The following is a 54355-nucleotide window of genomic DNA, read 5'->3' on the forward strand; positions in this document are numbered from 1 at the left end:
TCGAGGCCCGCCTCGACGCCCGCCCGCCAGGGCCCGCCGGGCGTCCACAGCCAGCACATGATCCGCACGTCCGCCGGGATCCCCTCGGCCCCCCGCAGCGCCAGGGCCTCCTCGGGCGTGGCGGTGCCCAGCCAGCCGGCCCCCGCCGCCACGGCCGCCCGGGCGCAGCGCAGCGCGCCGTGGCCGTACGCCTCGGACTTCACGACGGCCATCAGGGCGGCGCCGGGCGCGTGGGCGCGCAGGGTCCGGACGTTGGCGCGCAGCGCGGCCAGATCGATCTCGGCGCGAGCACGCAGCGGGGCGGTGCTCGGCAGCGGTGCAGTGGTACTCATCGCGCCCAGTGTCTCAGAGGGGTCGGACATCCCTTCGACACCGACCCCACCGGCCCCGGCACCGCACGCCCCCCGTGCACCGCTTCCCCCACGCACACCCGCCCGCTCGCCCGGCCCCTCCACGCTCCCGACCTGCCCCGACACCCGTACGCCCGTACGGGCGTTCGCCCGCACCCGGACGCCCGTACGCCGGTACGCACCCGGACGCCGGTACGCACCCTTCCCCGGCCGTCCCCCGCTCCTCAGCTCAACGGCCGCCAGGCACCCCCGTCACCCCCGCGCAACCCCCCGCCAGGCCCCCGGAATCGCCCCCGCCACGTCGAGCGCCCCCACCGGCGCCCCGTCCGCCGCGAACCGCCCGGCCAGCCCGTGCAGATACGCCCCCACGCTCCCCGCGTCCCGCGCCGACAGGCCCGCCGCCAGCAACGACCCCGCGAGCCCCGACAGCACGTCCCCGCTCCCGGCGGTGGCCAGCCAGCCCGTCCCGGTCGGGTTCACCCGCACGGCCGCCGCGCCCTCCGGGTCGGCCACCAGCGTGGTGGATCCCTTCAGCAGCACGGTCGCCCCGTACCGCTTCGCCAACTCCCGTACCGCCGCCAGGCGGCCCCCCTCGACCTGCTCCCGGCTCACCCCCAGCAACGCCGCCGCCTCCCCGGCGTGCGGGGTCAGCAACGTCGGCGCGCCGCGCCCCCGCACCACCCCGGCCTCCGCCAGCCGCAGCCCGTCCGCGTCCACCAGCACCGGCACGTCGGCCCGCAGCACCTCGGCCACCGTGCCCGCGTCGTCCCCGGCCCCCGGTCCCACGACCCAGGCCTGCACGCGTCCCGCCCGGCGGGGCCCCTGGTCCGACACCAGCGTCTCGGGGAACCGGGCGATCACCGCGTCCCCGGCCGGTCCCACGTACCGCACGGCCCCCGCCCCGCCCCGCAACGCTCCCGCGACCGCGAGCACGGCGGCCCCCGGATACCGGGCCGACCCGGCCGCGACGCCGACGACCCCGCGCCGGTACTTGTCGCTCTCGGCGGCCGGCACCGGCAGCAGCGCGGCCACGTCCGCGTGCTGCAGCGCCTCCACCTCGGCGTCGCCGTCCGGCGGCCGCAACCCGATGTCGACCAGCCGCACCGACCCGGCGTACTCCCGCGCGGGATCGACGAGCAGCCCCGGCTTGTGCGTCCCGAACGTCACGGTGAGGTCCGCCCGGACGGCGGCCCCCCGCACCTCGCCGGTGTCCGCGTCGACCCCGCTCGGCAGGTCCACGGCGACCACGGCGGCCCGCGCCCGGCCGGCGGCCTCCGCCAACGGCACGGCCTCGGCCCGCAGACCGCCCTTCCCGCCGATCCCCACGATCCCGTCGACGACCAGATCGGCCCGCTCGATCAGCTCCCGGGCCCCGGCCACGCCCACGACCCGGCCCCCCGCCCGGCGCAGCGCGCCGAGCCCGCCCTCGTGCGCCCGCTCCGGCGACAGCGGGACGGCCGTCACCCCGGCCCCCCGCCGGGCCAGCCGCGCCCCGGCATACAGCGCGTCGCCCCCGTTGTCCCCGCTCCCGACCAGCAGCACGACCCGGCTGCCGTACACCCGCCCCAGCAACTGGGCGCAGGCGGTGGCGAGTCCCGCCGCCGCCCGCTGCATCAGCGTCCCCTCCGGGAGCCGCGCCATCAGCTCCCGCTCAGCCGCCCGGACCGTCTCGACGTTGTACGCAGTACGCATACGCCCGAGTGTCCCGCACGCCACCGACACCCACCGGCACCGCCGGGCGTCCACCGGTCCCGTCGCACCCGTTGACGCGCGGTCCCCGTCGAGCGCCGTGCGGCTCGGCAGCGAGACGCGCGCACCGGGCGGTGGTGAGCAGGGCGGGGGCGGCGGTGGCCGCGGCGGGCTTGCGGCGGGCGGGGAGTGCGAGGAGTGCGGCTCCGCGTCCGATGGGGGTGGGTCCTCCGCTCGTCGGGGGCGAGCGAAGGCGGTCCGGTGCCGGTCCAGCGCCTGAACGTCACCGGCGCACCGCCCTACGGCATCCCCCTGCGCAACCGGGTCAGCCTTCCGCGATGACCACGGCCGACGCCACGCCCGCGTCATGGCTCAGCGACACATGCCACGACCGCACGCCCAACTCGGCCGCCCGCGCGGCCACCGTGCCCGTCACCCGCAGCCGTGGCCGCCCGCTGTCCTCGACCCAGACCTCGGCGTCGGTCCAGTGCAGACCGGCCGGAGCGCCGAGCGCCTTGGCGACCGCCTCCTTCGCGGCGAACCGGGCCGCCAGCGAGGCGATGCCCCGGCGCTCCCCGCTCGGCAGCAGCAACTCGCTGCGCAGGAAGAGCCGGTCCGCCAGCGCGGGCGTGCGCTCCAGCGACGCCCGGAACCGGTCGATCTCGGCCACGTCGATACCGACCCCGATGATGCTCATGCCGAGCACTCTAGGGCCTGTCGCCCGGCCTGCATGATCCGAACGACCGGCCCTGGGGTGCGAGGCCGGGCGCCGGGATGGAGGCGCTGGTTCCCTTGCGCACCGGCGCCCGGTGCGACGCGGGTGCCCGCCGGGCGGGAAGTGACGCCCGGTTTCACGCGTTCGGCGCACTGTGCCCCCAAGGGGATCACATCGCCCCGGCGGTGGACGCCCGAAGGGCCCGGTCGGTGACCGGGCCCTTCGGGTTCAGCGCCTGCCCTACCAGCGGTACCAGCGGCCGCGCCGGCCGCCTGTGCCGGCCGGCCGGACCACGAAGCCCAGCAGCCACAGCACGATCACGATGACGGCGATCCACCACAGCGCCTTCAGCGCGAAACCGGCGCCGAAAAGGACGAGCGCCAGCAGCAGAACGAGAAGAAGGGGAACCATATCTATCAACCTCCACTTCGGCGAGTTCCCCGCAATCGGGTGAACACGCAACCGAATTCGGCGGTCGACGCACGGTCGCCCGGCGTTCGGCGGTCGCCCGGCTTCCGCGTTTCCCCAGGCATCACCGGCGGCATCACCGTGCCGGCATCACCGCGCCGATCCGGGGAAAAAGGCCCTCACTCCACCGTCACGGACTTCGCCAGATTCCGCGGCTGGTCCACCTCGTTCCCGCGCGCGGTGGCCAACTCGCACGCGAACACCTGCAACGGCACCGCGGCCACCAGCGGTTGCAGCAGTGTCGGGGTCACCGGGATGCGCACGAGATGGTCCGCGTACGGCACCACCGCCTCGTCCCCCTCCTCCGCGATCACGACCGTCCGCGCGCCCCGGGCCCGGATCTCCTGGATGTTGGACACGATCTTGTCGTGGATCACGGACCGCCCGCGCGGCGAGGGCACCACGACCACCACCGGCAGGCCCTCCTCGACGAGCGCGATCGGCCCGTGCTTGAGCTCGCCCGCCGCGAAGCCCTCGGCGTGCATGTACGCCAATTCCTTGAGTTTCAGGGCGCCTTCGAGGGCGACGGGATACCCGACGTGCCGCCCCAGGAACAGCACCGTGTCCTGGTCGGCGAGCGAGCGGGCCAGTTCCCGTACCGGCTCCATGGTGTGGAGCACCTGCTCCACCGCACCGGAGATCCGCGACAGGTCCCGGATCACGTCCTGGATCTCGTCGCCCCATTTCGTGCCCCGTACCTGGCCCAGGTAGAGCGCGACGAGATAACAGGCCACCAACTGCGTCAGGAACGCCTTCGTGGACGCCACCGCCACCTCCGGCCCGGCGTGCGTGTACAGCACCGCGTCCGACTCGCGCGGAATCGTCGAGCCGTTGGTGTTGCAGATCGCCAGCACCCGGGAACCCTGCTCGCGGGCGTGCCGCAGCGCCATCAGGGTGTCCATGGTCTCGCCGGACTGGGAGATGGCGACGACGAGGGTCTGCGGGTCCAGGATCGGGTCCCGGTAGCGGAACTCGCTCGCCAGCTCCACCTCGCACGGGATCCGCGTCCAGTGCTCGATGGCGTACTTCGCGATCAGGCCCGCGTGGAACGCCGTACCGCACGCGACGATGACGACCTTGTCGACCTCGCGCAGCACCCCCGGAGGGATCCGCAGCTCGTCCAGGGTCAGCGAGCCGGACGCGTCGATGCGCCCCAGCAGCGTGTCGGCGACCGCCTTGGGCTGCTCGGCGATCTCCTTGAGCATGAAGGAGGCGTACCCGCCCTTCTCCGCGGCCGACGCGTCCCAGTCGACGTGGTACGAACGCACCTGCGCGGGGCGGCCGTCGAAGCCGGTCACCGTCACGCCGTCCCGGCGCAGCTCCACCACCTGGTCCTGGCCCAGCTCGACCGCCGACCGCGTGTGGGCGATGAACGCGGCGACGTCCGAGGCGAGGAAGGCCTCTCCCTCTCCGACCCCCACCACCAGCGGCGAGTTGCGCCGCGCCCCCACGACCAGGTCCGGCTCGTCCGCGTGCGCCGCGACCAGCGTGAACGCCCCCTCCAGCCGCCGGCACACCAGCCGCATCGCCTCCGCGAGGTCGGCGCAGGACGAGAACTCCTCGGCGAGCAGGTGGGCGACCACCTCGGTGTCGGTCTCGGAGGCCAGGTCGTGCCCGCGCTCGGCCAGCTCGGCCCGCAGGGACGCGAAGTTCTCGATGATGCCGTTGTGGACGACGGCGACCCGTCCGGCGTTGTCCAGGTGGGGATGCGCGTTCGCGTCCGTGGGACCGCCGTGCGTGGCCCACCGGGTGTGCCCGATACCCGTCGAACCGGTCGGCAGCGGCCGCTCCACCAGTTCCTTCTCCAGGTTGAGCAGCTTCCCGGCCTTCTTCGCCGCCGCCAGCCCGCCGTCCGCCAGCACGGCCACGCCCGCCGAGTCGTAACCCCGGTACTCCAGCCGCTTCAGCCCGGCCATCACGACTTCGAGCGCCGACTGCGACCCCACGTATCCCACAATTCCGCACATGACCGGCAGCCTACGGTCCGCCGACTGCCCGAAAAGGCTGACGCGTGCCCAAAATCGGAAATTCCCACGAGGGTACGAACGTACCGGCAGGGCCGCCGGGACACGTGCCGCCGGGTGCGGCGGGCCGCGTGACGGATCCCACCCCACCGTCCGTTCAGACTGCCGTAACAATGGACTGTGATCTCTCCGGTCTCCCCGATGCGGAGCGCCCACCGGCCCCGGCCGGAAGCGACTCCCTACGTCGACCTCACCCGCGCCGAGTGGAGCGCCCTGCGCGAGAAGACCCCCCTGCCGCTGACGGCGGAGGAGGTCGAGAGGCTGCGCGGCCTCGGCGACGTCATCGACCTCGACGAGGTGCGGGACATCTACCTGCCGCTCTCCCGCCTGCTCAACCTCTACGTGCGCGCCACCGACGGCCTGCGAGGCGCCCTCAACACCTTCCTGGGCGAACAGGGTTCCCAGTCCGGCACCCCGTTCGTGATAGGCGTCGCCGGTTCGGTGGCCGTGGGCAAGTCCACGGTCGCGCGCCTGCTCCAGGCCCTGCTCTCCCGCTGGCCCGAGCACCCGCGCGTGGAACTGGTGACCACGGACGGCTTCCTGCTGCCCACCCGGGAGCTGGAGGCCCGCGGCCTGATGTCGCGGAAAGGTTTCCCCGAGTCGTACGACCGCCGCGCCCTGACCCGCTTCGTCGCCGACATCAAGGCGGGCAAGGACGAGGTCACCGCCCCCGTCTACTCCCACCTCATCTACGACATCGTCCCCGGCGAACGGCTCGTCGTGCGCCGCCCCGACATCCTGATCGTCGAGGGCCTGAACGTCCTCCAGCCCGCCCTGCCCGGCAAGGACGGCCGCACCCGGGTCGGCCTCGCCGACTACTTCGACTTCAGCGTGTACGTCGACGCCCGCCCCGAGGACATCGAGCGCTGGTACCTCAACCGCTTCCGGAGACTGCGCGAGACCGCCTTCCAGAACCCGTCCTCGTACTTCCGCACGTACACGCAGGTCTCCGAGGAGGAGGCGCTCGACTACGCCCGCACCACCTGGCGCACGATCAACCGCCCCAACCTCATCGAGAACGTCGCCCCCACCCGGGGCCGGGCCGCTCTCATCCTCCGCAAGGGCCCCGACCACAAGGTGCAGCGCCTGAGCCTGCGCAAACTCTAGGTCCGGGCCGTACGGCGGGGGCGTGGCTGTTAGAAAGGCGTCATGCTGCATCTCCGGGTGATCACGCCGTCCGACAAGACCGACGCCGTGATCCGCGTCATCGAGGAAACCGTCGGCACCACCCATCTGTGCGTGCTGGCGGGCGCCGCCCGCGATCCGGCCGGGGACGTGGTGACCTGCGACGTGGCCCGCGAGGCGGGTGACGAACTGCTCAGCGGGCTGCAGCGGCTGGGCCTGGAGGACGACGGGGCGATCGCGGTCGAGAACGTCGACCTGTCGCTGTCGCACCGCGCCGTGCAGGCCGAGAAGGACGCTCCCGGCGAGGCCGCCGACGCGGTGCTGTGGGAGCACCTGACCGACGCGACGCACGAGGAGTCGGCCCTGTCGGTGACCTACCTCGCGTTCATCACGCTGGCCACGATGATCGCGGCCTGCGGTGTCGTCCTGGACAACGCGATCCTGATCGTGGGCGCGATGGCGGTCGGCCCGGAGTTCGGCCCGCTGGCCGGCATCTGCACCGCCGTGGTGCAGCGCCGGCCCCGGCTCGCGCTGCGCTCCCTGGTCGCACTGCTGGTGGGCTTCGCGGTGGCGATGGCGGTGACGGTGGCCTTCAGCCTCTTCATGGACGCCGTCGGGCTGTTCACGGAGGCGAAGCTGGAGGGCGACCGGCCGCAGACCGGGTTCGTCTACGCCCCCGACTGGTTCTCCTTCGTGGTGGCGGTCCTGGCGGGCGCCGCCGGCACGCTCTCGCTGACCTCCGCCAAGTCCGGCGCGCTGGTGGGCGTGGCCATCTCCGTCACGACCGTCCCGGCCGCCGCCAACGCGGCGGTCGCCCTCAGCTACGGCGACACCGGCCAGACCGTCGGCTCCACCGAACAGCTCCTGCTCAACCTGCTCGGCATCATCCTCGCCGGCACCCTCACCCTGCTGGCCCAGAAGTGGTTCTGGGCCGGACAGCGAGCGGGACGGAAACCAGCGGCGCACAGGAGCGCCGCGTAGGGCGAAGCCCCCAGGCGCCGGCCGGCCGCGCTCCTGAGGCCGACCACCCACGCCCCCGGAGGCCGACCGCGCCGTCCCCTCACAGGCCGACCGCGCGACACCCCACAGGGACCAGCCACGCGACGCCCCCAGGGACCAACCGCACGAAACCCCCCAGAGGCCACCACCGCGACACCCCACAGGCCCGAACCACACGACACCCCACAGGCCCGAACCACACGACACCCCACAGGCCCGAACCGCGCGAGGGGCCGCGGACACCCCGCGGCCCGCCCACGACGTCGACCGCCCGCCCCCGGCCGGGCGCTCAGCCCAGGGCCGACTTCACCGCGTCGGCCAGCCGCCCCGCCACCGACCGGGCCTGCTCGATGTCGGCCGCCTCGACCATCACCCGCACCAGCGGCTCGGTCCCGGAGGGCCGCAGCAGCACCCGCCCGGTGGCGCCGAGCTCCCGCTCCGCCTCCGCGACGGCGGCCGCCAGGTCCGCCGAGGTCCCCACTCGGGACTTGTCCACGTCCGGCACGTTGATCAGCACCTGCGGCAGCCGCTCCATCACACCGGCCAGCTCGCGCAGCGACCGGCCCGACCCGGCGACCCGCGCCGCGAGCAGCAGACCGGTGAGCGTGCCGTCGCCGGTCGTCGCGTGGTCGAGGATGATGACGTGCCCGGACTGCTCGCCACCGAGGGCGTAGCCGTGCTCCTTCATCTCCTCCAGCACGTACCGGTCGCCCACCGCCGTCTGGACCAGCCGGATCCCCTCGCGCTCCATGGCCAGCTTGAAGCCCAGGTTCGACATCACGGTCGCGACGACGGTGCCGGAGCGCAGTGCGGAACGCTCCCGCATCGCCAGCGCGAGCACGGCCAGGATCTGGTCGCCGTCCACCTCCTCGCCGGTGTGGTCCACGGCGAGGCACCGGTCCGCGTCACCGTCGTGCGCGATGCCGAAGTCGGCCCCGTGCTCGGCCACGGCGGACTTCAGCTGCTCCAGGTGGGTCGACCCGCACCCGTCGTTGATGTTCAGCCCGTCCGGCTCGGCCCCGATCGTGACGATCTCGGCCCCGGCCCGCGCGAAGGCCTCCGGCGACACCCGCGACGCGGCCCCGTGCGCCTCGTCGAGGACGATCTTCAGCCCGTCCAGCCGGTTCGGCAGCGCGTCGACGAGGTGGCCGACGTACTGGTCGAGCCCCTCCTGGTACTCCCGCACCCGCCCGACCCCGGCACCGGTCGGCCGCTCCCAGGGCTCACCGCGCCGGTGCTCCTCGTACACGGACTCGATCCGGTCCTCGAGGTCGTCCGGCAGCTTGTGCCCGCCGCGCGCGAAGAACTTGACGCCGTTGTCCGGCATGGCGTTGTGGCTGGCGGAGAGCATCACGCCGAGGTCGGCGCCGAGCGCGCCGGTGAGATACGCCACCGCCGGGGTCGGCAGCACGCCCACGCGCAGGACGTCCACGCCCGCGCTGGCGAGACCGGCGACCACCGCGGCCTCCAGGAACTCCCCGGACGCGCGCGGGTCACGCCCGACCACCGCCGTCGGCCGGTGGCCGGCGAAGGTACCCGCCTCGGCCAGTACATGGGCCGCCGCGACGGACAGGCCGAGCGCCATCTCGGCCGTCAGATCCGCGTTGGCGACACCGCGCACGCCGTCCGTGCCGAAGAGTCGTCCCACTTGTCCTCCTGAAGAAACGTTGATTCGGGTAGCTGCGCGGGTGCGGCCCGAGCACGCGGCTCCCGTGTCCCAGACATGCGCTGCCTGGCCATCCCATCCGATCACACAAGACTTTGAGCGTCTTGTGCCGTTATACGCCTGTGTCTGTGATAAACGAACGCCCCGGCGGCACAGTGGCGTGCCGTCGGGGCGTTCGGAGTACAGCCCGCGATTAGCGCTTGCTGTACTGCGGAGCCTTGCGGGCCTTCTTCAGACCGGCCTTCTTGCGCTCGACCGCACGGTCGTCGCGGCGCAGGAAGCCCGCCTTCTTCAGCGGACCGCGGTTGTTGTCGACGTCCGCCTCGTTCAGCGCACGGGCGACACCGAGACGGAGCGCACCGGCCTGACCGGAGACACCGCCACCGGCGATGCGGGCGATGACGTCGTAGCGGCCCTCGAGCTCGAGCACCTTGAAGGGCTCGTTGACCTCCTGCTGGTGCACCTTGTTCGGGAAGTAGTCCTCAAGGGTGCGACCGTTGATCTTCCACTTGCCGGAGCCCGGGACGATCCGGACGCGGGCGATGGCGTTCTTGCGACGGCCCAGGCCGGCGGCCGGCTGCGGGTCGCCGAAGCGGGAGGCCATGGACTCCGAGGTGTACTCGCCCTCGACGGGGACCTCGGACTCGGTGGTGTAGCTGTCGATGTCAAGCTCTTCGAGCGGCTGCTCGGCAGTGGTCTCGGCCACGATTCTCCTCAGATTCTCTACGGTCTTAGGGGGTGGCCGGACTTACTGCGCGACCTGGGTGATCTCGAACGGAACCGGCTGCTGGGCAGCGTGGGGGTGGTTCTCGCCGCGGTAGACCTTCAGCTTCGTGAGCATCTGACGGCCCAGGGTGTTCTTGGGGAGCATGCCCTTGACGGCCTTCTCGATGGCCTTCTCGGGGTTCTTGTCGAGCAGCTCGTCGTAGCGGACGGAGCGCAGACCACCCGGGTAGCCGGAGTGGCGGTACGCCATCTTCTGCGTCCGCTTGTTGCCGGACAGGTGCACCTTGTCGGCGTTGATGACGATGACGAAGTCACCAGCGTCGACGTGCGGCGCGTAGATCGGCTTGTGCTTGCCCCGGAGAAGGGTGGCGGCAGTGGTGGCGAGACGGCCCAGGACAACGTCCTGAGCGTCGATGACGTGCCACTGGCGCGTCACGTCGCCGGGCTTGGGGCTGTACGTACGCACGGTTCGTAGCCTTCGCTTCGAGTGAATGGTCCTAGACAAGGTCACCGAAACGATCACGACAGCCCTGACCGCACAGCGGTGACGCAAACCGCGTGCTGGTCGCTGGTCATCGGCCCGGTGGACCGGTGTAAGGGCCCGTCCCGTGAGAATGAGCAAGCCAATACACAACGAACAGGCAGGATACCCGCGGCGTGTGCACGCGGTCAAAACGGGTGCGCCGCGACCCGGGCAGCCTGCCGCGCGCCCCATTTCACGGCCTGCCGCCGCCCCTCCCCCCGGAGCCCGCCCGCCCGCGGCACATGGTCACGGCCGCCGCACAGAACGCGAGCGCCCGCCGCCCCCTCCCGCGCACCCGCGCGGAGCAGCACCGCACCACGACCAGCAGCAGAAGGTCGTACGACGGTCCCGCCGCCCGCGGCCCCGAGAGCAGCGTGCCGGCCGCGATCTCGACGAGCAGCCCCCTCGGGCCGCCCGCGCCCCTTCGTACCAACCACCCACAGATGCCGTATTTGCCCGTGCTCATGAGCGAACGCTAGGGCTTCCAGGGCTCGTTGAGACGGACCAGCACACCCTCGGCCCGTCTAAACTGCGCCTCATGAGCTATGGGCAGGGGGGACCCCAGTCCCAGTGGGATCCCTGGAAACCGCATTCGCAGCAGCCCTGGAACAGCGGCGGCACCGACCAGACGCCGGACTGGGCCGCGCTCGCCGAGGCCTCCGAGGCGCGCAACAAGCGGCGCAGGCTGCTGTTCATCGGCGGCGGCGCGCTCGCGACCGTGGCGGTGGGCACCGCCGTCGCGGTGGCCGTCGTCTCCGCGAACGGCAACAGCCAGGCGTCGAACAACCCGACCTCCCAGCTGCCCGCGACCGCCGGCATCCCGAGCGAGTCCGCCCCGCCGGCCCCGTCCTTCGCGCCGACCAGCGCCCCGCCGCCGCTGGACCCGAAGGACTTCGTCGCCAGCAAGGCCAAGGACACCGCCCCGCTCAGCGCCACCGGCCTCTTCCCCGGCACCCAGCTGACCATGGGCGAGACGGTCTACAGGAAGGGCCCGACGGCCGACACCAGCAGCTGCGCCACGGCCGCCGCGGGCACGCTCCCCGGGGTGCTCACCGCCAACGGCTGCACCCGGATGCTGCGCGTCACCTACACCAAGGACGGCATGGCCGTGACGGTCGGCGTGGCCGTCTTCGACACCGAGGCGCAGGCCGCCAGGGCCAAGCAGCAGGCCGACAGCAAGAGCATCGTGGAGTCCCTGTCCGGCGGCGGCGTCCAGGCCTTCTGCAACGCCGCCGTCTGCCGTTCCACCACCAACTCCTACGGCCGCTACGCCTACTTCACCCTGGCCGGCTTCACCAACGGCAACGACGTGACCACCAAGGACACGGCCGTCTTCGCCATCGGCGACGACCTGGCGGAGTTCGCCTTCCGCCAGATCCGCCGCCGCGGCGAGGCCCAGGCATCGGCCGCGGCGAACGAGTAGCCGGCACCAGGGGGTGCTGCGAGAGTCCCGCACAGCACCCGCGGCGCCCGGCACGCCCTCTCGCCGCACCGGCCGAAGGCCCAAGTACGTCCCGTACGAGGGCTTTGTCCGGCACGCCGAGAGCACGCACCGGACACCGCGGGCACCGCACAGGACCGTCGAAACACCCCCTAGCAGCACCCCGCGGCACCCGGCAGCGACCGCTTGTTCCGCGCCTCCTTGTTGCGCGCCGCCAGCTGGTCGTCCGCCGGGTAGCCGACCTCCTCCAGCGTCAGCCCGTGCGGCCGTACGACATGCACCGCCGAGTCCCGTACGCCCGCCGCGAGCACCTTCCCCGGCCAGTCCGGCGGGCGGTGCCCGTCGCCCACGAACAGCAGCGCCCCGATCAGCGAGCGCACCATGTTGTGGCAGAAGGCGTCGGCCCGCACGGTCGCGGTGATGATCCCGTCGCCGCCGCGGACGAGGCTCAGCTCCTGCAAGGTGCGGATGGTGGTGGCGCCCTCCCGCTTCTTGCAGTAGGCGGCGAAGTCGTGCTCCCCCAGCAGCCCCCGCGCCGCCTCGTTCATCGCGTCGACGTCCAGCGGCCAGTCGTGCCAGAGGACGTGGCCCCGCAGCAGCGGGTCGACCCCGCCGGGGTTGTCGGTGACGCGGTAGGCGTACCGGCGCCAGACGGCCGAGAACCGGGCGTCGAAACCGGCCGGAGCCTCCCGCAGGGCCCACACCCGCACGTCCCTGGGCAGCCGCCCGGCCAGCCGCTTCAGCAGCTTGCCCGCCTGCTCCGCCCACACCTCGCGCGGCAGGTCGACATGCGCCACCTGCCCCCGGGCGTGCACGCCCGCGTCGGTCCGCCCGGCCACGGTCAGCTCGTACGTCGTGTCCCGCGACCGCGTCACCGTCCGCAGGGCGTCCTCGATCTCCCCCTGCACGGTCCGCCGCCCGCCGGCCTGCTTGGCCCACCCGGAGAACTCACTGCCGTCGTAGGACAGGTCAAGACGGACACGGACGTACCCGGGCTCTGCTTCGTCACTCACCCAGAGATCCTCTCAGCAACACACAGGCGGGCCCGCCCCCCGGAAGGGAACGGGCCCGCCCACGCCCCGAGGGGCGCGGGAACTGCGCGACGGGCCACGAAGCCGCACCCGCCGACGAAACAGTCCCCGGCGGAACGCTTACGCGTCCTTGGACTCCTCGGCCGGAGCCTCCGCAGCCTCGGACTCCTCGGCCTTGGTCTCCTCGGCCTTGGTCTCCTCGGCCTTGGCCTCCTCGGACTCCTTGACCGCACGCTTGGTGGCGGCCTCGGCCTCACCCGTGGCCTGCTGCGCGACCGTCAGCGCCTCGACCAGCTCGATGACAGCCATGGGCGCGTTGTCGCCACGGCGGTTGCCGATCTTGGTGATGCGGGTGTAGCCACCCGGACGGTTCTCGTAGCGCGGGCCGATCTCGGTGAAGAGCGTGTGGACGACGCCCTTGTCCGTGATGACCTGGAGCACCTGACGGCGGTTGTGAAGGTCGCCCTTCTTCGCCTTGGTGATCAGACGCTCGGCGTACGGGCGCAGGCGGCGGGCCTTCGCCTCGGTCGTCGTGATCTTGCCGTGCTCGAAGAGCGACTTCGCGAGGTTCGCGAGGAGCAGCTTCTCGTGCGCGGCGCTGCCGCCCAGACGGGCACCCTTGGTGGGCTTCGGCATGGTTCTTCTCCTGTGTGTCTGCCCCGGCCGTACCAGGTACCGGGGTCAGTATCCGAGCGGGCGGTCGCCCGTCGGAGATCCGGTCACTTCTCGGCGCCGGAAAACCCGCGCCCCGAGGAGCGCGGGGAACTGCGCGGCCGGCCCCGAGGGGCCGGCAGCCGGATCAGTACTGCTCGGTCTCCACGAAACCGGCGTCAGCGTCGTCATCGGCACCGAACGCGTCGGCCGCAGCGGTCGGGTCGAATCCGGGCGGGCTGTCCTTCAGGGCCAGGCCCATGCCGGCCAGCTTCGCCTTGACCTCGTCGATCGACTTCGCGCCGAAGTTGCGGATGTCGAGCAGGTCGGCCTCGGAGCGGGCGACGAGCTCACCCACGGAGTGGATGCCCTCACGCTTGAGGCAGTTGTACGACCGAACGGTGAGCTCCAGCTCCTCGATCGGCAGCGCCAGGTCGGCGGCGAGCGCGGCGTCCGTCGGGGACGGACCCATGTCGATGCCCTCGGCGTCGATGTTCAGCTCACGGGCCAGGCCGAACAGCTCGACCAGGGTCTTGCCGGCGGAGGCCATGGCGTCACGCGGACGCATCGCCTGCTTGGTCTCGACGTCGACGATCAGCTTGTCGAAGTCGGTGCGCTGCTCGACACGGGTGGCCTCGACCTTGTACGTGACCTTGAGCACCGGCGAGTAGATGGAGTCGACCGGGATCCGGCCGATCTCCTGGCCCACCTGCTTGTTCTGCACGGCGGAGACGTAACCGCGACCGCGCTCGACGGTCAGCTCCATCTCCAGCTTGCCCTTGCCGTTGAGCGTGGCGAGGACCAGGTCGGGGTTGTGCACCTCGACACCGGCCGGGGGCGCGATGTCGGCGGCGGTGACCAGACCCGGGCCCTGCTTGCGCAGGTACATCACGACCGGCTCGTCGTGCTCCGAGGAGACGACCAGCTGCTTGATGTTGAGGATCAGGTCGGTGACGTCCTCCTTGACGCCCGGCACGGTGGTGAACTCGTGCAGGACGCCGTCGATGCGGATGCTGGTGACGGCGGCACCGGGGATCGACGACAGGAGGGTACGGCGGAGAGAGTTGCCGAGGGTGTAGCCGAAGCCCGGCTCCAGCGGCTCGATCACGAACCGGGAGCGGAACTCGTCGACGACCTCTTCGGTCAACGAGGGACGCTGAGCGATCAGCATGTGTGGATCAGATCCTTCAGTCGTGGGCGCCCGCTATATGACGCCCGACCAGACCGCGCCGCTTGCACGACACGGGTACTGCAAGGGTACGGGCGGTACGGCCCGAGAGGGCCGTACCGCCCGGACAACCCTGGCGAGGCGAGGTCAGACGCGACGACGCTTCGGCGGGCGGCAGCCGTTGTGCGGGGTCGGGGTGACGTCCTGGATGGAGCCGACCTCGAGGCCCGTGGCCTGCAGGGAGCGGATCGCGGTCTCACGACCGGAGCCCGGGCCCTTGACGAACACGTCGACCTTGCGCATGCCGTGCTCCTGGGCGCGGCGGGCGGCCGACTCGGCGGCCATCTGCGCGGCGAACGGCGTGGACTTCCGGGAGCCCTTGAAGCCGACGTGGCCGGCGGAGGCCCAGGAGATCACGTTGCCGGACGGGTCCGTGATCGAGACGATCGTGTTGTTGAACGTGCTCTTGATGTGCGCGTGGCCGTGAGCGACGTTCTTCTTTTCCTTGCGGCGCACCTTCTTGGCAGCGCCCTGACGTCCCTTGGGGGGCATCTCTAACTCCTACGGAGGTGGTCGGTCCTACAGCGAAGACCGTGGACGGTGGTCCGCTGCGGACTACTTCTTGCCCGGCTTCTTCTTGCCGGCGATGGCGCGACGCGGGCCCTTGCGGGTACGGGCGTTCGTGCTGGTGCGCTGACCGCGGACGGGCAGACCACGACGGTGACGGAGACCCTGGTAGGTACCGATCTCGACCTTGCGGCGGATGTCGGCCTGGATCTCGCGACGGAGGTCACCCTCGGTCTTGATGTTGTTGTCGACGTACTCGCGGATCGCGACCAGCTGCTCTTCGCTGAGGTCACGGACGCGGGTGTTCGGGTCGATACCCGTGGCAGCCAGCGTCTGCTGCGAAAGAGTCCGGCCGATGCCGAACACGTACGTGAGGGCGATCTCCACGCGCTTTTCGCGCGGGATGTCGACACCGGAAACGCGTGCCATTCAATGGCTCCTGGTGATCTTCGGAGGTCTTCCACAGGACACGTTCCCAGCCGCCGTATCAGGTACGGACTGGGTCCCCGGCCTCCGACCGGGGGTGTCGAGCCGCCGTACGGCTCGGGCCCTGCGTATGAACAATTCAGCTCGCGTCGCGCGAAACTCTGCGATAGCGGTGCAGAGGGAGTGGTACTGCGATCAGCCCTGGCGCTGCTTGTGGCGCGGGTTCTCGCAGATGACCATGACCCGGCCGTGACGGCGGATCACCCTGCACTTGTCGCAGATCTTCTTGACGCTCGGCTTGACCTTCATGGGGTGAGGTTCTCCGGGTCAGTGCCACCACCCCGGCGGGACCGGGGTGCGGGCAAGATCTACTTGTACCGGTAGACGATCCGGCCACGCGTCAGGTCGTACGGAGACAGCTCCACCACGACCCGGTCGTCAGGGAGGATGCGGATGTAGTGCATGCGCATCTTGCCGCTGATGTGTGCCAGGACCTGGTGGCCGTTCTGGAGCTCGACCTTGAACATGGCGTTCGGCAGAGACTCGACGACAGTGCCCTCGATCTCGATGGCACCTTGCTTCTTGGCCACGCTTCGCCCTTCGAATCGACTACCTTGATCGACTCAGTGCGAGCGCATGCAGACATGCGGGTGCACGAGAGCCGACGAGTCAGTCTACGTCAGCGCACCCGGAAACACGAATCGAGGCAGTCTGCCCCACTCCGGAGATCATCATGCGAGCGGGTCCGGGGCCGCCGTCACGCCGTGCTCCGCCAGCTTCGCCCGGCCCCCGTCCAAAGCCGTCAGGACCAGGGGCCCCTGCTCGGTCAGGGCGACGGAGTGCTCCCAGTGGGACGACCAGGTGCCGTCCGTGGTGATGACGGTCCAGTCGTCCCGGAGGACCTCGGTCTTCGGGGTGCCCAGGGAGACCATCGGCTCGATGGCCAGGCAGAAGCCGGGGACCAGCTTGGGGCCCTTGCCCCGGCGGCGGTCGACGTAGTTCAGCAGGTGCGGGTCCATGTGCATCTCGGTGCCGATGCCGTGGCCGCCGTAGTCCTCGATGATGCCGTAGCGCCCGCCGCCGGGCTTCGGCTGGCGGCGGATGTACGTCTCGACGGCCCGGGAGATGTCGACGAGCCGGTTGCCCTGCTTCATGGCCGCGATGCCGGCCCACATCGACTCCTCGGTCACCCGGGAGAGTTCGAGCAGCTCCGGGGCGTGACCGGAGCCCACGAAGGCCGTGTAGGCCGCGTCGCCGTGCCAGCCGTCGACGATCGCGCCGCAGTCGACGGAGATGATGTCGCCGTCCTTCAGGACGACGTCCTCGGACGGGATGCCGTGGACCACGACCTCGTTCACCGAGGTGCAGATGGTCGCCGGGAACCCGCCGTACCCCAGGAAGTTCGACTTCGCCCCGTGCTCCGCGAGCACCTTGCGCGCGACCTCGTCCAGATCCTTCGTGCTGGCCCCGGGCACCGCGGCCACCCGCGTCGCCGCGTGGACGGCGGCGACGACCAACCCGGCCTCACGCATCCTGGCGATCTGCTCGGGACTCTTGATCTGCACCATGGGCACGACGGCCTTTCTCGGACCGGGAAGGGACGGACTGGTTCCACGATAAGGGGCTGCCGCACCGGCCCACCCCACACGCGACGGCCGCGGTCCCTTGAGCGGGGACCGCGGCCGTCGACGACGTACGAACGACTACTGCGCGTCGTCCTCGCGCTTGAGCGCCTCCAGCGCGCGGCCCGTGACCTCACCGACCGCACCCATCGCGGAGATGGTCACGACCAGCCCCTGCGCCTTGTAGTAGTCGATGATCGGCTCGGTCTGCGTGTGGTAGACCTCCAGCCGCTTGCGCACGGTCCCCTCGGAGTCGTCGTCACGCTGGTACAGCTCCCCGCCGCAGACGTCGCAGACGCCCTCCTGCTTCGGCGCGCCGTACGTCACGTGGAACACGTGCGCGGAGTCCTTGCGGCAGACACGCCGGCCGGCGATCCGCTTGACGACCTCGTCCTCGGGGGCCTCCAGGTCCAGCACGGCGTCCAGCTGGATGCCCTCGGTCCTGAGCAGCTCGTCCAGCGCCTCGGCCTGCGAGACGTTGCGCGGGAAGCCGTCCAGCAGGAACCCGTTCTCGGCGTCCGGCTGCTCCATGCGGTCCTTCGCCATGGCGATGGTGACCTCGTCCGGCACCAGGTTGCCGGCGTCCATGTAGGACTTGGCCAGCTTGCCGAGTTCCGTCTGCCGACTGATGTTGGCGCGGAACAGGTCGCCCGTGGAGATGTGCGGGATCGACAGCTTCTCGGCAAGGCGTGTGGCCTGCGTACCCTTACCGGCACCCGGCGGCCCGACGAGGACGATTCGCATCAGCGGAGGAACCCTTCGTAATTGCGCTGCTGGAGCTGGCTCTCGATCTGCTTCACCGTTTCGAGACCGACACCCACGATGATCAGGATGCTGGTCCCGCCGAACGGGAAGTTCTGGTTTGCCCCGAAACCAACCAACGCCATTGTCGGAACGAGAGCGATCAGACCCAGATACAGCGAACCCGGCCAGGTGATCCGGTTGAGTACGTAGCTCAGGTACTCAGCGGTCGGTCGGCCAGCCCGGATGCCCGGGATGAAGCCACCATACTTCTTCATGTTGTCGGCGACTTCCTCGGGGTTGAAGGAGATCGCCACGTAGAAGAACGCGAAGAAAACAATGAGCAAGAAGTACAGAGTGATGTAAATCGGGTGATCACCCTGGACGAGGTGGGCCTCGATCCAGGTCTTCCAGCCCGATGTGCCGCTGGAGAACTGGGCGATCAGCGCAGGGATGTAGAGCAGCGACGAGGCGAAGATGACAGGAATCACACCCGCCTGGTTCACCTTGAGCGGGATGTACGTGGACGTACCGCCGTAGGCGCGGCGGCCGATCATGCGCTTGGCGTACTGCACCGGGATGCGGCGCTGGGCCTGCTCGACGAAGACCACCAGGCCGACCATGAACAGACCGACGAGGATGACCGTGCCGAACTCGATCCAGCCGTCGGCCAGGGTGCCCTGCTGCTTGATCGCCCACAGGGCGGACGGGAAGGTGGCGGCGATCGAGATGAACATCAGGATCGACATGCCGTTGCCGATGCCGCGGTCGGTGATGAGCTCGCCGAGCCACATCACGACGGCCGTACCGGCGGTCATCACGATGACCATGGTGACGGTGACGAAGATCGACTGGTCCGGGACGATCTGGCCGGCGACCGGGCAGCCGGAGAACAGGGCGCCGCTGCGGGCGGTGGCGACGAGGCCGGTGCCCTGGAGGATGGCGAGCGCCACGGTCAGGTAGCGGGTGTACTGCGTGATCTTCGCCGTACCGGCCTGGCCCTCCTTCTTGAGGGCTTCGAGGCGGGGGATCACCACCGTCAGAAGTTGCAGGATGATGCTCGCGGTGATGTACGGCATGATGCCGAGTGCGAAGATCGTGATCTGGAGCAGGGCGCCGCCGCTGAACATGTTGACCAGACCGAACAGACCCTGGTTGCCCTTGGCTACGTCGATACAGGTCTGGACGTTCTGGTAGTCGACGCCCGGAATCGGGACATGCGTCCCGACCCGGTACACCACGATGATGCCGAGCGTGAAGAGCAGCTTCTTGCGCAGGTCGGGCGTCTTGAACGCCCGGGCGAACGCGGTGAGCACGGTGCCTCCTGCGACCCCCGCGCATCTGCGTCAAGGGTGACGGTCTTGAGGTTCCAATAGAACAACGACATGGGTAACGGCCAACTGCCGCCCAGAGTGCCCGAGGTGCGGCAGCTGTGAAAGTTGGCAGTGCAGGCCACCTTACCCGCGGGACTGCCGCCCTAGGAACGACCAACCGGGGATACCCCATTTGTGGGGTATCCCCGGTCGGGATCGCTCAAGTCATCGAGACGCCTGAAGGGTCAGACCAACTCGGTGACGGTACCGCCGGCGGCGGTGATCTTCTCCTTGGCGGCGCCGGAGACGGCGTCGACCGTCACCTGCAACGCCACGGAGATCTCGCCCTGGCCGAGGACCTTGACGAGGCTGTTCTTGCGAACGGCGCCCTTGGCCACCAGACCCTCGACGGTGACCTCGCCACCCTCGGGGTACAGCGCGGCCAGCTTGTCGAGGTTCACGACCTGGTACTCGGTCTTGAACGGGTTCTTGAAGCCCTTCAGCTTCGGGAGACGCATGTGGAGCGGCATCTGGCCACCCTCGAAGCGCTCCGGAACCTGGTAGCGGGCCTTCGTGCCCTTGGTACCACGACCGGCCGTCTTACCCTTGGACGCCTCGCCACGACCCACACGGGTCTTGGCGGTCTTGGCGCCCGGGGCGGGACGGAGGTTGTGGATCTTCAGCGGGTTGTTCTCCGCCATGATCAGTCGACCTCCTCGACCGTCACGAGGTGGCGGACGGTGTGCACCATGCCGCGGAACTCGGGGCGGTCCTCCTTGACGACCACGGTGTTGATCCCCTTGAGACCAAGCGACCGAAGGGTGTCACGGTGGTTCTGCTTGCTGCCGATGTAGGACTTGACCTGCGTGATCTTGAGCTGCGCCATGATTACGCACCCGCCCCGGCACGCGCACGCAGCAGGGCCGCGGGGGCGACGTCCTCCAGCGGCAGACCGCGGCGGGCCGCGATCTCCTCGGGACGCTGCAGGCCCTTGAGGGCCTCCACGGTCGCGTGCACGATGTTGATCGCGTTGTCGGAGCCGAGCGACTTCGACAGCACGTCGTGGATACCGGCGCACTCCAGCACGGCACGCACGGGACCACCGGCGATCACACCGGTACCCGGCGAGGCCGGCTTGAGGAGGACGACACCGGCCGCCTTCTCACCCTGGATGGGGTGGGGGATGGTGCCCTGGATCCGGGGGACCTTGAAGAAGTGCTTCTTGGCCTCCTCAACGCCCTTGGCGATGGCGGCCGGCACCTCCTTGGCCTTGCCGTAACCGACACCCACGGTGCCGTCACCGTCGCCCACCACGACCAGCGCGGTGAAGCTGAAGCGACGACCACCCTTCACAACCTTGGCAACGCGGTTGATCGCGACGACGCGCTCGACGTACGCGGTCTTCTCGGCGGCAGCAGCGCCGCCGTCACGGCCCTTCCGGTCCCGCCGCTCGCCGCCACCGGCACCGCCACCGCGGCGCTGGGGTCCAGCCATTGGAATTACCTCTCTCTGTTTCCGCTAGCTACGGCAGGCTCAGAACTTGAGCCCGGCTTCGCGGGCGGCGTCCGCCAGGGCGGCGATGCGCCCGGCGTACTGGTTGCCACCTCGGTCGAACACGACGGCCTCGACACCGGCGGCCTTGGCGCGCTCGGCGACCAGGGCACCGACCTGCTTGGCCTGCGAGGACTTGTCGCCCTCGCCACCACGGACCGAGGCGTCCAGGGTGGACGCCGACGCCAGGGTGTGGCCCTTGAGGTCGTCGATCACCTGCGCCACGATGTGGCGGTTGGAGCGGGTCACGACCAGACGGGGACGCTCGGCCGTACCCGAGATCCGCTTGCGGATCCGGATGTGACGGCGCTTGATCGCGGCGCGCTTGTAGGCGTCGCCCTTGAGGATCTTCTGCCCGTATGCCATGGCTTACTTACCCGCCTTTCCGACCTTGCGGCGGATGACTTCGCCCTCGTACTTGACGCCCTTGGCCTTGTACGGGTCGGGCTTGCGCAGCTTGCGGATGTTGGCCGCAACCTCGCCGACCTTCTGCTTGTCGATGCCCTCGACCGAGAAACGGGTCGGGGTCTCCACCTTGAAGCTGATCCCCTCGGGGGCCTCGACCGTGATCGGGTGGCTGTAGCCGAGCGCGAACTCCAGGTTCGTGCCCTTGGCGGTCACTCGGTAACCGACACCGCTGATCTCGAGCTTCTTCACGTAACCCTGGGTCACGCCGGTGATCATGTTCGCCACCAGCGTGCGGGACAGGCCGTGCAGGGCCTTGTTCTGACGCTCGTCGTTCGGGCGGGTGACGTTCAGGACGCCGTCCTCACCCTTGACGATCTCGATCGGCGCGGCGACGGTGTGGGTCAGCTCGCCCTTGGGGCCCTTGACCTTGACCGTGCGGCCGTCGATGGTGACGTCCACGCCGGCGGGAACCGCGATGGGGAGCTTGCCGATGCGCGACATAGCTGTTTCCTCCGTTCCCTTCCGTTACCAGACGTAGGCGAGAACTTCTCCGCCTACGCCCTTCTTGCCGGCCTGCTTGTCGGTGAGGAGCCCGTGCGACGTGGAGATGATCGCCACGCCGAGGCCGCCGAGCACCTTCGGCAGGTTGGTGGACTTCGCGTACACCCGGAGACCGGGCTTGGAGATCCGCTTGATGCCCGCGATGGAGCGCTCACGGTTGGGGCCGAACTTCAGCTCCAGGACGAGGTTCTTGCCGACCTCGGCGTCCTCGACGCGCCAGCCCGTGATGAAGCCCTCCTGCTGGAGGATCTCCGCGATGTGAGACTTGATCTTCGAGTGCGGCATCGCCACGGTGTCGTGGTACGCCGAGTTCGCGTTCCGCAGACGCGTAAGCATGTCTGCGATCGGATCAGTCATGGTCATGAATTGGCCTTCGGCCTCTCTCGCCGGGGTTTCCCGATGCGCCATCCCTCTCCCCGATCCGAGACGGGACGGGTGCGGCGCGGTGGACCTACGGCGTAGTAAGCAAACATGTGCAGGCGCTGCCTGCGTGCGTACGGGCGGCAGGCGCCCAACCCCACAAGCCTAAGGCATGCGGAGCAGGACCCCTGCCGACCCAGATGCTTACCGAGAGCTTCAGGAATCCCCTCTTACGGGGATTACCAGGAGCTCTTGGTCACGCCCGGCAGCTCGCCACGGTGAGCCATCTCACGAAGGCACACGCGGCACAGGCCGAACTTGCGGTACACGGAGTGCGGACGGCCGCAGCGCTGGCAGCGGGTGTACGCGCGCACACCGAACTTGGGCTTGCGAGCAGCCTTGGCAATCAGAGCCTTCTTCGCCATCTCGCTCACGCCTCCTTGAACGGGAAGCCGAGGTGACGAAGGAGCGCGCGGCCCTCAGCGTCGTTGGTCGCCGTGGTGACCACGGTGATGTCCATACCCCGGACGCGGTCGATCTTGTCCTGGTCGATCTCGTGGAACATGACCTGCTCCGTGAGACCGAAGGTGTAGTTGCCACGGCCGTCGAACTGCTTGGGGGACAGGCCGCGGAAGTCGCGGATGCGCGGCAGCGCGAGCGACAGGGTGCGGTCCAGGAACTCCCACATGCGGTCGCCACGGAGCGTGACGTGGGCACCGATCGGCTGGCCCTCACGCAGCTTGAACTGCGCGATGGACTTGCGGGCCTTGGTGACGGCCGGCTTCTGACCGGTGATCGTGGTGAGGTCGCGGATGGCGCCCTCGATCAGCTTGGAGTCGCGGGCGGCGTCGCCCACACCCATGTTGACCACGATCTTGACGAGGCCGGGTACCTGCATGACGTTCTCGTACGAGAACTCCTCGCGCAGCTTCCCCGCGATCTCCTCGCGGTACTTCGTCTTCAGACGCGGAGTGGTGGTGGTCGCCATCAGATGTCCTCACCCGTCCGCTTGGCAACGCGGATCTTGTTGCCCTCGTCGTCGAAGCGGTAACCGACGCGGGTCACGACCTTGTTGCCGTCCTTCTCCACGACCAGCTGGACGTTGGAGACGTGGATCGGCGCCTCGGTGGTGACGATGCCGCCGGCCTGCGAACCGCGAGCCGTCGGACCGGCCTTGGTGTGCTTCTTGACCCGGTTGACACCCTCGACCAGGACGCGCTCCTCGCGCGGGAAAGCGGCAATGACCTTGCCCTGCTTGCCCTTGTCCTTGCCGGTGATGACCTGGACCAGGTCGCCCTTCTTGATCTTCATGCTTACAGCACCTCCGGCGCGAGCGAGATGATCTTCATGAACTTCTTCTCGCGCAGCTCACGGCCGACCGGGCCGAAGATACGGGTGCCGCGAGGGTCGCCGTCGTTCTTCAGAATGACGGCGGCGTTCTCGTCGAAGCGGATGTACGAGCCGTCCGGACGGCGGCGCTCCTTGACGGTGCGAACGATGACCGCCTTGACGACGTCACCCTTCTTCACGTTGCCACCGGGGATCGCGTCCTTGACGGTGGCGACGATGACGTCACCGATACCCGCGTAGCGGCGACCGGAGCCACCGAGCACACGGATGCAAAGGATTTCCTTCGCACCAGTGTTGTCGGCGACGCGCAGTCGCGACTCCTGCTGGATCACGTCTATCTCCTGTGTGTCTGCCGGTTCCCGGCAGGGGCCTCAGTGACGAGCGCCCCTGCCGAGCCTGGCGGAACTGACCTGCGGGGTTTGCCCCGCAGGAATACCTTGCTTAAGGAACTCCCCTACGGGGAATTACTTGGCCTTCTCGAGGATCTCGACGACGCGCCAGCGCTTCGTCGCGGACAGCGGCCGGGTCTCCATGAGGAGGACGCGGTCGCCGACACCCGCGGCGTTCTGCTCGTCGTGCGCCTTGAGCTTGTTGGTACGGCGGATGACCTTGCCGTACAGCGCGTGCTTGACGCGGTCCTCGACGGCGACGACGACGGTCTTGTCCATCTTGTCGCTGACGACGTAACCCTCACGGGTCTTGCGGAAGCCGCGCGCCTCGGTGTTCTGCTCAGTCACGTTGTTCTCGCTCATGCGTTCTCCACCGTTTCGATGCCCAGCTCGCGCTCGCGCATCAGGGTGTAGATCCGCGCGATGTCCTTACGGACGGCCTTCAGCCGGCCGTGGTTCTCGAGCTGACCCGTCGCCGCCTGGAAGCGGAGGTTGAACAGCTCTTCCTTGGCCTCGCGGAGCTTCGCCAGAAGCTCCTCGTTGCCCAGCTCGCGCAGCTCGGACGCCTTGGTACCGGCCGACATCACGCTTCACCTGCCTCGCGCTTGACGATCCGGCACTTCATCGGCAGCTTGTGGGCGGCACGAGTCAGCGCCTCACGGGCGATCTTCTCGTTGGGGTACGACAGCTCGAACATCACGCGTCCGGGCTTGACGTTGGCGACCCACCACTCCGGGGAACCCTTACCGGAACCCATGCGGGTCTCGGCCGGCTTCTTCGTGAGCGGACGGTCCGGGTAGATGTTGATCCAGACCTTGCCGCCACGCTTGATGTGACGGGTCATGGCGATACGAGCCGCCTCGATCTGGCGGTTCGTGACGTACGCCGGGGTCAGCGCCTGGATTCCGTACTCGCCGAACGCAACCTGCGTGCCACCCTTGGACATACCGTTGCGCTTCGGGTGGTGCTGCTTGCGGTGCTTGACCCTACGGGGGATCAGCATGGGTCAGCTCTCCTTTCCAGCAGCGCTGGGCTCGGCGGCCGGTGCCGCGGGCGCCTCGGCCGTCTGGGCCTCGGCCGCCGCGGCGGACTGCTGCGGCTTGCGGCCGCGCCGCTCGCCACCGCGGCCACCACGGGCCGGGCGGTCGGCGCCACCACGGGCCGGGCGGTTGCCGGCGCGGGCGGCGGCGTTCTCGGCGCGGACCTCGGCGATGTTCTTGACGTCGCCCTTGTAGATCCAGACCTTCACACCGATGCGGCCGAAGGTCGTCTTGGCCTCGAAGAAGCCGTAGTCGACGTTGGCGCGCAGCGTGTGCAGGGGCACACGGCCCTCGCGGTAGAACTCCGAGCGGGACATCTCGGCGCCGCCGAGACGGCCACCGCACTGGATCTTGATGCCCTTGGCGCCCGCCTTCATCGCCGACTGCATGCTCTTGCGCATGGCGCGGCGGAAGGAGACGCGGGAGGACAGCTGCTCGGCGACGGCCTGGGCCACCAGCTGAGCGTCCGTCTCCGGGTTCTTGACCTCGAGGATGTTCAGCTGGACCTGCTTGCCGGTCAGCTTCTCCAGGTCACCGCGGATGCGGTCGGCCTCGGCGCCGCGGCGGCCGATGACGATGCCCGGGCGAGCGGTGTGGATGTCCACGCGGACGCGGTCACGGGTGCGCTCGATCTCGACCTTGGAGATGCCGGCGCGCTCCATGCCGGACGTCATCATCCGACGGATGGCGACGTCTTCCTTGACGTAGTCCTTGTACAGCTTGTCGGCGTACCACCGGGACTTGAAGTCCGTGGTGACACCGAGCCGGAACCCGTGCGGGTTTACCTTCTGGCCCATTACCGGGTTCCTTCCTTGCTGCTGACGACCACGGTGATGTGGCTGGTCCGCTTGCGGATCCGGTAGGCACGGCCCTGGGCGCGCGGCCGGAACCGCTTCAGGGTCGGGCCCTCGTCGACGTAGGCCTCGGAGATGAAGAGGCTGTCGGCGTCGGTGTGGTCGTAGTTGTGCGCGGCGTTGGCGATGGCGCTGTCGAGCACCTTGCCGACCGGCACGGAGGCTGCCTGCGGAGCGAATCGCAGAACAGCCTGGGCCTCCGTGGCGTTCATGCCACGGATGAGGTCCACCACGCGGCGGGCCTTCATGGGCGTGACGCGGATGTACCGCGCCTGGGCCCTGGCTTCCATGGTTGTCCCTTCAGTTACTTACGTGTCTGAATGCGATCCGCTGCTAGCGGCGCTTCGACTTCCGGTCGTCCTTGACGTGACCCCGGAAGGTGCGCGTCGGCGAGAACTCGCCGAGCTTGTGGCCGACCATCGACTCGGTGACGAACACCGGGATGTGGGTCTTGCCGTTGTGCACCGCGAGCGTGTGGCCGAGCATGGCCGGCACGATCATCGAGCGACGGGACCAGGTCTTGATGACGTTCTTGGTGCCGGCTTCGTTCTGGGCGTCCACCTTCTTCATCAGGTGGTCGTCGACGAAGGGCCCCTTCTTCAAGCTACGAGGCATCTCAACCCGTCCTTAGCGCTTCTTGTTCGTCTTGCGGCGGCGGACGATGTACTTGTTCGACGCCTTCTTGGGCGAACGAGTACGGCCTTCCTTCTTGCCCCACGGGGAGACCGGGTGGCGGCCACCGGAGGTACGGCCCTCACCACCACCGTGCGGGTGGTCGACCGGGTTCATGACCACACCACGCACGGTCGGGCGAACGCCCAGCCAGCGCTTGCGGCCGGCCTTGCCCCAGTTGATGTTCGACTGCTCGGCGTTGCCGACCTCGCCGACGGTGGCGCGGCAGCGCACGTCGACCAGGCGGATCTCTCCGGACGGCATGCGCAGGTGGGCCATCGAGCCCTCCTTCGCGAGCAGCTGCACGGAGGCACCGGCGGAGCGGGCGAACTTGGCACCGCCACCGGGACGGAGCTCGATCGCGTGGATCGTGGTACCGACCGGGATGTTGCGGAGGGCCAGGTTGTTGCCCGGCTTGATGTCGGCCCCGGGACCGTTCTCGATGCGGTCGCCCTGCGACAGGCCGCGCGGCGCGAGGATGTAGCGCTTCTCGCCGTCGGCGTAGTGCAGCAGCGCGATGCGCGCGGTGCGGTTGGGGTCGTACTCGATGTGCGCGACCTTCGCCGGCACGCCGTCCTTGTCGTGCCGACGGAAGTCGATCACGCGGTAGGCGCGCTTGTGTCCGCCACCCTGGTGGCGAACGGTCACACGACCGGCGTTGTTACGGCCGCCCTTGCTGTGCAGCGGGCGGACCAGCGACTTCTCCGGCGTGGACCGCGTGACCTCGACGAAGTCGGCGACGCTGGCGCCACGACGGCCCGGCGTAGTCGGCTTGTACTTGCGGATTCCCATTTCTCAGTCCTCGTCCGATATCGGACGATCCGGACCGCCCTCAGGCGGTCGGACCGCCGAAGATGTCGATACGGTCGCCCTCGGCGAGGGTCACGATCGCGCGCTTGGTGGCGGCACGCTGGCCGAAGCCCGTACGGGTCCGCTTGCGCTTGCCCTGGCGGTTGATCGTGTTCACGCCGGTGACCTTGACCGAGAAGACCGCCTGGACGGCCTGCTTGATCTGGGTCTTGTTGGCGTTCGGGGCCACGATGAACGTGTACTTGCCCTCGTCGAGAAGCGCGTAGCTCTTCTCGGACACGACCGGCTTGAGCAGGACGTCACGGGGGTCCGTGAAGGCCTTGCTCGCCGGGGTGACGACGGTGTTCTTGCCCTCGGCCTCGTGGCGGCGCGCCTTGGCGACGCGGGCGGCCTTGGCGGCCTTGGCGGCCTTCGAGGCAATGGCGGGGTGACGGATAGCCATCAGGCCTCGCTCCCTTCGGTGTCATCGGCCTTCGGGCCCGACACGAAGGACTCGAAAGCGGCCTGGGTGAAGACCACGTCGTCCGAGACGAGAACGTCGTACGTGTTCAGCTGGCCCGGCTCCAGGATGTGGACCTGGGGCAGGTTGCGGGCGGACAGCCACGCGGCCTCGTCGGCGCGGTCGACGACCAGGAGCAGGTTCTTGCGCTCCGAGATCTTGCCGAACAGCGTCCTGGCGGCCTTCGTCGACGGGTTCTCGCCCTCGACGACGCCGGAGACGACGTGGATGCGGTTGTGGCGGGCCCGGTCGGTGAGGGCGTGCCGCAGGGCGGCGGCCTTCATCTTCTTCGGGGTCCGCTGCGAGTAGTCGCGCGGCACGGGACCGTGCACGACGCCACCACCGGCGAACTGCGGCGCGCGGGTCGAACCCTGGCGGGCGCGACCGGTGCCCTTCTGGCGGTACGGCTTCTTGCCGCCGCCGCGGACCTCGCCACGGGTCTTGGTCTTGTGCGTGCCCTGGCGGGCAGCGGCCAGCTGCGCGACGACGACCTGGTGGATCAGCGGAACGCTGACCTTCTCAACGCCGAAGATCTCCGCGGGGAGCTCGACGGAACCGGCCTTGTCGCCTGCCGGCGAAAGGATGTCAACAGTGCTCATCGGTTACCTCAGGCCCCCTTGGCCGCGGTGCGGACCAGGACGAGGCCGCCGTTCGGACCGGGAACCGCGCCCTTGATGAGCAGCAGACCCTTCTCCGCGTCAACGGCGTGGACGGTCAGGTTCTGGGTGGTGACCCGCTCGTTGCCCATGCGACCCGCCATGCGGAGGCCCTTGAACACGCGGCCCGGGGTGGCGCAGCCACCGATGGAACCGGGGGAGCGGTGCTTGCGCTGGGTGCCGTGGCCGGCGCCGAGACCACCGAAGTTGTGGCGCTTCATGACACCGGCGAAGCCCTTGCCCTTGCTCTTGCCGGTCACGTCGACCTTGACGCCGGCCTCGAACACCTCGGCGGTGATCTCCTGGCCCAGCGTGTACTCGGAGGCGTCCGCGGTGCGGATCTCGACGAGGTGGCGACGGGGGGTGACGTCGGCCTTGGCGAAGTGGCCCTTCAGGGGCTTGTTCACCTTGCGCGGGTCGATCTCGCCGAAGGCGATCTGGACGGACTCGTAGCCGTCGACGTCGTTCGTGCGGACCTGGGTGACGACGTTCGGGCCGGCCTTGACGACGGTGACCGGGACGACGCGGTTGTTCTCGTCCCACACCTGCGTCATACCGAGCTTCTCGCCCAGGATGCCCTTGATCTGCTTGGTCATCTTCAGATCACCGCCCTCAGAGCTTGATCTCGATGTCGACACCGGCCGGGAGGTCGAGTCGCATCAGAGAGTCAACGGTCTTGGGGGTCGGGTCGAGGATGTCGATCAGGCGCTTGTGCGTGCGCATCTCGAAGTGCTCGCGCGAGTCCTTGTACTTGTGCGGCGACTTGATGACGCAGTACACGTTCTTCTCAGTGGGCAGCGGCACCGGGCCCGCGACCGACGCACCAGTGCGGGTCACCGTCTCGACGATCTTCTTCGCCGAGGAGTCGATGACCTCGTGGTCGTAGGCCTTGAGCCGGATGCGGATCTTCTGTCCCGCCATGGCTGCTTCGTAGTCCTGTCTCTCTACAGCTCTGGAGCCCGGCATTCCGCCCCCTTCTCCGACCCACGCGGTCGGGCGTGTCGCACTCCCGCTGACACAGATGCCCCGTGTTCGAACATCCCTGCGGGATTGACACGGCCCTGCCGGAACCGTGAACCGGGGACGAGAGGCCCACCGGGCGCCTGGCCGGTGCCGCGCCCACGCTTCCCGGAAGATTCCCGTACGTCCGCCCCTGATCAGGGGCGACGAGTACTGTGGGACTCGCTTCCGGTCCTCCCGGCGGGAGGCGCGCAGCATCAACACTCGACCGAGCAACTCGGACAGTCTGCCATATGGGGCAGGGCGGGCGCCAATCGAGCCGGAGAGAATACCCCGGGGGTGACGCAGGTCAAACGCGGGCGCCTCCGGACGCGCCGCCCGGCACGGCCGGCGCGCTCCCCGTTCCCGCGCGGGAAGGGGGAGCGCGTCAGCCGGACGCTACTCGGGCCGCGCCAGGACCTCCGTCCCGGCCCGCGCCGCCCGGGGCCCGCCGCCCGGCCCCCCGGCCAGCAGGTCGAGGGCGTGGCGGAGCAGCGTGCTGGAGGTGTGCGCGGTGTAGGGGAAGTAGACGACCTCGACGCCGACTTCGGAGAACTCCGCCTCCAGCCGCGTCCAGACGCCCGTGCCGGCCCAGTCGTCCCCCTTGAAGATCACGTCGAAGCCGACGCTCCGCCAGATCTCGATCTTGTCGTCGACGGTGGCGACGAAGGTCTCGTCCACGTAGCGGACGCTGCGGACGATCTCCAGCCGCTCGGCCAGCGGCACGACGGGCGGCCTGCCCTTCAGCCGCTCCACCAGGTCGTCGGCGCAGACGCCCGCGACCAGGCGGTCGCAGTGCCCCCGGGCCCGGCGCAGGATGTTGAGGTGGCCGACGTGGAACAGGTCGAAGACCCCGGGCGCGTAGCCGAGCCGCTCCCCCATCACAGGCCCTGTGCCGACCGCGGGCCGGCGGCCGCGGTGACGTCGACCGGCGCCGACTGCGGCGAGGTGTTCTCCCCGTCGGTGACGGCGATCGTGTACCGGTGCCGGGAGCCGGGGGTGACGGGGTCCGCGTACGTCATGTCGGGGCGGTCCCAGGAGGTGGAGGCCTGCTTCCGGGCCGCCACGCGGACGCCGTCCCGGTAGATCAGGTACGTCAGCTCCGCGTCGTCGCGGTCCCAGGCGGCCCGCCAGGTCAGGGTGGTCCGGCGCGGGCCCGAGTCCGCTGCCCGGAGGCGGGGCGGGTCCTCCGGGGCCCCGGTGTCCGGGCCGGCCGCGAAGCGCGTCAGGCTCTGCTGCGGCCGGTCGTTGACCGTGGTGAACTCGCCGCCGGCCCAGAGCGTCCCCTCGGCCATCACCAGCGCGCGGGGGCCGTTCTGCTCGCCGGTCCCCCCGTTGGTGTCGGGGAACCAGTGCAGGAGGCGTCCGTCGCCGGCCGAGTTGGCCAGGAAGTGCTGGCGGTCGTGGTGTTCGGGGAAGCCGCCGGGCGTACGGCTGCAGTCGTGCGCGTGCGACCCGCTGTAGAGGACACCGCCGTGCACGACCACGGCCTGGGTGGCGCCCAGGCAGTAGTCCTTCCAGACCATCTCGCCGCCGGACAGCCGGCCGGCGAGCCGGCCGTCGAAGATGCCCGTCCCGCGGCCCTCGGCGCCGACGTAGAAGTGCGTGTCGTCGCGGGCGATCGACCGCACCGACGAGCGCCTGGGCAGCCAGCCCGGGTACGAGGTCACGGTGGCGCCGGTGGACGGGTGGAGGGCGACCAGGGCGTGCTGCTCGGCCCCGTTGACCTCGTTGAACTCGCCGCCGACGAGGAGCTTGCCGTGTTCGGGCGCGGCCTTCAGGGCCCGGACCGGGGCGTCGATGTCCGCGGCGAACGGCAGCAGCGCGCCGTCGGGGCGGAAGGCGGCGACGCGGGCCCTGGCCTTGCCGTCGGCCAGCATGAAGTCGCCCCCCAGGTACACCGCGCCGTCCGTCGTCTCGATGGCCCGGACGAACGACGACATGGCGGGCCGGAAGTCGCTGCGCAGCGAGCAGTCGGCCGTGTTCAGAGCCGCCGCACTGGCCACCGGCGTGCCGGCGGCCGTGGTGAACGAGCCGCCCGCGTAGAGCACCGCGCCGTCGCGGGACGCCTTCAGCGCCCGCACGGTGTCGCCGCCGCCGGCGAAGGACGGGGCGCACGGCAGCAGGGCGCCGCTGCGGGCGTCGAACGCGGCGAAGTTCTCGCGGGCGACCTCGTTCTCGCCCGGCTGCGCGCCGGGCGGGCGGACGCTGTCGAACGTGCCGCCGACGTACACGACACCGCGCGCGTACTCGACCGTCCAGACGATGCCGTCCGTCTGCCATGTCGCCGACGGGTCCGCGGTCAGGGTCTCGTCGCCGCCGGCCGCCCGGGCGGGGGCGGTCATGAGCGTGGCGGCCGCGAGCAGGACCGCGGCGCAGACGGTCGTGGCGTGCCTCGTCGTGCGTTTTCTCAGGCGCATGGAACATCCCGGATGGCAGGAGGTGTGGGTGGTGAGGGGGAAGAAGGTGCGGCGGTTTCGGCCCTGCGACGGCCCTATGAGGCGCGTTCGCGCAGCACACCGACGAGCTCACGCACTCCCAGCGGGGCACGAAATCGCCACAAACCTATACCGAATGCACACAATCCCCCGGTGATTGCGACGGTAAGTCCGACGGTCGTGTCACCTGCCAGCAGCCGGGCGGCGAGCAGCGGGGGCACCGTCAGGCACAGTCCCGTGGCGGTCGCCAGCAGGTAGCCCTCGTCGACGAACGTGAAGCCCGGGTGCCGCCGCACCAGCGCGGCCGAGACGAGGTTCTCGACGACGATCGCCGCCGCCCAGGACAGCGCCGCTCCCATGACGCCCAGCCGGGGAACGGCCAGCACGCCGACCGTCAGCTGCACGGCGAACGCGGCCCCGGTGACCGCCAGGTGCCAGGAGCTGCGGCCGGCCATGAGCAGCACCGTCTGGGCGTTGCCGACCCCGACGTTGGCCGCGGAGGCGACGCAGAGCACGACCAGCGCGTCCGCGCCCTGCTCGAACTCCGGCCCGAACAGGGACAGCACGGTGCCGGGGAAGCTCGACAGGAGGGCGAGCAGCGGCCAGGAGAACAGCACGATCCAGCGCGTCGAGACCCGGTGCAGCCGGCAGGCCTGGGCGGGGTCGCCCACGGCGAGCAGGCGGCTGATCTCCGGCGCGACGGCCAGCCGGACGGCGAGCTGGATCAGCGTCGCCGCGACGACGACCCGGCCGACGGCCGTGTAGATGCCCGCCTCCTCGCTCGTCGCCAGGCCCGACAGCAGGACGACGCCCACCCACACCGCGCCGATGTCGAAGACCGACGAGACGGCCCGGGGCGCGGCGAACGCCCAGAAGCCCGGCCCGGCGGCGGCCCCGGCGGGCCCCGGCGGACGGCCGCCCTGCGGCGGTGCCGTCGTACGGCGGCACCGCCGCAGGGCGGCCCAGGCGACGACGGCGCCGGCCAGGGTGGGGACCAGCCAGGCGGCGGCCAGGCCGAGCACGCCCGGCGCCAGCAGCGCGACGGGGACGGCGATCAGGACGCGCAGGACCGGCTTGCCGATCTGCTCGACCCCGACGAACGGGACCACGGTGCCGTACCCCTGGGTGGCGCCCAGCAGGATCAGGGTGACCGAGGCCAGGGGAAGGAACAGGGCGAACAGCCGGACCAGGGTGACCGCGTCGCCGGGGGGAAGGTCCGGCAGCAGCGCGGTGGCCGTCCGGGGCGACAGGAACAGCAGCGCGGCCGCCGCGGTGCTCACCGCCGCCCCGGGGAGCACCGCGCTGCGCAGCAGCGCCCCCACCCGGCGGCCGCCGCTGGTGGCCAGGTCCCGGGAGACGAAGCGCACCAGCCCGGTGTCGGCGCCGAGCTTGCAGGTGTTGCCGAGGATGGTGAAGACGGCGACACCGGTGAACACCGCCCCCGCCCCGGAGGCCCCGAGGGCGCGGGTGACCAGGGCGACGAGGGCGTAGCCGAAGACGGCGTTGACCGTCGAGCCGAGGAAGCCCCACCAGCCGCCCCGGGCGGTGGCGGCGATCCCGCACCGGGCGGCCGGGCCGCCGGTGACGGGCACGGCCGTGCCGGAGGCGCTCACCGGGAGACGCTGAGTCTGTCGTCGTGCGCGGGCGCGGGCAGCTCCCCGACCAGGTCGCCGACCCGTGTGGAGGGTGCCGCGGCCGGCTCTTGCCGCCGCAGCCGGCGGCGCCGGACGGCGTCCGCGGCGCGGCGGAGCGGACCGCGGCGGGCGCCGCTGTCGAGCACCGCGCCCAGGAGGTGCCCGCCCGAGCAGTCGATCAGCTCCCGCACCCGTCTGAGGTCGTCGCGCCGGGACCGGTCCAGCCGGCCCGCCACGAGGACACCGTCCACGCGCTGGGCCACCGCGAGGGCGTCGGTGTGCGCCAGCAGCGGCCGGGTGACGAACAGCACCGGCCTGCCGGACCCGGCGTACGGCAGGGCGCGCGTCACCACGGGGGCCGCCGGTCCGTCGGCACCGCCGGGGCCGCGGCCGTCCGGGAGGAGCACGAACCGCCCGGCCGTGCCCGCGTCGACGACCGCGCCGCCCTCGGGGGCACCGGCCGGCAGGGCGGCACCGGCGGGCAGCGGCAGCCGCGCCGGCAGGCCGGAGGCGCTCGCGGTGGCGTCCACCAGCAGTACCTCGTCGCCGGACTCGGCGAACGCGGCGGCGAGGTTCACCGCGGCGGCTTCGGCGTCGCGGTCCTCCTTGGGCGCCACGACCAGCAGTGTGCCGGGGGCGGTGGCGCCGGCGGCGGTGCCGGAAGCGGTGCGGCCCTCGGCGGCGCGCAGCCGGAAGGCGAGGGTCCGGTAGGCCTCCGCGCGGCTGCCGCCGGCCCGGCCGACCACCAGCAGGTCGGCGTCGTCCGCGTCCGGGCCCGGGAGGATGCCCAGCACCGGGGCGCCCAGCGCGGCCTGGACCTCGCCGACCGAGCGGGCCCGCGGCTCCAGGGCGGAGCGCAGCCAGGCGAGCAGCAGGCCGAGCAGGAGACCGCCGGCCAGGCCCAGGCCCAGCAGCCAGGCGGGGCCGGGGCCGGAGGGCCGCGCCGGCGGCTCGGCCCGGCGCACGACGTCCCCGCCGCTGGTGTCGTAGGACCTGAGGTCCGAGGCCCGCTTCTGCAGCGCGCCGACCTGGTCCCGCAGGGCGGCCGCCGACGCGGCGTCGTCGGACTTCGCGTCGATCCGCCGGGTCAGCAGGGCGATCTGCTGTTCCAGACCGCTCGTCATCCGCCGCACCATGGCCCTGGTGCGGTCCTGCCGGTCGGCGAGGTAGGCCTCCGCGAACGCGTTGGTCACCCGGGCGGCCCGCTTCGCGCTGCCCGCCGTGTACTCGAACCTGAGCACCTGGGTGTCCGGGGGGTTGGTGACGCGCAGGTCCGCCTGGAGCGCGGCGGCCTTCGACGGCCGGCCGAGGGCCCGCGCCGCGCGGGCCGCGACGGTGGCGCTGAGCGCGATCTGCCGTTCCGTGCCCATGCTGACCTGGTTGTCGGCCGCCACGCCGAAGGTGCTGAACGGGTCCGTCCGGGAGCGGACGAGCACCTCGCCGGCGGAGCGGTAGCTGCCCGCGCTCAGCAGCACCAGCAGCGCGCCGCCGAGCAGCCCCAGGACCAGGCCCGTCGCGATGGTCGCGCGGTACCTGAGCAGCCGGCGCAGCTGGTCGCGGAGCTGGTCCGGTTCGTCGTACCGGTCGTCGTGGCTGGCGGGGCTGGTCACGGAGCCTCCTGGGTCAGGGGGTGGGAGCGTGGCCCGCCCTGGCGGGCGGCCGCGCCGGTGACCGGGCCGGGGACGGCCGGGCGACGGCGCGCGTGGTGAGGAAGAGCGGAACCGCGAGGAGCAGCAGCAGGGGTCCGACGACCGCCATGAGGCTGCCGCGCAGGAGCACCAGCTGGTAGAAGGCGACGGCGGGGACCAGGAGGGCGGCCAGCGTGCCGGGCCCGCCGCGCAGCCGTGCCCGCAGGCCGTCCACGCGGCGTCCGGCCGCGCCCAGCAGGCAGAAGACGGCGACCACGCACGGGGCGCCGCCCCACAGGTAGGCCTCGATCCACAGCGGTGCGGAGAGGTTGTGGAAGTCGTAGCCCGCGTACTGGGCGAGTTCGATGCCCGTGGTCTGCGGTTTCCCGGGCCACAGGGAGCGGGGCACCATGAACAGCACCGGCCCGAGCGCGGCCGCCGGGGAGAACCCGTTGTCGCGTACGTAGTCCAGCCCGGTCTGCATCTGCTGGAAGGCGTCGTAGTCCATGGTGGTGCTGAACTGTTCCGTCAGGGTCAGCACCCGCACGGCTTCGCGCTCGTCGTACCGGAAGTGGTCGCTGTAGGGGAAGACGAGCAGCACCCCGGCCGTGAGGGCCGCGGCGGCGGCGCGGAAGGCGCGCGGGCCGCTGAACCGGCGCCCGGAGAACAGCAGGGCCAGCAGGACGGTCCCGGCCCAGAAACGGGGCCTGCTGACCGGGTTGTTGACGACGGCGTTGAGCGCGAGCAGGGCCGGGAGGAGCATCCAGCGCAGTCCCCGCAGCAGCCGGTCCCCGGACGGCAGCCGCGGCAGGTGCGTCAGGGCCGCCAGCGCCCAGAACGCGGGTACGGACAGCACCCACACGCGCAGCGCCCGCGCCGAGTCCTCCTCCGCGCCCGACTGCCGCAGGGCCTCCCGGCTGGTGAAGAACGCCGGCAGGCCGCCCTCCTGGAGCGGGATCATGACGGCCGCGAGGACCAGTGACAGGCCGCACAGCAGCAGCACGGGAGTGGGCGCGAGCCTGCGGGACAGCAGGGGCCCGAGGACGGCCGACGGGCCCGCGCGGCGGGCGGCGAGGGCCGCGCCGCCGCTGTAGGCGAGCAGCCCGAGCTCGGTCAGCGCCGCGGCGGCGAAGGCGGTGGAGTCGTCGGTGCGGTGGTCCAGGGGGTAGGTGTCGGTGGCGAGCATGGCGAGCGGGGCGAGCCCGAGCCAGACGTAGGTGAAGAGCCAGAAGCCGAAGGCGGCCAGCCGCACCGAGGTGTCGGTGAGGACCCGGGTGAGCGCCGTTCCGGCGTGCGCGACGACGACGCACTGCACGGCGAGCGCGGCGCCGAACCGCGCGTCGGGGGTGAGCAGGACCAGCACCGGCAGCAGGACGGTCAGCAGGAGCGACCAGCAGCACACCGCCGCGACGCAACGCTTTCCACTGGCCGGCACCTGCACCCCCGGTCGAACAAAGCAAACGGAACAGAACGGTTGCCCGTGGGATTTATATCCCAGCCGACGGAATGGCCGACTGTATTTCACAGGAGTGTTGCGCCGGACAGTGATTATTATGAATGACTATTACTGCACCGCGTTGCCCCGCTGCGGCGTTCGGGAGCCGCTCACCGCACGCAGAATGCGCTCGAATCGCGAGGCGCAGTCGCCGAGCGCGAACTCCCGCTCGGCCAGCGCCCGGCTCTCCTTGCCCAGCGCCTCGGCGCGCCCCGGGTCCGCCAGGACCTCGCGGACCCAGCGCGCCGCCGCGTCGAGCGAGGCCTCCTCGGGCGGGAACACCGCCGAACCGGCCTGGCGGAGCAGGTGGGCGGCCAGGTTGCCGGCCGGCATCAGCCCCAGCACGGGGCGCCCGGCGCACAGGTAGGACAGCGTCTTGGAGGGCACCGAGAACTCCCCGGCGCCCGCCGCCAGCAGCACCACGAGCACGTCCCCCGAGGCGAGGACCTCGGGCAGCCGCCCGTAGGGCTGGAACGGCAGCAGGGTCAGGTCGACCCCGCGGGCGGCGGCGGCCTCCCTGAGCACCGGCACCGCCGGGCCGTCGTTGACGACGACGAGCCGGACCGGTGCGCCCTGCGCCCGCAGCCGCTCGGCCAGCCGGACCAGCAGGACGGGGTGGTGCTTGAGGCCGAGGGTGCCCGAGTACAGCACGGTCCGGACGCCGGTCAGGCCGTGCCCCGCCGACCAGGCGTTGTCGCGCGGCACGGGGTGGATCTCGTCCAGCGGCGCCCAGTTGGGGATGACGGTGACCTTGCCGGCCGTGCCCCAGTCCCGGTGGACCCGCACGAAGGAGTCGGCGATCACCACGATCGCCGCGGCGCGGCGCGCCGCCCACCGCTCGGCGCGCTCGACGACCCCGGCGGCGACGCCCATCAGCTTCGAGACGCCGGCGGCGGCGAAGCTGCGCAGCGCGACGGCGGTGACGTCCTGGTGCCACAGCACCCACGGCACGCGCAGCGCCCGCGCCGCCAGCGCGGCCACGGCCAGGGCCGGGACGGGCAGGTTGCCGAGCATCGCCGCGTCCGGCCGCTCCCGCCGCAGCTGCCGGGCCAGTTCGGCGCCGAGCCGGATCTCCTGGAAGAGGCGGTGGACGTAGGCGTCCTTGCGCAGCACGGTGCGCTCGCCGATGGTGGCGAAGCGCAGCCCGTCGACCGCGTCACCGCCGAGGTCGCCCTTGCCGGAGACGTAGGCCACGCAGGTGGAGTGCACGACATCGTGGCCGCGGCGGGCCAGCTCGCGGCTGAGCTGGGCCTGGAACGGGTGGCCGCTGTAGTCGTGGAGGAGGATCTTCATCGGCCGCACCCCTGCCGTGCGCGGCTCACTGGCCGGCGCGCTTGACCTGGTCGTAGACCCAGGCGTACGTCTTCTCCAGGCCGTCGGCGAGGGAGATCGAGGGCTCCCAGCCGTACAGCTCGCGGATCAGGGTGTTGTCGGAGTTGCGGCCGCGCACGCCCTGCGGGGCGTCCAGGTGGTACGTGCGCTCGCAGCGGACGCCGGCGATCTCCTCGACGACGTCGACCAGCCGGTCGACGGTGACCAGTTCGCCGGAGCCGAGGTTGACCGGGACGCCGTGCTCCCCCCTCATGATCAGCTGCGTGCCGCGCAGGCAGTCGTCGACGTACATGAAGGAACGGGTCTGCCGGCCGTCGCCCCAGACATCGATCCGGTGCTCGCCGGTGAGGACCGCCTCGGCGACCTTGCGGCACACGGCCGCCGGCGCCTTCTCACGGCCCCCGGTCCAGGTGCCCTCGGGGCCGTAGACGTTGTGGTAGCGCGCGACCCGGCAGGCGAACCCGAAGTCCTCCTCGAAGTGGCGGCACATGCGCTCGGAGAACAGCTTCTCCCAGCCGTAGCCGTCCTCGGGCTGGGCCGGGTACGCGTCCTGCTCGCGCAGCGCGGTGACGTCCGCGTCGGCCTGCTTCCCGGCGGCGTACACACAGGCGGAGGAGGAGTAGAAGTAGCGCTCCACGCCCGCCTCCCGCGCGGCCTTGAGCATGTGGGTGCTGGTCAGGACCGACAGCATGCAGGCGGCCTTGTTGTTCTCGATGAAACCCATGCCGCCCATGTCGGCGGCCAGCATGTACACCTGCCCGGCGTCCCGCACGGCCGCCCGGGCGCTGTCCAGGAGCGACAGGTCGGCGACGACGTTCTCGGCGCCGGGGTGCACCTGGTGCCAGGCGTGCCGCGGCTTGATGTCGACGCAGCGGACGGTCAGGCCCTGGGACAGCAGGCCGGCGGCGAGGTGCCCGCCGATGAATCCGCCGCCTCCGGCGACGACGACGTCCACCTGCTTGCTCATGGCAGCTCCTTCAAAAAGCCGGAAAGCCGGAAAGCGGGAGAGCCGGAGCGGAAATCCAGGAAGCGGAAATCCGGGAAGCCCGAATGACGGAGTCCCCGAACGCCCGGAAGCCGGATTGCCCGCATGCCGGTCCGATCTGCCTGGCAGATTAATCAGTGATCGTCCGAATTCTCGCGACCTGCCGCGCGTCCTCGTGTTCGGAGACGCCCGATGACTCCGTACGGGTACGTCGCGACAGCTCCCTGAACCATTTGGCGAGGAACGCCGGCAGCAGCACCGCGTGCGCCGCGAGCAGGGCGACGTACAGCGCGAGGAACACCGTCCGGTGGCCCAGGAACAGGAAGACGAGGCACAGCAGGCCGTAGTCCACGGGCAGCAGCGCCACGGCGCGGAGCGGGGAGGCCGGGGGCACCGGGCCGGGCGCCGCGCCGGGGCAGCGCCGGCCCAGCTGCTCCGTCAGGATGCCGCCGAAGAACAGCAGGACGGCGGCGAACTGGAAGGCGACCGGCACGAGCAGCAGGGCGGGGCACGGCAGCGCGAAGAAGCGGTGGAAGGAGATCAGCACCGCCGCGTGCACGCCCAGCAGCTTGGCGCAGTCGACCACGTGGTCCATCCACTCCCCGGACAGGCTGGCCGACCGGTGCAGCCGGGCCAGCTGGCCGTCCGCCGAGTCGAGCGCGAAGCCGAGGGCCAGGGCGAGGGCGACCCACCACCCGAGCGCGGGCGAGGGGGGCAGCAGGGCCGTGGCGGCGACGGCCGCGAAGGTCACCAGGGCGCTGACGAGGGTCACGTGGTTGGGCGCCAGCCCCATCCGGTGCGCCGCGGCCGCCAGCAACCGGCCGGCCGGCCGGTTGACGTACCGGGTGTAGACGGAGACGCCCCGGGCGGGTTTCTGCGTCTTCGAGAGCTGTCTCAGTGCGCTGGGGAAGTCCATGCTCGCGACCTCGTGCTGAGGAGGAGGGAGGGTCACCGCCGGCCCGGCCCTCAACGGCGTCCGTGCGCGCGGACCCCGAAGTCCGACGCGGGGAAGTACCGCTCCCCCACCGCCTGGAGCAGTGCGGACTGCGTCGACCAGTACCGCTCGACCCGGACGGCCGAGAACGCCGCGGCGAGCCGGCTCCGGACGGCCTCCTCGTCGACGCCCTGCCGTACGACGTGGTACTCCACCATGTCGGACGGGTTCGCCTCGTCGTGGACGCCGCGCAGCCGCCGCAGCCGGGTGGCCATCCCCCGGCGGTACTCGCCCTGCGCCAGCCGCCACCCGAAGTAGGCGCCCCGGTCCAGGGCCAGGGACAGCCGGAAGCGCCGGGGGTACCACAACGGGTCCTGGAAGCTGAGGAAGGCCCCGCCCGGGGCGACCCGGCCGACCAGCCGGTCGACCGTCCCCAGGTAGTCGGGGATGTGGTGCAGCACGGAGATGCAGACGACGGCGTCGACCGGGCCGCCGCCGAAGACGGCCTCGCCGTGCGGGTCGTGCTCGACGGTGACCCTGCCGTTGTGCCGGAAGCGGTGGCGCAGGAACTCCGCGCTCGGCGCGCTCATCTCCGTGACCTGCACCTCGGCCCCGGCCGCCAGCAGATGGTCGGTGAAGCACCCGTGGCCCGCCCCGACCTCGACGGCCCGGCACCGGCCGTTCCGGGTGAGGATCTCGCCCACCAGCTCGTGGATGCGCCGGACCACCCTGTCCCGGACGCTGTGGTGGAGGATGTGCGGGGAGCCCTTCGCGTAGTCGTGCCCGGTGTCGTGGCCGCACTGCTGGAGCTCACCCATGGAGGGCTTGGTCGCCGTGGTGCTCATCCGCTGAAAATAGGCTTCCGGGCCGGGTCCGCCGCGTCGACGGGCGGGCCGGCCGGCAGATCCGTCCCATTGGACTCGCCCGGTCGCCGCCCGCCGGCCGCGCGCCGGTAGATCTCCTCCAGCCGGTCCGTCACCGCGTGCACGGAGTATGCCTCCCGCACGGCCCGGCGCCCCGCCGCGGCGAGCGCCCGCCGCCTGCCCTCGTCGGCGAGGAGCGCGCACACCGCGTCGGCCAGCTGCCGGGGGCTGCCGTCGGTGACCACGGCCGCGCCCCGGCGCGCCAGCTCCTCCGCGATGCCGCAGGTGTCGGTGCACACCACGGGGGTGCCCGCGGCGAGCGCCTCGATCACCGTCATGCCGAAGGGCTCGTCCACGCTGGGCAGGACGTAGACGGCCGCGCGCGCGTAGGCCCGTACCGCCTCCGCGTGCGCCAGGGCGCCGCCGTAGGAGACGACTCCCTCCAGCCCGTGCCCGGCGATGAGCCGGCGTACCCCGGCCAGCGTCCCTTCGTCGGCCCCGTGGAGGGTGAAGCGGGCGTCGGGCATCCGCCGGTGGGCCAGGGCGGCCATCTCGACGAACGCCTGGGGACGTTTGCGGGGGTGCAGCCGGGCGAGGAAGAGCACTTCCGGCGCCTCCTGCCCGTCCCGCACCTTCTGCCCGCCTTGCCTCTCCTGCACGCCCCGCGCCTCCTGTGCGACCTGCACCCTCTGTCCGCCCAGCACCTCCTGCACGCCTTGCCCCACCTGCACGCCTTGCCCCACCTGCACGTCCGGCGCCTCCTGCACGCCCGGCACTTCCTGCCCGTCCTGCACCCTTTGTCCACTCAGCACCTCCTGCACGCCTTGCCCCACCTGCACGCCCCGCGCCTCCCGCACGCCCGGCACCTCCTGCACGCCCAGCGCCTCCTGCACGGCGTGCACCCTCTGTCCGTCCTGCACCCTCTGTCCGCCCCGCGCCTCCTGCACGCCTTGCCCCACCTGCACGCCGCGCGCCTCCTGCACGGCGTGCACCCTCTGTCCCCCCGGCGCCTCCCGCACGCCTTGCCTCACCTGCACGCCCCGCGCCTCCCGCACGGCGTGTGCCTTCGGCGCCTCCGGCTCACGCCCTCGGCGCCCGGCCCCGTCCGTACGCCCCGCCGCGTCCGCGTGCCCCGCCCCGTCCGCACACTCCACCGCGTCCGCACCCCCCTGCCCCGCCCCGTCCGTTCGCCCCGCCCCGTCCGCATGCCCCGGCCGTACCCCGTTGGGCAGGATCACCAGTGGCGGGCCGCCGTCGCCGACGACCTCGGCCACGGCCGCCCGCTCCCGTCCGGTGAGGACCAGGCAGGCCCGCGCCCGCCGCAGCAGTGGCACGTACAGCCGGTCGAACAGCCGGGCCACGGCCGTGTGCCGGGGCTGCACCATGCCGTGCGTCTGGGCGACGAACGGCCTGCGCCGCAGCACGGCGACGGCCAGCGCGGCGAGGGTGACGAGGTCGCGCCCCGCGTGCACGTGGACCACGTCCGCCCCGCCCATGGCCCGCCACAGGTCCCGCACCAGCAGCGGGTGCATCAGCCCGGTGAACCGCCCGGGGAGCAGGGAGCGCGCGGGGCGCGTCCGCAGCGGCACCGGGCCGATGCGCGCCGGTGCCGGGCCCCCGCCGCGCCACAGGGAGACCAGCGTGACGTCGTGGCCCCGCGCGGCGCACTCCGCCAGCTGCCCGGCGGCCACACTCGTCGGGCCGCCGTACGCCCCGTCGTCGCTGACCAGGGTCACCACGTGGACGATCCTCATGCCCCGCCCCCCGCGGTGACGACCGCGCCCGCGGCGACGTCGCGGCGGGCGACCGCCGAGGCGCCCACCACCGCCCCGCGGCCGACCGTGACGCCGCGCAGCACGACGGAGCGGGCCGCGACCCAGGCGCCCGGCTCCAGGCGGATGGGCCCGTTGTCGAACTCGAAGGTGGGGTGGTGGTGTTGATGGCTTCCGGTGCACAGCAACGCGCCCTGCGAGACGCACACGTCGTTGCCGATGGTGATCTGCTCCAGATTGAGCAGCCAGGCGTCCTCGCCGATCCACACGTCGTCGCCGACCGACAGCCGCCACGGCCAGTGCACCCGGACCCCGCGCCGGATCAGCACCCGCCGCCCGACGCGCGCCCCGAAGGCGCGCAGCACCGCCGGCCGCCAGCGGGCCGGGAACCACCACTTGACGAACAGCAGGTGCAGGACGGCGAACCAGACGGCCTGGACGAGCAGGGGGCGCCCCTTGTCGTAGCCCGCTCCCGTGAACCCCCGCAGGGAGCGCTCGGCGGCCCTGCGGCCGGCCCGGCCCGCACCGACCGGCGTACCGGGCGGCGCCGCGGTCTCTGTCCCTGCCATGGTGACGGCCCTTCCTGAGTTGGACGATATGCGCATTTACGTATGGTTATTGACGTATCGTGCTACGGCCTCGACGGCGCACACCACGACCCGGCGGTGTGTCGCCGCCGCACTCGGCCGCCCGGAAGAGCCCGGGGCGCCCGATCGGCCGCCCCCGGCCTCAGTAGGCCCCGCGCCCGTCCAGTACGGCGCGGACCGTGCGGGCCATGACGGAGATGTCCCAGGCCCAGGACCAGTTGTCCACGTACCGCAGGTCGAGCGAGACGGTCTCCTGCCAGGACAGGTCGGACCGCCCGCTGACCTGCCACAGTCCGGTGAGGCCCGGCTTCACGCTCAGCCGGCGCATCTCGACCGGGTCGTAGCCGGCGACCTCCTCGGGGAGCGGCGGGCGGGGTCCCACCAGAGACATGTGCCCCAGCAGCACGTTGACCAGCTGCGGCAGCTCGTCCAGCGAGGAGCGGCGCAGGAAGCGGCCGACGGGGGTGACCCGGGGGTCGCGGCGCAGCTTGAACATGTGGCCGTCGTGCTCGTTGGCGGCGGCCAGGTCGTGCTTCATCCGGTCCGCGTCCACCACCATGGTCCGGAACTTCCACATGGGGAACGGCGCTCCGCCCCGGCCGACCCGCGTCTGGCGGTAGATCACCGGCCCGGCCGAGCCGGTCCGCACGACCAGCGCCAGCAGCGCGAACAGCGGGGCGAGCAGGACGAGCAGCAGCAGCGCGCCGACCCGGTCCGTGACCGCCTTCAGCACCGCCGGCAGTCCGCGGCGCGCCGGCGGAGCGATGTGCAGCAGGGTGAGCCCGGCCGCGGAGGTCAGCCGCACCCGGCGCCGGGCCACCTCGACGATGCCCGGCAGGACCATGAGCGGGCAGCCCCGGTCGTGCACCGCCCAGGAGAGCCGGCGCAGCCGGTGACCGGACATGTGCCGGCCCGCGGCGGCGAAGACCAGGTCGGCGCCGAGCGTCTCGGCCGCGCCGGTCACCGGGCCGGCGTCCTCGTCGGGGGCGAGCGGCGGCCCGGCCCGCAGCCGGGCGGCCACCGGCACACCGGACTCCACCTCGCCGTCGCCCACCACACAGGCGCCGACCACCACGTACTCGTGGTCGGTGCGCTCGGCGAGCTGCTCGACCACGGCGTCCACCGCGGGCGCCTCGCCGATCACCAGGACGCGCCGCAGCGCCCGGGCGTGCCGCCGCACGGCCATCAGATGACGGTGAATCACTTTGCGGCACACCACCGTGGCCGCCAGCGACGGCAGCAGCGCGGCGGGTGTCGCGGCGGGCAGCGCGCCGGTCCCCGGCACGGCGCCCAGGACGGCCAGGACGCCGAGCAGCAGCAGCCAGTCCCGCACGACCGGCCCGACCGAGGCGCCCTCGCCCCATGTCCACGGTGGACAGCGGCGGGTGGCGAGGCCGGCGAGCATCCAGACGGCGGTGATCACCAGCGCGTGCCGGACGGGGTGCGCGTGGCCGGCCGTGGCGAGCGCCAGCGCCGTCGGCAGCGCCACCGCGGCAAAGTCGGCGCAGACCGCGATCGGTACGTGCCGCCCGTCTCCCGGTTCTCTGCGCGAGGTGGTGCGGTGCGGTGCGAGAGGGACCGCCGGCCCCGGCATCGCGCTGCTGAACTGCCGCATGGTTCTCCCTGTGACCCCGGCCCCCGGCGAAGACGCCGGGCGCGCCGCGACGGAGGGGCTGGAGCAGCTCAGTCGCTCCACGTGACGGTTATATCAACTTTTTTGCATGCCTGTCCTATTTAGCATGTCCTCTTTACGGAAAGCCTGATCAGTCACGAACCCATTCCCTTACCCGGTGACGCGGCGGCCGCACTCCTCCTTTCCGGCGTTCCGGGCGCTCGGATGGCGTAGAGGGCGCACCCTTCACGGGGTGGCGGCGCCCGGTTTGTGCACATGATCGGTGTGCCCGGCGGCGGATGAAGGTACAGAACTCGAACTGCCGATGGAAGAGGCGCGAGAGTCCGCGGGGGCAGACCCAAGACACAAGGAGGAGTACTCGTCATGCGAGTAGCTACCCGCGCAAAGGCCGCGTCGCGGCGCGCGAAGTTCAGCGTGCGGCTCGCCGGCATCGGCCTGACCAGCGCGGTCGCCCTCGGCCTCGCCGCCGGTCCCGCGTCGGCGCAGCCCGGCCCCCCCAGCGGCGAGGGTGTGCAGCCCATCGAGTGCGCGCCGGGCAACCCGGCGTGCCCCGACGGCAACCCGACCTTCGCGGACCTGGAGGAGTACGGCTTCGGCGACTTCCCCTGCCTGGGCGGCCCGATCCGGATCGAGAACCCGCAGGAGGGCGACCAGGCAGGCCCGGTGACCATCACCAACATCGACCCGGACAACACCTTCGACTTCACCGTCGACGAGGACTTCGCGGTCATCGGCGTCATCGTCAAGGGCGGCCCGAACGCCAACGTCTACGACTACCGGCCCAACGGCATCCAGGAAGACACCAACCTGCACGCGCCGGTCAACCCGAACAACAACACGTTCTACGGGCTGAGCTACATCGACTTCTGCTACGTTCCGGACGGCAACAACACCTGACAGCCCGTCACCCGGAGACCACGCCGACCACGGAGGGCCCGGGGCGTCCCGGGCCCTTTCCGGACGCGGTGGACGGGTGTCTTCCGCAAGTGGCCCGCGGAGATCACGCCGGCCTGCCGACCACGCCGGTGCGCCGGTCCCGGCCTTCCGTCACGTCCCTCAGCCGGACGCCGATACGGCGGTCCGGAGGGTACCGGCGACGGCGGGGACCACCCGGCCGTCATGCGGACGCGAAGCGACCGTAGGCCTCCAGGCGCAGGCCGGCGTCGCCACCCAGCCACTCCCCGGTGTCCGGCTCGAAGGGGACCGGTATCCCGCCCTCGGCCTCGGCGATGAAGGGCATCTCGACCGTGTCCCACACGAACGCGCGCAGGAAGGCCGCGAAGCCCCCGTCGAAGTGGGCGATGCCGGACCCCCGGCTCGGGCGGCCCGCGACGGTCCAGCGGTCCGGGTCGTCACCGCACGTCACCCAGTACAGTCCGTCGCCGCCCGTGGTGAAGCCCCACGGCAGCCACCCGTCGGGCTCTTGGAAAGAGCGGCACGCGGGGCGCCGCCCCGGTCAGCCCGGCGCGCGTACGGGCGTTGCGGCGCTCCTGGTCCAGGTGCGCGGCCAGCTCGGTGTAGCCGTTCTCGACTCCAGGCACGCAATGATCAAGTAGTCGTCGAACGCACCCGACCCGAACCAGTACACGTACTCCTTGTAGTCCGTCGGCAACCGGGTCCCCACGGCGGCCTCGGCCCGGTCCCAGTCCACCTGGTAGCGCCGCGGGGCGGTCAGACCCGCGGCGCGGGCGAGTTCCTCGATGCTCACGGCGTTCCTCCAGAACGGCGATCGAACGGCAGGGGGCGGCCCGCGGAGCAAGTATCAGACGGTGCGCCACGGAAGACCTCATCGGCACTCGAAGCCCTCAGCTGCGGATCACCGACCCCGCAGAGGCGCTCGGACGGCTGGCGGAGGCACTCCCACCGAACGGGCCCAGGCACACCAGGACCCGCTCGGTCACCCTCGCGAGGCGTACGCCACAAAGGCCGACCAGGCACCGGGCGCGAGCACCAGCCGCGGACCGGCCTGCTGCTTGGAGTCGCGGATGTGGACGGTGAGGGGGGTGGCTATCTCGACGCAGTCGTTGCCATCGCCGCTGCTGTAACTGCTCTTGAACCACGCCAGTGGGGCAGCGCTCCCGGCAGCGGTCTTGTGCATCATGTGTCCGACGAGTCCGGCCACGGCCTCCCCCTCGTCACCGCCCTCGCCGATGACTGCGGGCGTGACACAGGGCCCACTCCCACGCAAGACGGTGCGGGCCGAACTACGTCTTCCGTCCGCCGGGTCGGTAGGCACGGACACACGCCAGGCTCAGTCACATGACAACGTCGCGACCGTGGCGGGGAAGTAGGCGCGCATGAACTTCTCGATGTCCTGACGGCGGCTCTCGTCCATGATGTTCACTTCAGGCAGGGACAGCTTGAGGATGAAGTGCGTGTTGCGCCCGACAACGCACGGCCCCGACACCATGGCACCGGTGTTTCCCACGATCCCTTCCTCACCGATGCTCACCGCCCGCCACCCTGGAAGGTCCTCGAATACGGGGTCGAACTCCGATCGCTCGGCGAAATGGGGCGCAGCCGTGGACCAGTAGAAATGCAGCTCCAAAATCCGATCTCCGGCGGAATAGAGCGTGCAGGGGGCCGAGACGGCTGCCGTCCGATCCACCCGACTGCTCTCCTGGAGGTCCTCCATGGCGGTGAGAACCGGCCGAAGGAGCGTCTGGTCGATCCGGGTGCCGCACACCACCTCCGGGATCTGGTCCTCGCCGGACCGACCGCACGCCGTGGAGGCGAAGGCCAGCAACAACGCAAGCAGTCCCGCGACTCCCAGCCTCTCAGGGTTCCTCACTGCGCCTGCTTTCCGGATACGCCTTGTGCGTGTTTGATCCCGTCCTCAGCGGACGCGTTGATCAGGTTCTGGGTGTCGAAGGGCTCCTGGGCAGACAGCCCGTGTGCCCCGCGCCATTCGTCGGAGAGCGCCATCAGTTGCCTGTTGCGAGATGAATAAGCGGCGATGTTGTCGGAGGTCCGCTGATCGTCCAGCCTCCGTTGCTCGTCCGCAAGCCACTGGCCGACGACGTAGTCGAAGCCCTGTTGCACCTTGTCACCAGCCACCGGAATGTAGCTGATGGCCTCGTCGATCAGCGGCTTCCCCTCGAATGCCGCAGTTGCCGGATCATCCTGCGCCTGGGTGCGGGCCTCCTCCAGAAAGCCGATCGTCCGCCCGGCCCTGGTGAGTGACTCGGTCGACTGGGTCTGCCCCTCGTCATGAATCACAGACACCATCGCCTGGTTCAGCCCGCCGTTGAGCGTGCTGTACGCGTCCTGATCCTTGGAGATCTGCTTGCTGACCTCGAAGAGGTCGGTCTGGTTCAGCGGGGACCGGGCGATGCTGACCTCGCTCATCGCCGTATGCACCACCTCCCCGTGATTGACCAGAATCCTGGCCATCGGCTCCCGCATCCCCGGCGGGAAGTCGTCCCCCCTGTCGGCCAGATGGGTCAGCGCCGACCTGAAGACCGCCTCGTTCTGCCGCGTGTGCTCCACGTACCGGGCGCCCCCGTCCGACGGGTCGATTCCCGTCGCCGCCGCCTGGAGGGCCGCGCCGAAGCCGGCACGGGTGTCGGCGTCCTCGCCGGAGGTGTACGTGCTGACCTTCGGGCCCTCCTGGGCGTGCAGGGTGACGTCCCAGTCCCGTTCCTTCATCAGGTACTTCATCGTCGCGTCGTCGCTCAGGTACCGCGCCGCACCCGCGGGGTCCCGGCTCATGAGGCCGAGCATCCCGTCCACCGGGTCGTTGGCGAACCAGCCGTCCCGCCGGCCGGCGTACTCGTGCTTCAGCTGCCAGAGACCGGGATCCCTCCGCTCCGCCGCGATCATGTCGTCGGTGAGGTCACCGAGCATCCCCGGCGCGTACCCGTGCCCGGTGCGCAGCAGCGTGACGAGCGACTGGTACCCCACGGCCTTGTCCAGCCGGGCCCCCTGCGCGTCGGTGGCATGCCGTTCGACGCCCGCCGCCCGCATGTCCTCACGCCAGTCCCGGTACCACGCCGACCCGGTGTCCCGGGTGGCCGACGCGAGCGCGCCGGCGAGCCCCGCCTCGATCGCCGCGTAGTCACCGGCGCGGCCCCCGCCCCGCACGTGGACCAGGTCGTTCAGCTCGTTCGCCAGCCGGACCGTGCCGGTGGCGCCCAGCCCGTCGAGCAGGGTCCGGGAGAACCGCGGATCGTCGCCGTTGTCGCGGAACGTCCGCCTCAGCTCGGCGAGTTCGGCGCCCGACAGACCTGCTCCGCGCCCGAGCCGCTCCAGCGCCTCCTCGGCGGCCCGCCCCTCGTACGTCTCGACGTCGCCGCGCGCCTCGCCGTTGAAACCCTTGCCCCCGGCGACGGGGCTCGAGTCGGCCACCACGGCCCGCAGGGCGATCCGGACACCGGCGTCCGCGTCCGTCACGTCCCGGACGGCCCGGTCGACGCGGTCCTGCCAGGACCGGACGGCACCCTGGTAGCCGGGGTCGTGCTGGACGGCCCGGCGCTCCTGCTCCGGCATCCGCTCGGTGTCCAGGCTGACGACGCCCTGGTCCGACACCTTCATCCCGGCGTCGACGGCCTCCTGCCGCGCGGCCCGCAGCCGGCCGCGCAGGTCCACGAACTGGGCGTGCGCGTCGCGCAGCAGCCCCGCGACGGCCTTGGCCTCGGTCTGCGCGTACTGGAACTGCTGGAGGGTGACGTCGAAGCGGGCGTTGGCCGCCTCCGCGCTGAGGCCCACCCAGGCGGGCCCCACGGAGATGCCGTGGACGTCCCGGCGATAGGCCTTCTCCTGCCGGGCGAACTCCCCCGCCATCGCCTCCCAGCTCTCCGCGGCGACCGTGAGCGCGGCGAGGTCGGTGGTCATGACCTCGTGGTAGGTGGGCACCCCTAGCTCCCCGGCTGCCAGTAGGTGTCGAGGACGGAGACCTGCCGGGTGCGCGCGGCCACCGCGAAGTCCGTGCCGTGCAGGGTGGTGTTGGTCTGCCGCAGCAGCTCCTTCTCCGCGCCGAGGCGGTCCAACAGGTTCCGCACCTGGTCACCCCAGGTCGTGTGCGCCTTCCGCAGGGCCGCCGACGTGTCCCACCCGTCGCCGTCCTTCGGACCGAACGCCCGGACCGCGCCGGCGGTGTCCTGGTCCGCGTGGCGCCCGGCCTTCGCGGTGTCCGGCTCGATGCCGTCCTGGATCGCCTTCGCCGCCGCCCTCTTCTCGGCGGGCGACGAGGCCAGGTCCCTGCGCCCGCCCGCCGGACCGGCCCCTCCCCGATCGGCCGGAAGCTGGTTGAGCCCCATGTCCGTCACCTGTCCGTCACCGCCGTGCCGCCTCCCCGTCGACCCCGGCGAGGCCCACGTGCCCGGACCCCGCGATCACACCGGCACCGTACCGCGTCGGCTGCGGAGCGTCATAAGCCGGTCACCCGGCCCGTTCCTGGTCAGCTGCGCGTGACCTGAGCGCACTCCCCGTCCTCGAACAGCTCCCCGAGCGGTGTGCCGAGGTCGTACGGGTCGTGGGCCTCGCCCGTGGGCGGGGCCTCGGTGGGGGCGGCGGTCGGGAAGGACGGGTGGAGGAAGCCGCCGTCGTTCTCGCAGGAGACGTTGAAGAACGCGGCGTCGTACCGCTCCGCCTGGAGCTTCCCTGCGGTGGCGGCCCAGCGGGCCGGGTCGGACAGGAGCATGGTCAGTTCCCGGCGGACGATCGTGCGGGAGACGCGCTCGGCGCCGTCCTCGGCCCGCACCATCGGGTAGACGAAGGTGTAGTCGGCCCGCACCCGCACCTGACCGGGCTTGCCCGCCTCGAAGGTCATCCGGCCCCGCACCTTCACCACGTCCCCCGCCGGCCGCACCTCCGCGGGGTCGAAGCGCGAGAAGAGTGCCACCGGGTCGTGCTCGCGGTCCGGCGAGCGCAGCGCCCGCCGCGCGTCCGACAGCATGCCCGGCTGTTTCGGGTCGAGCAGTTCCAGCGCCCGGGCGGGCTGCCCGCCGCCCCGCACCCGCGCGTCGAGGTTGGCGGCGACCAGGAACTCCTTGGTGCGCCACAGGGCGAGCTCCACCTGCTCCGCGCTCATGCCGCTGGCCGCCCTGGCCGCCGGCGGCACGATCGCGTCCGCCCCCTCGGCCCAGGACGTGGCGGGCGAGCCGCGGAACGGGGCGTCCAGGGTGGGGCCGCCACCGGGGAGCGACGACGCGGCGGCGGACACCGGCTCGCCGTCGTCGCCGGGCAGGCGGTCCAGCACCAGGGAGGGACGGATCCCCACCGCAGAGAGCGCCACGACCAGCAGCACCCCCACCGCCGTACCCAGCCGCCGTCTGCGGCGGCCCCGGGCCTCGGTCTCCCGCCACGACGGGCCGGTACGCCATCCCGGCGGCGACGCCGGCTGCGGCGGTCCGGCCGGCCCGCGGCCCCAGCGGTGCCGCCGCCCCGGCCGCGCCGCCTGCTGCTCGTCCTGCTCCCGCAGCCGGACGGTCACCATCCGGGCCCGTGCCGACGGCTCCTTCGGCACGTCCGCGGTCCCGCCCTCGGCGGCCTCGCGGAGGAAGGCCGCCAGCTGCTCGTCGGTTATCGAGGGCTGTTCCTCGTCGGGCCGCGGGGAGGACGGGACAGGACTCACGGGCTCTCTCACTCGGATCGTCACGGTCGGGGCAGACGTGCACGATCATTCCGAGGCGGCAAGCGGTTGCACAAGCGGTTCCGGGGACCCGTCGCCGAGCCACCGCACCGGAGCACGGGTGCCGGTGCGTCAGGCCGCCCGCTGGAAGCCGCGCAGCCGGACGAACGACGACTCCAGCCCCTTCTTCAGCGCCCGCGCCACGGGCCGTTCCACGAACCGGTGCACCAGCCAGCTCAGCACCAGGAACCCGGCGACCAGCCCCGCGACCAGCAGACGGGGGTCCATGGTGCCGCGCAGGTGGTGGATGACGACGATGCCGGCGAGGTAGTGCGTCAGGTAGAGCGGGTACGTCAGGCAGCCCGCCGTCACCAGCCACCGCCAGCGGATGCGGTCCGTGTAGCCGAGCGCGACGGCCACCATCAGCAGCATGAAGGCGGTGAAGATGACGACCGCGCCCCGCCAGCTGCTGACCTGCTCGTACTCCACCCGCTCGCCCAGCTCCAGCTGCCCCATCAGCCAGGACATCGCCAGGATGCCCCACAGCAGCAGGTCCTGGCCGAAGCGGTGCATCAGGTAGAGGGCGAGGCCGGCGATGAAGTACCAGGCGGCGCTCGGGTCGGCGACCAGCGTCAGCAGCGGGAAGTCGGAGACCGGGGCCAGCATGGCCGCCGCACCCCAGACGCAGCAGAAGACGACGACCCGGCGGTACGTCAGGCCCATGGCGACGACGACGAGGAACAGCAGGTAGAAGCGGAGCTCCGACCAGAGCGTCCAGTACACGGGATCGACGTGCGGGACGTCCGAACCGGCCTGGAGCATCGTCAGGTTGAACAGGACCTCCCGCAGCCGCAGCCGCTCCTGCACGCCCGGCAGCAGCACCAGCACGGCCGTGGTGAAGAGGACGGCGAACCAGTACGCGGGGTAGAGGCGGATCACCCGCGAGACGAAGAAGTCCTTGGGGGTGCGGCCCCAGCACGACATGCAGATCACGAAGCCGCTGATCACGAAGAAGATCTCGACGCCTATCCAGCCGAAGGAGGCGACGCGGAACACCGACGGCATGAGCTCCGACACCGGGCGGTCCCAGATGACGTTGCCCGGCCGGTCGGCCCGGTGGGTGCCGGCGAAGTGGTGCAGGACCACCATCAGCGCGGCGAGCAGCCGGATGCCGTCGAGGAGGTACAGCCGCGGACGCCGCCGGGAGGCGCGCGCCGGGGCGTCGCCGCCCGGACCGCCCCGCTGCTGCGGCGGGCGTTCGGCCACCGCGACCGGCATGGGTATCGACAATCCGCTGCGCGCACCCTGCATCAGGAGACCTAGCCATCCTCGGGAGAGACTCGGGGCCCGACGGCCACTGGACGACGGTTCACGCTACGTCGGCACGTTCCGCCCCACGGGGACAGAAAAGAACAATCCCCCCGCGCCTGTAAGGAAGTTGCCGTAACGCTTGCCCATCCGCCGCACAACGTTCGGCCAGGTTTCACCCGACCCCGGGACAACCCCCGGACCTGTGCCGTGCAGGGCCGGGCATGGCGAAGGGGCCCGTACGACCGAAGTCGTACGGGCCCCTCCAGGCCTTGTCAGGTCAGGCGACCCTCAAGCAAGCGGGACTTACTTGACGATCTTGGTGACCTGGCCGGCGCCGACGGTCCGGCCACCCTCACGGATGGCGAACTTCAGGCCCTCCTCCATGGCGACGGGCTGGATCAGCTCGACGCGCATCTCGGTGTTGTCGCCCGGCATGACCATCTCGGTGCCCTCGGGGAGGTGCACGACACCGGTCACGTCCGTCGTACGGAAGTAGAACTGCGGGCGGTAGTTGTTGAAGAACGGGGTGTGGCGGCCACCCTCGTCCTTCGACAGGATGTAGGCCTGGGCCTCGAACTCGGTGTGCGGGGTGACCGAGCCCGGCTTGATGATGCACTGGCCGCGCTCGACGTCCTCGCGCTTGATGCCGCGGAGCAGCAGACCGACGTTCTCACCGGCCTGGCCCTCGTCGAGCAGCTTGCGGAACATCTCGATACCGGTGACCGTGGTGGTGGTCTTCTCGGTCTTGATGCCGATGATGTCGACGGTCTCGTTGACCTTCAGGACACCGCGCTCGATACGGCCGGTGACGACCGTACCGCGACCGGTGATCGTGAAGACGTCCTCGATGGGCATGAGGAACGGCTTGTCGACGTCGCGCTCGGGCTGCGGGATGGCGGTGTCGACGGCGTTCATCAGGTTGAGAACGGAGTCGACCCACTCCTTCTCGCCCTCGAGGGCCTTCAGGGCGGAGACACGGACGACCGGAAGGTCGTCGCCCGGGAACTCGTACTCGGAGAGCAGCTCACGGACCTCGAGCTCGACGAGCTCCATGATCTCCTCGTCGTCCACCATGTCGGCCTTGTTCAGGGCGACGACGATGTAGGGGACGCCGACCTGGCGGGCCAGGAGCACGTGCTCCTTGGTCTGCGGCATCGGGCCGTCGGTGGCGGCGACCACGAGGATGGCGCCGTCCATCTGCGCCGCACCCGTGATCATGTTCTTGATGTAGTCCGCGTGACCCGGGCAGTCGACGTGGGCGTAGTGACGCGCCTCGGTCTGGTACTCGACGTGCGCGATGGAGATGGTGATACCGCGCTGACGCTCTTCGGGCGCCTTGTCGATGTTGTCGAACGGGGTGGCCTCGTTCAGGTCCGGGTACGCGTCGTGCAGCACCTTGGTAATGGCGGCCGTGAGGGTCGTCTTACCGTGGTCGATGTGACCGATGGTGCCGATGTTGACGTGCGGCTTAGTCCGCTCGAACTTCGCCTTCGCCACTGGGGTCCTCCTGTGGAGTGGTTCTGTACGCCTTACTTCATCGGCGCCAGGTGATCTTTGCTGTTAAGTCCCGGGCCCCGGGGCATTCTCCCGGGAATGCGGGTGAATGCCCCGTGAGGCTCCGGAGTCAAGCCTACGGCGTGTGAACGCGGTGCGTTACTCGCCCTTGGCCTTCGCGATGATCTCCTCGGCGACGTTCCGCGGAACCTCGGCGTAGGAGTCGAACTGCATCGAGTAGCTTGCGCGACCCGACGTCTTGCTGCGGAGGTCCCCGACGTAGC

Annotated in this window: 66 protein-coding genes (1 of these 66 running past the window's edge); 4 read left to right on the forward strand and 62 right to left on the reverse strand. The window is 71.2% G+C overall.

Translation table 11 applies throughout. The features are described 5' to 3' along the window. The 5 genes from ACFF45_RS02355 to glmS form a co-directional block, all read right to left on the reverse strand. A partial coding sequence (locus tag ACFF45_RS02355) for an alanine racemase (RefSeq protein ID WP_381341191.1) occupies positions 1-332 on the reverse strand: 332 nt, incomplete at its 3' end. 270 nt (positions 333-602) lie between these two features. Next, positions 603-2042 carry an NAD(P)H-hydrate dehydratase gene (locus tag ACFF45_RS02360; RefSeq protein WP_381341194.1) on the reverse strand — a complete coding sequence of 480 codons (1440 nt, stop codon included), beginning with the start codon at positions 2040-2042 and terminating at the stop codon, positions 603-605. 322 nt (positions 2043-2364) lie between these two features. Beyond that, positions 2365-2736, reverse strand: a complete 372-nt coding sequence (locus ACFF45_RS02365; RefSeq protein WP_381341197.1) for a holo-ACP synthase — start codon at positions 2734-2736, stop codon at positions 2365-2367. Between the two features lie 258 nt (positions 2737-2994). After that, positions 2995-3165: a DUF5670 family protein gene (locus ACFF45_RS02370; protein ID WP_381341200.1), complete on the reverse strand. Its 171-nt coding sequence runs from the start codon at positions 3163-3165 to the stop codon at positions 2995-2997. A 176-nt stretch (positions 3166-3341) separates the two neighbouring features. Then, a complete protein-coding gene (glmS, locus tag ACFF45_RS02375; protein ID WP_381341203.1) occupies positions 3342-5189 on the reverse strand; it encodes a glutamine--fructose-6-phosphate transaminase (isomerizing) in 1848 nt (615 codons plus the stop codon). A gap of 177 nt (positions 5190-5366) precedes the next feature. Here glmS and coaA point away from each other — a divergent pair, with 177 nt between their 5' ends. After that, entirely contained in the window at positions 5367-6353 is a 987-nt protein-coding gene (gene coaA / locus ACFF45_RS02380; RefSeq protein WP_381341206.1) for a type I pantothenate kinase, read from the forward strand. Between the two features lie 42 nt (positions 6354-6395). Then, a complete protein-coding gene (locus ACFF45_RS02385; protein WP_381341209.1) occupies positions 6396-7352 on the forward strand; it encodes a TIGR00271 membrane domain-containing protein in 957 nt (318 codons plus the stop codon). A 307-nt stretch (positions 7353-7659) separates the two neighbouring features. Here ACFF45_RS02385 and glmM read toward each other — a convergent pair whose 3' ends face one another. The 4 genes from glmM to ACFF45_RS02405 form a co-directional block, all read right to left on the reverse strand. Next, entirely contained in the window at positions 7660-9018 is a 1359-nt protein-coding gene (gene glmM, locus ACFF45_RS02390; protein WP_381341212.1) for a phosphoglucosamine mutase, read from the reverse strand. Positions 9019-9229: 211 nt separating this feature from the next. After that, positions 9230-9742, reverse strand: a complete 513-nt coding sequence (rpsI, locus tag ACFF45_RS02395) for a 30S ribosomal protein S9 (protein ID WP_381341214.1) — start codon at positions 9740-9742, stop codon at positions 9230-9232. A 42-nt stretch (positions 9743-9784) separates the two neighbouring features. Continuing rightward, the gene (gene rplM, locus ACFF45_RS02400; RefSeq protein WP_381341217.1) at positions 9785-10228 is read right to left on the reverse strand and encodes a 50S ribosomal protein L13; all 444 of its coding nucleotides are present in this window, start codon (positions 10226-10228) and stop codon (positions 9785-9787) included. 250 nt (positions 10229-10478) lie between these two features. Then, entirely contained in the window at positions 10479-10751 is a 273-nt protein-coding gene (locus tag ACFF45_RS02405) for a hypothetical protein (RefSeq protein ID WP_381341219.1), read from the reverse strand. Between the two features lie 72 nt (positions 10752-10823). On the opposite strand from ACFF45_RS02405, the gene ACFF45_RS02410 reads away from it, so the two are divergent. Beyond that, positions 10824-11708, forward strand: coding sequence for a hypothetical protein (locus ACFF45_RS02410; protein WP_381341222.1), 885 nt, complete (start codon positions 10824-10826; stop codon positions 11706-11708). Positions 11709-11878: 170 nt separating this feature from the next. On the opposite strand, the gene truA is transcribed toward ACFF45_RS02410, so the two are convergent. The 43 genes from truA to ACFF45_RS02625 all read right to left on the reverse strand — a co-directional run bounded on the left by truA (position 11879) and on the right by ACFF45_RS02625 (position 44677). Continuing rightward, the gene (gene truA, locus ACFF45_RS02415) at positions 11879-12739 is read right to left on the reverse strand and encodes a tRNA pseudouridine(38-40) synthase TruA (protein WP_381341225.1); all 861 of its coding nucleotides are present in this window, start codon (positions 12737-12739) and stop codon (positions 11879-11881) included. Between the two features lie 138 nt (positions 12740-12877). After that, positions 12878-13393 (reverse strand): 50S ribosomal protein L17, encoded by a 516-nt coding sequence (gene rplQ, locus ACFF45_RS02420; protein WP_381341228.1) that lies wholly within the window; start codon positions 13391-13393, stop codon positions 12878-12880. 163 nt (positions 13394-13556) lie between these two features. After that, on the reverse strand, positions 13557-14579 hold the full coding sequence (locus ACFF45_RS02425; protein WP_003966937.1) for a DNA-directed RNA polymerase subunit alpha: 1023 nt from the start codon (positions 14577-14579) through the stop codon (positions 13557-13559). Between the two features lie 144 nt (positions 14580-14723). Continuing rightward, a complete protein-coding gene (gene rpsK / locus ACFF45_RS02430) occupies positions 14724-15128 on the reverse strand; it encodes a 30S ribosomal protein S11 (protein WP_003956432.1) in 405 nt (134 codons plus the stop codon). 63 nt (positions 15129-15191) lie between these two features. After that, entirely contained in the window at positions 15192-15572 is a 381-nt protein-coding gene (rpsM, locus tag ACFF45_RS02435; protein ID WP_189700564.1) for a 30S ribosomal protein S13, read from the reverse strand. Positions 15573-15764: 192 nt separating this feature from the next. Continuing rightward, positions 15765-15878 carry a 50S ribosomal protein L36 gene (rpmJ, locus tag ACFF45_RS02440; RefSeq protein ID WP_003998809.1) on the reverse strand — a complete coding sequence of 38 codons (114 nt, stop codon included), beginning with the start codon at positions 15876-15878 and terminating at the stop codon, positions 15765-15767. A 59-nt stretch (positions 15879-15937) separates the two neighbouring features. After that, complete coding sequence (gene infA / locus ACFF45_RS02445) at positions 15938-16159, reverse strand: translation initiation factor IF-1 (RefSeq protein ID WP_003948620.1); 222 nt, start codon at positions 16157-16159, stop codon at positions 15938-15940. A gap of 141 nt (positions 16160-16300) precedes the next feature. Then, positions 16301-17137 (reverse strand): type I methionyl aminopeptidase, encoded by an 837-nt coding sequence (gene map, locus ACFF45_RS02450; RefSeq protein WP_381341327.1) that lies wholly within the window; start codon positions 17135-17137, stop codon positions 16301-16303. A gap of 135 nt (positions 17138-17272) precedes the next feature. Beyond that, on the reverse strand, positions 17273-17935 hold the full coding sequence (locus ACFF45_RS02455) for an adenylate kinase (RefSeq protein WP_381341231.1): 663 nt from the start codon (positions 17933-17935) through the stop codon (positions 17273-17275). Then, entirely contained in the window at positions 17935-19248 is a 1314-nt protein-coding gene (gene secY / locus ACFF45_RS02460) for a preprotein translocase subunit SecY (RefSeq protein WP_381341234.1), read from the reverse strand. Before secY ends, ACFF45_RS02455 begins: the two co-directional genes overlap by 1 nt. A 242-nt stretch (positions 19249-19490) precedes the next feature. Next, positions 19491-19946, reverse strand: coding sequence for a 50S ribosomal protein L15 (rplO, locus tag ACFF45_RS02465; protein WP_381341237.1), 456 nt, complete (start codon positions 19944-19946; stop codon positions 19491-19493). 2 nt (positions 19947-19948) lie between these two features. Next, positions 19949-20131, reverse strand: a complete 183-nt coding sequence (gene rpmD, locus ACFF45_RS02470) for a 50S ribosomal protein L30 (protein ID WP_003998814.1) — start codon at positions 20129-20131, stop codon at positions 19949-19951. 2 nt (positions 20132-20133) lie between these two features. Then, entirely contained in the window at positions 20134-20739 is a 606-nt protein-coding gene (rpsE, locus tag ACFF45_RS02475; protein WP_009190144.1) for a 30S ribosomal protein S5, read from the reverse strand. A gap of 39 nt (positions 20740-20778) precedes the next feature. After that, complete coding sequence (gene rplR / locus ACFF45_RS02480) at positions 20779-21162, reverse strand: 50S ribosomal protein L18 (RefSeq protein WP_145886665.1); 384 nt, start codon at positions 21160-21162, stop codon at positions 20779-20781. Between the two features lie 3 nt (positions 21163-21165). Beyond that, positions 21166-21705 carry a 50S ribosomal protein L6 gene (rplF, locus tag ACFF45_RS02485; RefSeq protein ID WP_381341239.1) on the reverse strand — a complete coding sequence of 180 codons (540 nt, stop codon included), beginning with the start codon at positions 21703-21705 and terminating at the stop codon, positions 21166-21168. Between the two features lie 24 nt (positions 21706-21729). Beyond that, positions 21730-22128 carry a 30S ribosomal protein S8 gene (gene rpsH, locus ACFF45_RS02490; protein ID WP_129799270.1) on the reverse strand — a complete coding sequence of 133 codons (399 nt, stop codon included), beginning with the start codon at positions 22126-22128 and terminating at the stop codon, positions 21730-21732. 236 nt (positions 22129-22364) lie between these two features. Then, positions 22365-22550 carry a type Z 30S ribosomal protein S14 gene (locus tag ACFF45_RS02495; RefSeq protein ID WP_003956452.1) on the reverse strand — a complete coding sequence of 62 codons (186 nt, stop codon included), beginning with the start codon at positions 22548-22550 and terminating at the stop codon, positions 22365-22367. A gap of 5 nt (positions 22551-22555) precedes the next feature. Beyond that, positions 22556-23113 carry a 50S ribosomal protein L5 gene (gene rplE, locus ACFF45_RS02500; protein WP_019329632.1) on the reverse strand — a complete coding sequence of 186 codons (558 nt, stop codon included), beginning with the start codon at positions 23111-23113 and terminating at the stop codon, positions 22556-22558. Beyond that, positions 23113-23436 carry a 50S ribosomal protein L24 gene (gene rplX / locus ACFF45_RS02505; protein ID WP_037929577.1) on the reverse strand — a complete coding sequence of 108 codons (324 nt, stop codon included), beginning with the start codon at positions 23434-23436 and terminating at the stop codon, positions 23113-23115. Before rplX ends, rplE begins: the two co-directional genes overlap by 1 nt. 2 nt (positions 23437-23438) lie before the next feature. Further along, positions 23439-23807: a 50S ribosomal protein L14 gene (gene rplN, locus ACFF45_RS02510; protein WP_003998823.1), complete on the reverse strand. Its 369-nt coding sequence runs from the start codon at positions 23805-23807 to the stop codon at positions 23439-23441. 132 nt (positions 23808-23939) lie between these two features. Further along, the gene (rpsQ, locus tag ACFF45_RS02515; protein WP_028420769.1) at positions 23940-24227 is read right to left on the reverse strand and encodes a 30S ribosomal protein S17; all 288 of its coding nucleotides are present in this window, start codon (positions 24225-24227) and stop codon (positions 23940-23942) included. Then, a complete protein-coding gene (rpmC, locus tag ACFF45_RS02520; protein WP_007494763.1) occupies positions 24224-24448 on the reverse strand; it encodes a 50S ribosomal protein L29 in 225 nt (74 codons plus the stop codon). Before rpmC ends, rpsQ begins: the two co-directional genes overlap by 4 nt. Next, positions 24448-24867, reverse strand: coding sequence for a 50S ribosomal protein L16 (gene rplP / locus ACFF45_RS02525; protein WP_029380975.1), 420 nt, complete (start codon positions 24865-24867; stop codon positions 24448-24450). Before rplP ends, rpmC begins: the two co-directional genes overlap by 1 nt. Before the next feature lie 3 nt (positions 24868-24870). Beyond that, positions 24871-25701, reverse strand: coding sequence for a 30S ribosomal protein S3 (rpsC, locus tag ACFF45_RS02530; RefSeq protein WP_381341242.1), 831 nt, complete (start codon positions 25699-25701; stop codon positions 24871-24873). Beyond that, the gene (gene rplV / locus ACFF45_RS02535) at positions 25701-26048 is read right to left on the reverse strand and encodes a 50S ribosomal protein L22 (protein WP_030345431.1); all 348 of its coding nucleotides are present in this window, start codon (positions 26046-26048) and stop codon (positions 25701-25703) included. Before rplV ends, rpsC begins: the two co-directional genes overlap by 1 nt. Positions 26049-26091: 43 nt before the next feature. Then, positions 26092-26373, reverse strand: a complete 282-nt coding sequence (gene rpsS / locus ACFF45_RS02540) for a 30S ribosomal protein S19 (protein WP_053759516.1) — start codon at positions 26371-26373, stop codon at positions 26092-26094. Positions 26374-26385: 12 nt separating this feature from the next. Then, positions 26386-27222 (reverse strand): 50S ribosomal protein L2, encoded by an 837-nt coding sequence (gene rplB / locus ACFF45_RS02545; protein WP_381341245.1) that lies wholly within the window; start codon positions 27220-27222, stop codon positions 26386-26388. 40 nt (positions 27223-27262) lie between these two features. Continuing rightward, positions 27263-27682, reverse strand: a complete 420-nt coding sequence (gene rplW / locus ACFF45_RS02550; protein ID WP_381341248.1) for a 50S ribosomal protein L23 — start codon at positions 27680-27682, stop codon at positions 27263-27265. Then, complete coding sequence (rplD, locus tag ACFF45_RS02555) at positions 27682-28338, reverse strand: 50S ribosomal protein L4 (protein ID WP_381341251.1); 657 nt, start codon at positions 28336-28338, stop codon at positions 27682-27684. The genes rplW and rplD overlap by 1 nt, the downstream gene beginning before the upstream one ends. 8 nt (positions 28339-28346) lie before the next feature. Then, positions 28347-28991, reverse strand: a complete 645-nt coding sequence (gene rplC / locus ACFF45_RS02560) for a 50S ribosomal protein L3 (RefSeq protein ID WP_381341254.1) — start codon at positions 28989-28991, stop codon at positions 28347-28349. A 16-nt stretch (positions 28992-29007) separates the two neighbouring features. Continuing rightward, on the reverse strand, positions 29008-29316 hold the full coding sequence (gene rpsJ / locus ACFF45_RS02565; protein ID WP_003948644.1) for a 30S ribosomal protein S10: 309 nt from the start codon (positions 29314-29316) through the stop codon (positions 29008-29010). 477 nt (positions 29317-29793) lie between these two features. Then, on the reverse strand, positions 29794-30276 hold the full coding sequence (locus ACFF45_RS02570) for an FAD synthase family protein (protein WP_381341257.1): 483 nt from the start codon (positions 30274-30276) through the stop codon (positions 29794-29796). Beyond that, positions 30276-31814 carry a fibronectin type III domain-containing protein gene (locus ACFF45_RS02575; RefSeq protein ID WP_381341260.1) on the reverse strand — a complete coding sequence of 513 codons (1539 nt, stop codon included), beginning with the start codon at positions 31812-31814 and terminating at the stop codon, positions 30276-30278. Before ACFF45_RS02575 ends, ACFF45_RS02570 begins: the two co-directional genes overlap by 1 nt. A 74-nt stretch (positions 31815-31888) precedes the next feature. Continuing rightward, positions 31889-33445: an oligosaccharide flippase family protein gene (locus ACFF45_RS02580; protein WP_381341262.1), complete on the reverse strand. Its 1557-nt coding sequence runs from the start codon at positions 33443-33445 to the stop codon at positions 31889-31891. Next, complete coding sequence (locus ACFF45_RS02585; RefSeq protein WP_381341265.1) at positions 33442-35076, reverse strand: hypothetical protein; 1635 nt, start codon at positions 35074-35076, stop codon at positions 33442-33444. Before ACFF45_RS02585 ends, ACFF45_RS02580 begins: the two co-directional genes overlap by 4 nt. 13 nt (positions 35077-35089) lie before the next feature. Next, positions 35090-36529, reverse strand: a complete 1440-nt coding sequence (locus tag ACFF45_RS02590; protein WP_381341268.1) for a hypothetical protein — start codon at positions 36527-36529, stop codon at positions 35090-35092. Positions 36530-36658: 129 nt separating this feature from the next. Continuing rightward, positions 36659-37882, reverse strand: coding sequence for a glycosyltransferase family 4 protein (locus ACFF45_RS02595; RefSeq protein ID WP_381341270.1), 1224 nt, complete (start codon positions 37880-37882; stop codon positions 36659-36661). 25 nt (positions 37883-37907) lie between these two features. Further along, on the reverse strand, positions 37908-38888 hold the full coding sequence (locus tag ACFF45_RS02600) for an NAD-dependent epimerase/dehydratase family protein (RefSeq protein WP_381341273.1): 981 nt from the start codon (positions 38886-38888) through the stop codon (positions 37908-37910). A 148-nt stretch (positions 38889-39036) separates the two neighbouring features. Further along, entirely contained in the window at positions 39037-39822 is a 786-nt protein-coding gene (locus tag ACFF45_RS02605; protein ID WP_381341276.1) for a CDP-alcohol phosphatidyltransferase family protein, read from the reverse strand. Positions 39823-39872: 50 nt separating this feature from the next. Beyond that, on the reverse strand, positions 39873-40685 hold the full coding sequence (locus ACFF45_RS02610; protein WP_381341279.1) for a class I SAM-dependent methyltransferase: 813 nt from the start codon (positions 40683-40685) through the stop codon (positions 39873-39875). Next, entirely contained in the window at positions 40682-42457 is a 1776-nt protein-coding gene (locus tag ACFF45_RS02615) for a glycosyltransferase (RefSeq protein WP_381341282.1), read from the reverse strand. Before ACFF45_RS02615 ends, ACFF45_RS02610 begins: the two co-directional genes overlap by 4 nt. Further along, the gene (locus tag ACFF45_RS02620) at positions 42454-43044 is read right to left on the reverse strand and encodes an LbetaH domain-containing protein (RefSeq protein ID WP_381341285.1); all 591 of its coding nucleotides are present in this window, start codon (positions 43042-43044) and stop codon (positions 42454-42456) included. The genes ACFF45_RS02615 and ACFF45_RS02620 overlap by 4 nt, the downstream gene beginning before the upstream one ends. Positions 43045-43204: 160 nt before the next feature. Beyond that, positions 43205-44677, reverse strand: a complete 1473-nt coding sequence (locus ACFF45_RS02625; RefSeq protein ID WP_381341287.1) for a sugar transferase — start codon at positions 44675-44677, stop codon at positions 43205-43207. Between the two features lie 381 nt (positions 44678-45058). Between ACFF45_RS02625 and ACFF45_RS02630 the strand changes: the two genes are divergently transcribed. Then, positions 45059-45592, forward strand: a complete 534-nt coding sequence (locus ACFF45_RS02630; RefSeq protein ID WP_381341289.1) for a hypothetical protein — start codon at positions 45059-45061, stop codon at positions 45590-45592. Between the two features lie 220 nt (positions 45593-45812). On the opposite strand, the gene ACFF45_RS02635 is transcribed toward ACFF45_RS02630, so the two are convergent. The 10 genes from ACFF45_RS02635 to fusA form a co-directional block, all read right to left on the reverse strand. Continuing rightward, positions 45813-46061: a hypothetical protein gene (locus ACFF45_RS02635; protein ID WP_381341292.1), complete on the reverse strand. Its 249-nt coding sequence runs from the start codon at positions 46059-46061 to the stop codon at positions 45813-45815. A gap of 90 nt (positions 46062-46151) precedes the next feature. After that, entirely contained in the window at positions 46152-46403 is a 252-nt protein-coding gene (locus ACFF45_RS02640; protein ID WP_381341295.1) for a hypothetical protein, read from the reverse strand. Positions 46404-46592: 189 nt separating this feature from the next. Next, positions 46593-46796 (reverse strand): DUF397 domain-containing protein, encoded by a 204-nt coding sequence (locus tag ACFF45_RS02645; RefSeq protein WP_381341298.1) that lies wholly within the window; start codon positions 46794-46796, stop codon positions 46593-46595. A gap of 150 nt (positions 46797-46946) precedes the next feature. Continuing rightward, the gene (locus ACFF45_RS02650) at positions 46947-47441 is read right to left on the reverse strand and encodes a hypothetical protein (protein WP_381341301.1); all 495 of its coding nucleotides are present in this window, start codon (positions 47439-47441) and stop codon (positions 46947-46949) included. A 41-nt stretch (positions 47442-47482) separates the two neighbouring features. Beyond that, entirely contained in the window at positions 47483-49549 is a 2067-nt protein-coding gene (locus tag ACFF45_RS02655; protein WP_381341304.1) for a hypothetical protein, read from the reverse strand. A 2-nt stretch (positions 49550-49551) separates the two neighbouring features. Beyond that, positions 49552-49953, reverse strand: coding sequence for a hypothetical protein (locus ACFF45_RS02660; protein ID WP_381341307.1), 402 nt, complete (start codon positions 49951-49953; stop codon positions 49552-49554). Between the two features lie 140 nt (positions 49954-50093). Continuing rightward, positions 50094-51269, reverse strand: coding sequence for an SRPBCC family protein (locus tag ACFF45_RS02665; RefSeq protein WP_381341310.1), 1176 nt, complete (start codon positions 51267-51269; stop codon positions 50094-50096). A gap of 129 nt (positions 51270-51398) precedes the next feature. Then, positions 51399-52544, reverse strand: a complete 1146-nt coding sequence (locus ACFF45_RS02670; protein WP_381341313.1) for an acyltransferase family protein — start codon at positions 52542-52544, stop codon at positions 51399-51401. 336 nt (positions 52545-52880) lie between these two features. Next, positions 52881-54074: an elongation factor Tu gene (gene tuf / locus ACFF45_RS02675; protein WP_381341315.1), complete on the reverse strand. Its 1194-nt coding sequence runs from the start codon at positions 54072-54074 to the stop codon at positions 52881-52883. Between the two features lie 156 nt (positions 54075-54230). Continuing rightward, a protein-coding gene (fusA, locus tag ACFF45_RS02680; protein WP_381341318.1) for an elongation factor G crosses the window boundary here: on the reverse strand, positions 54231-54355 show its end. Its footprint extends 2002 nt past the window's final position; 125 of the gene's 2127 nt are visible here — the last part of the coding sequence; the start codon falls outside the window, past its right edge; its stop codon occupies positions 54231-54233.

The sequence above is a fragment of the Streptomyces cinereospinus genome (assembly GCF_042430725.1).
GTDB lineage: Bacteria > Actinomycetota > Actinomycetes > Streptomycetales > Streptomycetaceae > Streptomyces > Streptomyces cinereospinus.

What these genes read in the sequence shown, in the direction of transcription:
- rpsQ (WP_028420769.1), bottom strand. Translation starts at nt 24,227, where the DNA reads ATGAGCGAGAACAACGTGACTGAGCAGAACACCGAGGCGCGCGGCTTC.
- rpsM (WP_189700564.1), bottom strand. Translation starts at nt 15,572, where the DNA reads ATGGCACGCGTTTCCGGTGTCGACATCCCGCGCGAAAAGCGCGTGGAG.
- ACFF45_RS02610 (WP_381341279.1), bottom strand. Translation starts at nt 40,685, where the DNA reads ATGAGCACCACGGCGACCAAGCCCTCCATGGGTGAGCTCCAGCAGTGC.
- rpsJ (WP_003948644.1), bottom strand. Translation starts at nt 29,316, where the DNA reads ATGGCGGGACAGAAGATCCGCATCCGGCTCAAGGCCTACGACCACGAG.
- map (WP_381341327.1), bottom strand. Translation starts at nt 17,137, where the DNA reads ATGGTGCAGATCAAGAGTCCCGAGCAGATCGCCAGGATGCGTGAGGCC.
- rpsK (WP_003956432.1), bottom strand. Translation starts at nt 15,128, where the DNA reads ATGCCCCCCAAGGGACGTCAGGGCGCTGCCAAGAAGGTGCGCCGCAAG.
- ACFF45_RS02495 (WP_003956452.1), bottom strand. Translation starts at nt 22,550, where the DNA reads ATGGCGAAGAAGGCTCTGATTGCCAAGGCTGCTCGCAAGCCCAAGTTC.
- ACFF45_RS02405 (WP_381341219.1), bottom strand. Translation starts at nt 10,751, where the DNA reads ATGAGCACGGGCAAATACGGCATCTGTGGGTGGTTGGTACGAAGGGGC.
- ACFF45_RS02625 (WP_381341287.1), bottom strand. Translation starts at nt 44,677, where the DNA reads ATGCGGCAGTTCAGCAGCGCGATGCCGGGGCCGGCGGTCCCTCTCGCA.
- ACFF45_RS02410 (WP_381341222.1), top strand. Translation starts at nt 10,824, where the DNA reads ATGAGCTATGGGCAGGGGGGACCCCAGTCCCAGTGGGATCCCTGGAAA.
- rpsE (WP_009190144.1), bottom strand. Translation starts at nt 20,739, where the DNA reads ATGGCTGGACCCCAGCGCCGCGGTGGCGGTGCCGGTGGCGGCGAGCGG.
- ACFF45_RS02630 (WP_381341289.1), top strand. Translation starts at nt 45,059, where the DNA reads ATGCGAGTAGCTACCCGCGCAAAGGCCGCGTCGCGGCGCGCGAAGTTC.
- rplQ (WP_381341228.1), bottom strand. Translation starts at nt 13,393, where the DNA reads ATGCCGAAGCCCACCAAGGGTGCCCGTCTGGGCGGCAGCGCCGCGCAC.
- ACFF45_RS02570 (WP_381341257.1), bottom strand. Translation starts at nt 30,276, where the DNA reads ATGGGGGAGCGGCTCGGCTACGCGCCCGGGGTCTTCGACCTGTTCCAC.
- ACFF45_RS02615 (WP_381341282.1), bottom strand. Translation starts at nt 42,457, where the DNA reads ATGAGGATCGTCCACGTGGTGACCCTGGTCAGCGACGACGGGGCGTAC.
- ACFF45_RS02575 (WP_381341260.1), bottom strand. Translation starts at nt 31,814, where the DNA reads ATGCGCCTGAGAAAACGCACGACGAGGCACGCCACGACCGTCTGCGCC.
- ACFF45_RS02595 (WP_381341270.1), bottom strand. Translation starts at nt 37,882, where the DNA reads ATGAAGATCCTCCTCCACGACTACAGCGGCCACCCGTTCCAGGCCCAG.
- rplX (WP_037929577.1), bottom strand. Translation starts at nt 23,436, where the DNA reads ATGAAGATCAAGAAGGGCGACCTGGTCCAGGTCATCACCGGCAAGGAC.
- ACFF45_RS02670 (WP_381341313.1), bottom strand. Translation starts at nt 52,544, where the DNA reads ATGCCGGTCGCGGTGGCCGAACGCCCGCCGCAGCAGCGGGGCGGTCCG.
- rplW (WP_381341248.1), bottom strand. Translation starts at nt 27,682, where the DNA reads ATGGCTATCCGTCACCCCGCCATTGCCTCGAAGGCCGCCAAGGCCGCC.
- rplB (WP_381341245.1), bottom strand. Translation starts at nt 27,222, where the DNA reads ATGGGAATCCGCAAGTACAAGCCGACTACGCCGGGCCGTCGTGGCGCC.
- ACFF45_RS02370 (WP_381341200.1), bottom strand. Translation starts at nt 3,165, where the DNA reads ATGGTTCCCCTTCTTCTCGTTCTGCTGCTGGCGCTCGTCCTTTTCGGC.
- ACFF45_RS02425 (WP_003966937.1), bottom strand. Translation starts at nt 14,579, where the DNA reads ATGCTGATCGCTCAGCGTCCCTCGTTGACCGAAGAGGTCGTCGACGAG.
- ACFF45_RS02365 (WP_381341197.1), bottom strand. Translation starts at nt 2,736, where the DNA reads ATGAGCATCATCGGGGTCGGTATCGACGTGGCCGAGATCGACCGGTTC.
- rplR (WP_145886665.1), bottom strand. Translation starts at nt 21,162, where the DNA reads ATGGCATACGGGCAGAAGATCCTCAAGGGCGACGCCTACAAGCGCGCC.
- rplC (WP_381341254.1), bottom strand. Translation starts at nt 28,991, where the DNA reads ATGACCAAGCAGATCAAGGGCATCCTGGGCGAGAAGCTCGGTATGACG.
- ACFF45_RS02360 (WP_381341194.1), bottom strand. Translation starts at nt 2,042, where the DNA reads ATGCGTACTGCGTACAACGTCGAGACGGTCCGGGCGGCTGAGCGGGAG.
- rplE (WP_019329632.1), bottom strand. Translation starts at nt 23,113, where the DNA reads ATGGCGACCACCACCACTCCGCGTCTGAAGACGAAGTACCGCGAGGAG.
- ACFF45_RS02385 (WP_381341209.1), top strand. Translation starts at nt 6,396, where the DNA reads ATGCTGCATCTCCGGGTGATCACGCCGTCCGACAAGACCGACGCCGTG.
- rpsH (WP_129799270.1), bottom strand. Translation starts at nt 22,128, where the DNA reads ATGACCATGACTGATCCGATCGCAGACATGCTTACGCGTCTGCGGAAC.
- rpsS (WP_053759516.1), bottom strand. Translation starts at nt 26,373, where the DNA reads ATGCCTCGTAGCTTGAAGAAGGGGCCCTTCGTCGACGACCACCTGATG.
- ACFF45_RS02645 (WP_381341298.1), bottom strand. Translation starts at nt 46,796, where the DNA reads ATGATGCACAAGACCGCTGCCGGGAGCGCTGCCCCACTGGCGTGGTTC.
- rplO (WP_381341237.1), bottom strand. Translation starts at nt 19,946, where the DNA reads ATGGCGGAGAACAACCCGCTGAAGATCCACAACCTCCGTCCCGCCCCG.
- ACFF45_RS02455 (WP_381341231.1), bottom strand. Translation starts at nt 17,935, where the DNA reads ATGCGAATCGTCCTCGTCGGGCCGCCGGGTGCCGGTAAGGGTACGCAG.
- glmS (WP_381341203.1), bottom strand. Translation starts at nt 5,189, where the DNA reads ATGTGCGGAATTGTGGGATACGTGGGGTCGCAGTCGGCGCTCGAAGTC.
- rpsC (WP_381341242.1), bottom strand. Translation starts at nt 25,701, where the DNA reads ATGGGCCAGAAGGTAAACCCGCACGGGTTCCGGCTCGGTGTCACCACG.
- ACFF45_RS02620 (WP_381341285.1), bottom strand. Translation starts at nt 43,044, where the DNA reads ATGGCAGGGACAGAGACCGCGGCGCCGCCCGGTACGCCGGTCGGTGCG.
- rpmJ (WP_003998809.1), bottom strand. Translation starts at nt 15,878, where the DNA reads ATGAAGGTCAAGCCGAGCGTCAAGAAGATCTGCGACAAGTGCAGGGTG.
- rpmD (WP_003998814.1), bottom strand. Translation starts at nt 20,131, where the DNA reads ATGGCGCAGCTCAAGATCACGCAGGTCAAGTCCTACATCGGCAGCAAG.
- rpmC (WP_007494763.1), bottom strand. Translation starts at nt 24,448, where the DNA reads ATGTCGGCCGGTACCAAGGCGTCCGAGCTGCGCGAGCTGGGCAACGAG.
- rplV (WP_030345431.1), bottom strand. Translation starts at nt 26,048, where the DNA reads ATGGAAGCCAGGGCCCAGGCGCGGTACATCCGCGTCACGCCCATGAAG.
- ACFF45_RS02605 (WP_381341276.1), bottom strand. Translation starts at nt 39,822, where the DNA reads ATGGACTTCCCCAGCGCACTGAGACAGCTCTCGAAGACGCAGAAACCC.
- rplD (WP_381341251.1), bottom strand. Translation starts at nt 28,338, where the DNA reads ATGAGCACTGTTGACATCCTTTCGCCGGCAGGCGACAAGGCCGGTTCC.
- rplP (WP_029380975.1), bottom strand. Translation starts at nt 24,867, where the DNA reads ATGCTGATCCCCCGTAGGGTCAAGCACCGCAAGCAGCACCACCCGAAG.
- ACFF45_RS02600 (WP_381341273.1), bottom strand. Translation starts at nt 38,888, where the DNA reads ATGAGCAAGCAGGTGGACGTCGTCGTCGCCGGAGGCGGCGGATTCATC.
- rplF (WP_381341239.1), bottom strand. Translation starts at nt 21,705, where the DNA reads ATGTCGCGCATCGGCAAGCTCCCCATCGCGGTTCCCGCCGGCGTGGAC.
- ACFF45_RS02660 (WP_381341307.1), bottom strand. Translation starts at nt 49,953, where the DNA reads ATGGGGCTCAACCAGCTTCCGGCCGATCGGGGAGGGGCCGGTCCGGCG.